46 protein-coding genes and 3 pseudogenes are annotated in these 52,344 nt (G+C 69.9%); 22 read left to right on the forward strand and 27 right to left on the reverse strand.

All coding sequences use genetic code 11. The annotated features are described in order from the left end of the window. Positions 1-163: 163 nt before the first annotated feature. From metX to NLI01S_RS25805, 4 genes are all read right to left on the reverse strand, one after another. Positions 164-1,306: a homoserine O-acetyltransferase MetX gene (gene metX, locus NLI01S_RS18125; protein WP_067606163.1), complete on the reverse strand. Its 1,143-nt coding sequence runs from the start codon at positions 1,304-1,306 to the stop codon at positions 164-166. Next, positions 1,303-2,619 carry a bifunctional o-acetylhomoserine/o-acetylserine sulfhydrylase gene (locus tag NLI01S_RS18130; RefSeq protein ID WP_067606165.1) on the reverse strand — a complete coding sequence of 439 codons (1,317 nt, stop codon included), beginning with the start codon at positions 2,617-2,619 and terminating at the stop codon, positions 1,303-1,305. The genes metX and NLI01S_RS18130 overlap by 4 nt, the downstream gene beginning before the upstream one ends. A gap of 124 nt (positions 2,620-2,743) precedes the next feature. After that, entirely contained in the window at positions 2,744-3,517 is a 774-nt protein-coding gene (locus tag NLI01S_RS18135; RefSeq protein WP_067606168.1) for a methyltransferase domain-containing protein, read from the reverse strand. Between the two features lie 32 nt (positions 3,518-3,549). Further along, complete coding sequence (locus NLI01S_RS25805) at positions 3,550-3,708, reverse strand: hypothetical protein (RefSeq protein ID WP_157091067.1); 159 nt, start codon at positions 3,706-3,708, stop codon at positions 3,550-3,552. 199 nt (positions 3,709-3,907) lie between these two features. Between NLI01S_RS25805 and NLI01S_RS18140 the strand changes: the two genes are divergently transcribed. Beyond that, positions 3,908-6,394, forward strand: a complete 2,487-nt coding sequence (locus NLI01S_RS18140; RefSeq protein WP_067606170.1) for an ATP-dependent Clp protease ATP-binding subunit — start codon at positions 3,908-3,910, stop codon at positions 6,392-6,394. A gap of 77 nt (positions 6,395-6,471) precedes the next feature. Here NLI01S_RS18140 and NLI01S_RS18145 read toward each other — a convergent pair whose 3' ends face one another. The 8 genes and pseudogenes from NLI01S_RS18145 to NLI01S_RS18180 all read right to left on the reverse strand — a co-directional run bounded on the left by NLI01S_RS18145 (position 6,472) and on the right by NLI01S_RS18180 (position 14,709). After that, a complete protein-coding gene (locus NLI01S_RS18145) occupies positions 6,472-7,578 on the reverse strand; it encodes a glycoside hydrolase family 5 protein (RefSeq protein ID WP_067606173.1) in 1,107 nt (368 codons plus the stop codon). A gap of 195 nt (positions 7,579-7,773) precedes the next feature. Beyond that, a complete protein-coding gene (locus NLI01S_RS18150; RefSeq protein WP_067606175.1) occupies positions 7,774-7,953 on the reverse strand; it encodes a hypothetical protein in 180 nt (59 codons plus the stop codon). Between the two features lie 72 nt (positions 7,954-8,025). After that, positions 8,026-9,285, reverse strand: a complete 1,260-nt coding sequence (locus NLI01S_RS18155; RefSeq protein WP_084392694.1) for an SDR family NAD(P)-dependent oxidoreductase — start codon at positions 9,283-9,285, stop codon at positions 8,026-8,028. A gap of 176 nt (positions 9,286-9,461) precedes the next feature. After that, positions 9,462-11,324, reverse strand: coding sequence for an outer membrane protein assembly factor BamB family protein (locus tag NLI01S_RS18160; protein WP_157091068.1), 1,863 nt, complete (start codon positions 11,322-11,324; stop codon positions 9,462-9,464). Between the two features lie 70 nt (positions 11,325-11,394). Continuing rightward, positions 11,395-11,943, reverse strand: coding sequence for a VOC family protein (locus tag NLI01S_RS18165; protein WP_067606179.1), 549 nt, complete (start codon positions 11,941-11,943; stop codon positions 11,395-11,397). 135 nt (positions 11,944-12,078) lie between these two features. Next, the gene (locus tag NLI01S_RS18170) at positions 12,079-12,540 is read right to left on the reverse strand and encodes a PPOX class F420-dependent oxidoreductase (protein WP_067606181.1); all 462 of its coding nucleotides are present in this window, start codon (positions 12,538-12,540) and stop codon (positions 12,079-12,081) included. An 82-nt stretch (positions 12,541-12,622) separates the two neighbouring features. Further along, positions 12,623-13,408, reverse strand: coding sequence for an endo alpha-1,4 polygalactosaminidase (locus NLI01S_RS18175; protein WP_067606236.1), 786 nt, complete (start codon positions 13,406-13,408; stop codon positions 12,623-12,625). Positions 13,409-14,185: 777 nt separating this feature from the next. After that, positions 14,186-14,709, reverse strand: a pseudogene (locus tag NLI01S_RS18180) (ATP-binding protein). A 331-nt stretch (positions 14,710-15,040) separates the two neighbouring features. Between NLI01S_RS18180 and NLI01S_RS18185 the strand changes: the two are divergent. After that, entirely contained in the window at positions 15,041-15,883 is an 843-nt protein-coding gene (locus NLI01S_RS18185) for a DUF5753 domain-containing protein (RefSeq protein ID WP_190318512.1), read from the forward strand. Position 15,884: 1 nt separating this feature from the next. Then, the gene (locus tag NLI01S_RS18190; RefSeq protein WP_067606185.1) at positions 15,885-16,058 is read left to right on the forward strand and encodes a DUF397 domain-containing protein; all 174 of its coding nucleotides are present in this window, start codon (positions 15,885-15,887) and stop codon (positions 16,056-16,058) included. Positions 16,059-16,142: 84 nt separating this feature from the next. Here NLI01S_RS18190 and NLI01S_RS18195 read toward each other — a convergent pair whose 3' ends face one another. The 3 genes from NLI01S_RS18195 to NLI01S_RS18205 all read right to left on the reverse strand — a co-directional run bounded on the left by NLI01S_RS18195 (position 16,143) and on the right by NLI01S_RS18205 (position 19,154). Then, the gene (locus NLI01S_RS18195) at positions 16,143-17,312 is read right to left on the reverse strand and encodes a UDP-N-acetylglucosamine--N-acetylmuramyl-(pentapeptide) pyrophosphoryl-undecaprenol N-acetylglucosamine transferase (protein ID WP_067606187.1); all 1,170 of its coding nucleotides are present in this window, start codon (positions 17,310-17,312) and stop codon (positions 16,143-16,145) included. A 321-nt stretch (positions 17,313-17,633) separates the two neighbouring features. Beyond that, on the reverse strand, positions 17,634-18,620 hold the full coding sequence (locus NLI01S_RS18200) for a sigma-70 family RNA polymerase sigma factor (RefSeq protein ID WP_067606189.1): 987 nt from the start codon (positions 18,618-18,620) through the stop codon (positions 17,634-17,636). A 135-nt stretch (positions 18,621-18,755) separates the two neighbouring features. Continuing rightward, positions 18,756-19,154 carry a VOC family protein gene (locus NLI01S_RS18205; protein WP_067606238.1) on the reverse strand — a complete coding sequence of 133 codons (399 nt, stop codon included), beginning with the start codon at positions 19,152-19,154 and terminating at the stop codon, positions 18,756-18,758. A gap of 237 nt (positions 19,155-19,391) precedes the next feature. Here NLI01S_RS18205 and NLI01S_RS18210 point away from each other — a divergent pair, with 237 nt between their 5' ends. Then, complete coding sequence (locus NLI01S_RS18210) at positions 19,392-20,441, forward strand: NAD(P)-dependent alcohol dehydrogenase (RefSeq protein ID WP_067606191.1); 1,050 nt, start codon at positions 19,392-19,394, stop codon at positions 20,439-20,441. A 76-nt stretch (positions 20,442-20,517) separates the two neighbouring features. Next, positions 20,518-21,303 carry an SDR family oxidoreductase gene (locus tag NLI01S_RS18215; RefSeq protein ID WP_067606193.1) on the forward strand — a complete coding sequence of 262 codons (786 nt, stop codon included), beginning with the start codon at positions 20,518-20,520 and terminating at the stop codon, positions 21,301-21,303. Between the two features lie 61 nt (positions 21,304-21,364). On the opposite strand, the gene NLI01S_RS18220 is transcribed toward NLI01S_RS18215, so the two are convergent. From NLI01S_RS18220 to NLI01S_RS18235, 4 genes and pseudogenes are all read right to left on the reverse strand, one after another. Beyond that, positions 21,365-22,174, reverse strand: a complete 810-nt coding sequence (locus NLI01S_RS18220; protein ID WP_067606195.1) for a DUF1295 domain-containing protein — start codon at positions 22,172-22,174, stop codon at positions 21,365-21,367. Then, positions 22,171-23,480, reverse strand: a pseudogene (locus NLI01S_RS18225) (class I SAM-dependent methyltransferase). The gene NLI01S_RS18220 and the pseudogene NLI01S_RS18225 overlap by 4 nt, the downstream one beginning before the upstream one ends. Further along, positions 23,477-24,988, reverse strand: a complete 1,512-nt coding sequence (locus NLI01S_RS18230) for a class I SAM-dependent methyltransferase (RefSeq protein WP_067606197.1) — start codon at positions 24,986-24,988, stop codon at positions 23,477-23,479. The pseudogene NLI01S_RS18225 and the gene NLI01S_RS18230 overlap by 4 nt, the downstream one beginning before the upstream one ends. Positions 24,989-25,344: 356 nt before the next feature. Beyond that, positions 25,345-25,662, reverse strand: a complete 318-nt coding sequence (locus NLI01S_RS18235) for a hypothetical protein (RefSeq protein ID WP_067606200.1) — start codon at positions 25,660-25,662, stop codon at positions 25,345-25,347. A gap of 194 nt (positions 25,663-25,856) precedes the next feature. On the opposite strand from NLI01S_RS18235, the gene NLI01S_RS18240 reads away from it, so the two are divergent. Continuing rightward, on the forward strand, positions 25,857-27,332 hold the full coding sequence (locus NLI01S_RS18240) for a bifunctional phosphatase PAP2/diacylglycerol kinase family protein (protein WP_067606202.1): 1,476 nt from the start codon (positions 25,857-25,859) through the stop codon (positions 27,330-27,332). Positions 27,333-27,338: 6 nt separating this feature from the next. Here NLI01S_RS18240 and NLI01S_RS18245 read toward each other — a convergent pair whose 3' ends face one another. Continuing rightward, a complete protein-coding gene (locus NLI01S_RS18245) occupies positions 27,339-28,313 on the reverse strand; it encodes a phosphotransferase (RefSeq protein WP_190318513.1) in 975 nt (324 codons plus the stop codon). 80 nt (positions 28,314-28,393) lie between these two features. On the opposite strand from NLI01S_RS18245, the gene NLI01S_RS18250 reads away from it, so the two are divergent. Beyond that, complete coding sequence (locus NLI01S_RS18250; protein WP_067606242.1) at positions 28,394-29,242, forward strand: alpha/beta fold hydrolase; 849 nt, start codon at positions 28,394-28,396, stop codon at positions 29,240-29,242. Between the two features lie 114 nt (positions 29,243-29,356). Beyond that, positions 29,357-30,298 (forward strand): MBL fold metallo-hydrolase, encoded by a 942-nt coding sequence (locus tag NLI01S_RS18255; protein WP_067606204.1) that lies wholly within the window; start codon positions 29,357-29,359, stop codon positions 30,296-30,298. 55 nt (positions 30,299-30,353) lie between these two features. Here the strand turns inward: NLI01S_RS18255 and NLI01S_RS26680 are convergent, their stop codons facing one another. The 4 genes and pseudogenes from NLI01S_RS26680 to NLI01S_RS18265 all read right to left on the reverse strand — a co-directional run bounded on the left by NLI01S_RS26680 (position 30,354) and on the right by NLI01S_RS18265 (position 33,159). After that, positions 30,354-31,295, reverse strand: coding sequence for a stealth conserved region 3 domain-containing protein (locus tag NLI01S_RS26680; RefSeq protein ID WP_307602122.1), 942 nt, complete (start codon positions 31,293-31,295; stop codon positions 30,354-30,356). Between the two features lie 3 nt (positions 31,296-31,298). Continuing rightward, positions 31,299-31,451: pseudogene (locus NLI01S_RS26755) on the reverse strand (sugar phosphotransferase); the annotation flags it as partial. Further along, positions 31,436-32,146: a hypothetical protein gene (locus NLI01S_RS26685; RefSeq protein WP_307602125.1), complete on the reverse strand. Its 711-nt coding sequence runs from the start codon at positions 32,144-32,146 to the stop codon at positions 31,436-31,438. The pseudogene NLI01S_RS26755 and the gene NLI01S_RS26685, both read right to left, overlap by 16 nt. A gap of 221 nt (positions 32,147-32,367) precedes the next feature. Continuing rightward, positions 32,368-33,159, reverse strand: coding sequence for a class I SAM-dependent methyltransferase (locus NLI01S_RS18265; RefSeq protein ID WP_067606206.1), 792 nt, complete (start codon positions 33,157-33,159; stop codon positions 32,368-32,370). A gap of 275 nt (positions 33,160-33,434) precedes the next feature. Between NLI01S_RS18265 and NLI01S_RS18270 the strand changes: the two genes are divergently transcribed. The 5 genes from NLI01S_RS18270 (at position 33,435) to NLI01S_RS25815 (ending at position 41,449) form a co-directional block, all read left to right on the forward strand. Then, positions 33,435-34,040, forward strand: a complete 606-nt coding sequence (locus NLI01S_RS18270) for a hypothetical protein (RefSeq protein WP_084392696.1) — start codon at positions 33,435-33,437, stop codon at positions 34,038-34,040. Then, complete coding sequence (locus NLI01S_RS18275) at positions 34,037-35,194, forward strand: PrsW family intramembrane metalloprotease (RefSeq protein WP_067606208.1); 1,158 nt, start codon at positions 34,037-34,039, stop codon at positions 35,192-35,194. The genes NLI01S_RS18270 and NLI01S_RS18275 overlap by 4 nt, the downstream gene beginning before the upstream one ends. Positions 35,195-35,472: 278 nt before the next feature. Then, the gene (fxsT, locus tag NLI01S_RS18280) at positions 35,473-39,354 is read left to right on the forward strand and encodes an FxSxx-COOH system tetratricopeptide repeat protein (protein ID WP_190318514.1); all 3,882 of its coding nucleotides are present in this window, start codon (positions 35,473-35,475) and stop codon (positions 39,352-39,354) included. Continuing rightward, entirely contained in the window at positions 39,351-40,370 is a 1,020-nt protein-coding gene (locus NLI01S_RS18285; RefSeq protein ID WP_223809290.1) for a toll/interleukin-1 receptor domain-containing protein, read from the forward strand. Before fxsT ends, NLI01S_RS18285 begins: the two co-directional genes overlap by 4 nt. Beyond that, positions 40,367-41,449: a hypothetical protein gene (locus NLI01S_RS25815; protein WP_067606214.1), complete on the forward strand. Its 1,083-nt coding sequence runs from the start codon at positions 40,367-40,369 to the stop codon at positions 41,447-41,449. Before NLI01S_RS18285 ends, NLI01S_RS25815 begins: the two co-directional genes overlap by 4 nt. A 26-nt stretch (positions 41,450-41,475) precedes the next feature. On the opposite strand, the gene NLI01S_RS18295 is transcribed toward NLI01S_RS25815, so the two are convergent. Continuing rightward, positions 41,476-41,994 carry a PaaI family thioesterase gene (locus NLI01S_RS18295; RefSeq protein ID WP_067606216.1) on the reverse strand — a complete coding sequence of 173 codons (519 nt, stop codon included), beginning with the start codon at positions 41,992-41,994 and terminating at the stop codon, positions 41,476-41,478. A 62-nt stretch (positions 41,995-42,056) separates the two neighbouring features. Between NLI01S_RS18295 and NLI01S_RS18300 the strand changes: the two genes are divergently transcribed. Genes NLI01S_RS18300 through NLI01S_RS18310 form a run of 3 tightly spaced genes read left to right on the forward strand, consistent with a single transcriptional unit; the run spans position 42,057 to position 44,124 of the window. After that, entirely contained in the window at positions 42,057-42,545 is a 489-nt protein-coding gene (locus tag NLI01S_RS18300; protein WP_067606219.1) for a winged helix-turn-helix transcriptional regulator, read from the forward strand. A gap of 38 nt (positions 42,546-42,583) precedes the next feature. Next, positions 42,584-43,138, forward strand: a complete 555-nt coding sequence (locus NLI01S_RS18305) for a TOPRIM nucleotidyl transferase/hydrolase domain-containing protein (protein ID WP_067606221.1) — start codon at positions 42,584-42,586, stop codon at positions 43,136-43,138. 38 nt (positions 43,139-43,176) lie between these two features. Beyond that, entirely contained in the window at positions 43,177-44,124 is a 948-nt protein-coding gene (locus tag NLI01S_RS18310; protein ID WP_067606223.1) for an FkbM family methyltransferase, read from the forward strand. 100 nt (positions 44,125-44,224) lie between these two features. Here the strand turns inward: NLI01S_RS18310 and NLI01S_RS18315 are convergent, their stop codons facing one another. Both NLI01S_RS18315 and NLI01S_RS18320 read right to left on the reverse strand, forming a co-directional pair. Continuing rightward, on the reverse strand, positions 44,225-45,244 hold the full coding sequence (locus tag NLI01S_RS18315; RefSeq protein ID WP_067606225.1) for an SMP-30/gluconolactonase/LRE family protein: 1,020 nt from the start codon (positions 45,242-45,244) through the stop codon (positions 44,225-44,227). Continuing rightward, positions 45,241-47,073 (reverse strand): flavin-containing monooxygenase, encoded by a 1,833-nt coding sequence (locus tag NLI01S_RS18320; RefSeq protein ID WP_067606227.1) that lies wholly within the window; start codon positions 47,071-47,073, stop codon positions 45,241-45,243. The genes NLI01S_RS18315 and NLI01S_RS18320 overlap by 4 nt, the downstream gene beginning before the upstream one ends. Before the next feature lie 117 nt (positions 47,074-47,190). On the opposite strand from NLI01S_RS18320, the gene NLI01S_RS18325 reads away from it, so the two are divergent. The 6 genes from NLI01S_RS18325 (at position 47,191) to NLI01S_RS18350 (ending at position 52,099) form a co-directional block, all read left to right on the forward strand. Further along, complete coding sequence (locus tag NLI01S_RS18325; RefSeq protein ID WP_067606229.1) at positions 47,191-47,667, forward strand: MarR family winged helix-turn-helix transcriptional regulator; 477 nt, start codon at positions 47,191-47,193, stop codon at positions 47,665-47,667. Positions 47,668-47,774: 107 nt separating this feature from the next. After that, the gene (locus tag NLI01S_RS18330) at positions 47,775-48,455 is read left to right on the forward strand and encodes a response regulator transcription factor (RefSeq protein ID WP_067606246.1); all 681 of its coding nucleotides are present in this window, start codon (positions 47,775-47,777) and stop codon (positions 48,453-48,455) included. A 149-nt stretch (positions 48,456-48,604) separates the two neighbouring features. Next, complete coding sequence (locus NLI01S_RS18335; protein ID WP_067606231.1) at positions 48,605-49,846, forward strand: cytochrome P450; 1,242 nt, start codon at positions 48,605-48,607, stop codon at positions 49,844-49,846. A gap of 36 nt (positions 49,847-49,882) precedes the next feature. Further along, complete coding sequence (locus NLI01S_RS18340) at positions 49,883-50,080, forward strand: ferredoxin (protein WP_067606232.1); 198 nt, start codon at positions 49,883-49,885, stop codon at positions 50,078-50,080. Next, positions 50,077-51,267 (forward strand): NAD(P)/FAD-dependent oxidoreductase, encoded by a 1,191-nt coding sequence (locus NLI01S_RS18345; RefSeq protein ID WP_067606233.1) that lies wholly within the window; start codon positions 50,077-50,079, stop codon positions 51,265-51,267. The genes NLI01S_RS18340 and NLI01S_RS18345 overlap by 4 nt, the downstream gene beginning before the upstream one ends. A gap of 1 nt (position 51,268) precedes the next feature. Beyond that, positions 51,269-52,099, forward strand: coding sequence for an SDR family oxidoreductase (locus NLI01S_RS18350; RefSeq protein WP_067606234.1), 831 nt, complete (start codon positions 51,269-51,271; stop codon positions 52,097-52,099). The last annotated feature ends 245 nt before the right edge of the window (positions 52,100-52,344 follow it).

The raw sequence follows: 52,344 nt of genomic DNA on the forward strand, positions 1-52,344 counted from the left end.
CCCAAGAATCAGAGACCCCAGGCGCCCCACCAGCAGACCGAAACCCCGCCAGACCACCAACAGGTTCCCTGGCCCCGGCGCCCCACCCACACACCCGATGACGACAAGCGGGGCCAGATAGCCCCGGCCCGCTGCCCCGCCTCCAGCTCCGACCCGCCCCGACTTATCCCTCCAAAAGCTCCTTGACCAGGCCCGATACCTGATCGGCCTCGATGAGGAACCCATCATGCCCGTAAGGCGAATCGATCACTCGCGCCCGACCGGGGATCGGGAGCATTCGGGCGATCTCGTCCTGTTGGGCGAGCGGGTACAGGTGGTCGCTGGTCACGCCCGCGACGATGGTCCGTTCGGGCATGCGGGCGAGCGCGGCAGGGACACCGCCGCGACCTCGACCGACGTCGTGACCGTTCATCGCCTGGGTGAGCAGCACGTAGCTCGCGGCGTCGAAGCGACCGACGAGCTTGCCCGCCTGGTGGTCCAGGTAGGACTCCACGGCGTACCGGCCGCCCTCGGCGGGCTTCTCGTCGCCTTGGGCGTCGCGGCCGAAACGTGTGTCGATCTCCTCCGCACCCCGGTAGGTGACGTGCGCGATACGGCGTGCCACACCGAGTCCGTCCACCGGACCCTGGTCGGTGTCGTGGTAGTCGCCTCCGACCCAATTCGGGTCGGCTTGGATCGCGCGCAGTTGTGGCGAGGCCCAAGCGATCTGCCAGGCGGTGGTGGCCGCAGGGCAGGCCAGGACCAGGGCCCCACGCACCCGGTCGGGGTAGGTGATCGCCCACTCCAGGGCACGCATGCCGCCCATGGACCCGCCGATGACCGCCGCCCAGGTGTCGATGCCCAGTTCGGCGGCCAGGTGCTCTTCGGCCCGGACGGTGTCGCGCAGGGTGATGCGTGGGAAACGGCTCCCCCAGGGTCGCCCGTCGGGGGCGGTCGAGGAGGGGCCGGTGCTTCCCTGACAACCGCCCAGGACGTTGGGGGCGACCACGTAGTAGCGGTCGGTGTCCAGGGCGAGCCCGGGGCCGACCACCCCCTCCCACCAGCCGGGGCTGAGCTGCCCCGGCCCGACGGAACCCGTCACGTGGGCGTCGCCGGTCAGGGCGTGCAGGACCAGGACGGCGTTGGTGCCCGAGGTGTTCGGGCGCCCCCAGGTCTGGTAGGCCAGCCGCACGCCCGGTAGCCGCTCGCCCGACTCCAGTTCCAGGGGTTCTTCGATGTGGACCCAGCGGCGTTCGCCCACCGGATCGTCCTCCCGCCACCCACCGTGGTGGGGACGGGAGGCGAAAGCACCGGATCGCTCGGTCACTGGTGGGCCTTGGCCGCCCGGAAACCGAGTTCGAGGTCGGCTCGCAGGTCGTCGATGTGCTCCAGCCCGACGGAGAGGCGGACCAGTCCGGGGGTGGCCCCGGCGGCGGCCTGCGCCTCAGGAGAGAGCTGACTGTGCGTGGTGCTGGCCGGGTGCACGATGAGGCTGCGCACGTCGCCGATGTTCACCAGCTGGCTGAACAGCTCGGTGCCGTCGACGAAGGCGCGCCCGGCCTCCACTCCCCCACGCAGCTCGAAGGAGAGCACGGCTCCGGCTCCCTTGGGCAGGTACTTCTGCGACTGCTCGTAGAAGGGGCTGGAAGGCAGGCCGGCGTAGTGGACGCGTTCGACCTCGTCGCGGGACTCCAACCATTCGGCGAGCGCCTTGGTGTTGGCGACGTGCCGTTCCATGCGCAGGGAAAGGGTCTCGATGCCCTGCAGGATGAGGAAGGAGTTGAGCGGAGCGATGGCCGCGCCGGTGTCGCGCAGCACCTGGACCCGCAGCTTGGCGGCGAAGGCGCCGGGGCCGAGGGCCTCCCAGTACTTGAGGCCGTGGTAGCTGGGGTCGGGCTCGACGAAACCGGGGAAGCGGTCGCCGTGGGCGCCGAAGTCGAAGGTGCCGGCGTCCACGACCACACCGGCGACGGTGGTGCCGTGGCCACCGAGGAACTTGGTGGCCGAGTGCACGACGATGTCGGCGCCGTGCTCGATGGGCCGCAGCAGGTAGGGCGTGGGAACGGTGTTGTCCACCATCAGTGGGACACCCACCTCGTGGGCGGTGTCGGCGACCGCGCGCACGTCCAGGACGTTACCGCCGGGGTTGGCCAGGCTCTCGGCGAAGTAGAGCTTGGTCTCGGGGCGGGTGACGGCCCGCCACGCCTCGGGGTCGTTCTGGTCCTCGACGAAGGACACCTGCACGCCGAGCTTGGGCAGCGTGTGCTGGAAGAGGTTGTGGGTCCCGCCGTAGAGCAGGGGGCTGGAGACGATGTGGTCGCCGGCGCTGACGAGGTTGAGGATCGCGGCGGTGATCCCCGCCGAGCCGGAGGCGAAGGCGACCGCTCCGACACCGCCCTCCAGTGCGGCCAGCCGCTGCTCCAGAACGTCCTGGGTGGGGTTCATGATCCGGGTGTAGATGTTGCCCGGCTCGGCCAGACTGAACAGGTCCGCACCGTGCTGGGTATCCCGGAAGACGTACGAGGTCGTCTGGTAGATGGGCGTGGCCCGCGCGTTGGTGGCGGGGTCGGGCTCGGCCCCGGAGTGGATCTGCCGGGTCTCGAAGGACCAGGACTGTTCGTTGGTGCTGTCGGTACTCAAGAACGGACTCCTACAAAAACAGACCGGATGGGTAGGGAATCATCGCGAGGCTAGCATCGACACCGGTCAGGTGGCCAGTAGTCACACAAAGTCCGCAGTGTTCTCCTCTTGTGACAGTGATCATTCAGATTCGGTCGGCGCTGACGATCAGATAGGGGATCGCCAGGAACAGGCGTCCCGAGGTGGCGCGCCCACGCTGTTCGGCGATCCACTCCTGCGCCCGTCGCGGGCTCAGCGCGCCGGCCTCCTGGGCACGTGAGGCCAGTCCGGTGAGCATCGGTACGGCCGTTTCGTCGGTGAACACCGCCACGGTGCCCTCCACCTCGATACCGGTGAACCCGGCCGCGCGCAGCAGTTCGGGCTGACGGCGGGGCGCGCTCGGGTCGGGCATGGCACGGGCGTTGGCGTGGACCAGTGTTCGCGTGAGTTCGGCATCATCGGCGGCGATCATGATCGCGTCCCAGTCCTGCCCGATCAGGACCAGGCGACCGCCGGGCGCCAGGACCCGGTGGGCCTCGGCCAGGGCGCGCTCGGGTTCGCGGATGGTGTGGAAGACACGTTCGGCCCGGTATCCGCGTACCGCCCCGTCGGGCAGCAGCAGGCTTTCGGCGTCGGCCATGGCGAACTCGGCTTCGGGGTGTCGCTCCCGTGCGGTCTGGAGCATGACCGGGTCGATGTCGAAGCCGACGGCTCGCGCCCCCTCCGCCCGCATCTCGGCCACGGCCGTCCCTCCACCGCAGCCCACGTCCAGGATGGTGTCGCCCGGTCGGTGGCGGAGGAGTTCACGTACCCGGGCCCTCAGCGCGAGCGCGTCCGGCCGCCGTTCGGCCGAGTCCAGACGCGCGAGGAGCTCGGCGCTGTCGTTTCGAGGTGAGACGTCGGGCGCTGGGGTGTTCATGGGTCCCCATCCTCTCAGGTGGGTCTTGGGGATCACCGACCGGCATCGCCGATCAACTCGCCGACCACCCGTGGCAGGGCACGCTCACGGCGTTCCCGCAGGGCCTTCTCGACGGAACCTTCGAGGCATCCCGTGGGCATGTACGCACCGGTGGTGCCCGCGTCCACGACGAGATGATCGACGTTCTCCATGGTGGCCCCCTTACCGAGGGGTTACCCGAACCACCCCGCCTCGCACGTGTGGGCCATGGGGGTCCTGGGGAGTGTGGAGACAGGGATGGCGGACGGCCTCACCCGGCCTCCGTCACCGCCCGACAAGCACTTGCTCGCATAGGGCGGGCACGCCACCGCCGCGGCCTGTCACCACATGCACGAGGGACGATACGAGCTGATGACGAACGACTTTCCCGACGGCCCGGGTGGAGAACCCGGGTCCTTCGACGAGTTCCTGGCCAGGTTCCTCGGCGCACGCGGACCCGTCCGCCGCGTCGACCTTTCCAAGCTGATGAGCCCCGAGGCCCGGCAGGTCGCCGACGCCGCCGCCCGGCGCGCGATGGAGAACGGCGGAGCCGACGTCGACTCGGTCCACCTGTTGTGGGCGCTGCTGCACTATCCGTCGACCCGCAAACTGGTGGAGCGCGCCGGGGCGGACGCCAAGCCACTGGAGGACGTCATCGAACAGGCGGTCGCCCAGGCCCCGCGCGCGGTGCGCGGGTCGGCCCGGCTGACCCCGTCGGCCAAGCGGGCCCTGCTCGACTCCCTCCAGATCTCCCGGGCCACCCGGAGCCCCGCCATCGTGCCCGAGCACATCCTGTTCGCGTTGGCGGTCAACCCCGACCACCCGGTCGGTCAGCTGCTGCGTGACCAGGGTGTGAACCCCGAGTCACTACAGAAGGCGGCCGGGCCGGCGCCTTCCGCCGAACAACCCGAAGCCGAGCCGTCAAGGACGCCGACGCTGGACGAGTTCGGCACCGACATGACCGCGCTCGCCCGTGAGGGGCGTCTGGACCCCGTGGTCGGCCGCGACGACGAGGTCGAACAGTGCATCGAGGTGCTGGCCCGGCGGCGCAAGAACAACCCGGTGCTCATCGGTGACCCCGGCGTGGGCAAGACCGCGATCGTGGAGGGCATCGCCCAGCGCATCTTCGACGACGACGTCCCCGACGTCCTGCGCGGTCGGCGCCTGGTCCAACTGGACCTGTCCGGGATCGTGGCGGGCACCCGCTACCGGGGCGACTTCGAGGAACGGCTCAACGGCATCGTCGAGGAGATCCGCGCCCACTCCGAGGAACTGCTCATCTTCATCGACGAGATCCACACGATCGTCGGGGCGGGCGCCTCGGAGGGTTCGACCAGTGCCGGGAACATGCTCAAACCCGCGCTGGCACGCGGCGAGCTGCACATCATCGGTGCCACGACGGTGGACGAGTACCGCAAGAACGTGGAGAAGGACGCGGCGCTGGAGCGTCGCTTCCAGCCCATCCTGGTGCCCGAACCGTCGGTGGAGGACACCGTCGACATCCTGCGCGGGTTGCGCGACCGCTACGAGGCGCACCACCAGGTGCGGTTCAGCGACGAGAGCCTGGTGGCGGCCGCCGAACTGTCCGACCGCTACGTCACCGACCGGTTCCTGCCCGACAAGGCGATCGACCTCGTCGACCAGGCCGGTGCGCGGGTCCGGCTGCGGTTGAAGACCTCCAGTACGGGGCTGCGCGAGCTGGAGAACCGGCTCAAGGAGTTGGAGGAGCAGAAGGAGGGCGCGGTCCAGGACGAGGATTACGAGAAGGCGTCCCGGCTGCGCGACGAGATCCACTCCGCCAGGAGCGACATGCACCAGGCGCGCGGAACCGGGTCGGCCGTCCCCGAGGTGGAGCCGGCCGACATCGCCGAGGTGGTCTCGCGCAGTACCGGCATCCCGGTGTCACAGCTGACCCAGGAGGAACGGGAGCGGCTGGTCAACCTGGAGGAGGTGCTGCACGGCCGGGTGATCGGTCAGGACGAGGCGGTCACCGCGGTCTCGGAGGCGATCCGCCGCAACCGGGCCGGGCTCGGCGATCCGGATCGTCCGGTGGGCAGCTTCCTGTTCCTGGGGCCGACCGGTGTGGGCAAGACGGAGCTGGCCCGGGCCTTGGCGGAGGCGCTGTTCGGCTCCGAGGAGGCCATGGTCCGGATCGACATGAGCGAGTTCCAGGAGCGGCACACCGCCAGCCGGCTCACCGGTGCCCCTCCCGGGTTCGTGGGGTACGAGGAGGCCGGTCAGCTCACCGAGGCGGTGCGTCGCCACCCCTACTCGGTCCTGCTGCTGGACGAGGTGGAAAAGGCCCACCCGGACGTGTTCAACCTGTTGCTACAGCTACTGGACGACGGCCGGCTCACCGACGGCCAGGGCCGGACCGTGGACTTCCGCAACACCGTGGTGATCATGACGAGCAACCTGGGATCGGAGGTCATCACCGGTGGCGGGCCGATGGGGTTCACCGACGGCGGGCAGATGGACGCCGACACCGAGCGTCGGGTGATGCGCCGGCTCAAGGAGGAGTTCCGGCCCGAGTTCGTCAACCGGATCGACGAGGTCATCGTCTTCCAGCAGCTGGGTGAGGAGGAGATCGCGCAGATCACCCGCCTGATGCTCAAGCGGACCGAGGAGCGGTTGGCGGCGCAGGAGATGACGATCCGCTTCACCGACGAGGCGGTGCGGTGGCTGGCGGAGAAGGGCTACCAGCCCGAGTTCGGGGCGCGGCCGCTGGCGCGGACCATCCAGCGCAACGTCGGCAACCGGTTGTCGCGGATGGTGCTGGACCAGCAGATCGGAGCGGGTGACCGGATCGTCGTGGACGTGGACCCCGCCGGCGAGTTGACCATCGCCACCGAGCAGTAGGACGTGACGGGCCCCGGGGGACCGATTTGAACTGGTCCCCGGGGCCCGTCGACTACCGGATCAGGCCGCTCGCCGGATCAGGCGGACAGGCCGCTGATGCGGATCCGGTCGCGGATCCACTCCCCCGCCGGCTTGAGCGCGTCGGTGCCGGCGAAGGGGCCGCCCGCGTCGCAGGTGCCGGGCTCGAAGACCGCGCCGGAGCGGGCATCGTCCGAGTAGTTCCAGTTCACCCAGCTGATCTGTTCCCGCTCCATGAGGTCGAGGTAGCGCTGGGCGGAGTCGAAGTCGTCGCCGCCGTCACCGGTGTGCTCCTGGGTGCCGAACTCGGTGACGAACAGTGGCAGCTCCTGGGTGGCCCGCTCGAAGGTGTCGTAGTGTCCGCCCCCGTGCGAGGCGGCGTAGAAGTGGTAGACGTACATGATGTTGTCGGCGTCCACCGGGTCGTTGAGGATCTCGGTGTGGTCCGACCCCTCGGACACGCCCAGCGACGACCACGCGCGGGTTCCGACGAGCACGAGCGCCTCGGGGTCGGCGTCCCGGATCACCGGGATGACCTGCTCGGAGTAGCCCTTGATCGCGTCCCAGGAGACACCGTTGGGCTCGTTGGCGATCTCGTAGAGCAGGTTGTCCTTGTCGGCGTGGGTCGAGGCGATCTCGGCGAAGAAGTCGCGCGCCAGGTCGGTGTTCACGTTCGGGTCGCCGGGGGTGAGCATGTGCCAGTCCACGATGACGTACAGGCCGCGCTCGGTGCCCTCTTCGATGAGTTCGTGCACCCGGTCGGTGAAGCCGCGCGGGTCGGTCTCGTAACCGTCCTCCTGGATGTACATGGACACGCGTAGGACGTCGGCGTTCCAGTCGTCGGAAAGGGCGTCCAGGGAGGCGTCGGTGAGGCAGTGGTCGAACCACTGTAGACCGTGCGAGCTCATCCCGGTGAGTTGGACGGTGTCGCCGTTCTCGTCGCAGAGCTTGATGCCGCAGACCTGGAGCCGTCCGTGCTCGGCGATGGCGTTGGTCTCGGGTGTGGTGGAGGTAGGGGCGGTGGAGGCCGGTGTGGTGGAGGAGACGGGTTCGGCCCCTTCCAGCGCACCATTGCCGAGGGGGGAGGCACCGAGCAGGAGCGCTCCCAGTGCGGCCAGGGACAGGGTGCGGTAGGGGTGCCTGGGGATGGGACGGTGACGCGCCAAGGTTGTCCTCCAGCGGGGAGCGGATCGGACGCGATGGGGGCGACGCGGATCCGGAAGGAAGGTTTCCCATTGAAGCTAGGTAGTGGTGGCGCGGCCGTCAAGGGGGGTGACCGAGGGTATTCGCATCGGCCCCGACGTCCCCGTGGGGCGCACCCGGTCGGGTACGCCCCACGATGAGAGCGGTGGAACCCCGACTCAGGCGGGTTCCGGTTCGGGTTCGGGCCCCGGTGGTTCCGGGACCGGTTGGGGCTCCGGTACCGGGTCCGGGCTCGGTTCCGGCGGGACCGGTTCGGGCGGCATCGGCGCCGGCGGGAACGGGTCCGGTGGCATCGGGTCGGGCTGTCGTAGGGCCCGTCCCGCCAGGTTCACGCTCATCCGACTTCCTCCTCTCCTCCGGCCGTATCGGTGGTTCGTGTCCGGTCCTGCCCGACCGAGGTGAGTTCCGTGTCAGGACCGGCCGTCGGGGCCGCGCCACCCGTCGGGAGCGGGGCCGCCCTCGTCCTCGGTGACCCGGGCTCCGGCCAGGTCGGGGTCCTGGGCGGCGTCCTTGGAGCCGGTGTCACGGCCGGTGTCGCGGGGCCTGCCCTTCTCTCCGCGCGAAGGCTGGTTCAACCGGCGTCCCGCACGATCGTTGAGGACGCCGACGGTATCGACCAGGCGACCGATCCGGGAGTCGGCGGCCTCCGAACCATGACGCTCCATCACTATCTGCGGTGCCCTGGGCAGCAGTCGACCGACCACGCGAAGGGCCCGCTGGGTGAGCCCGGGGGCCACCCCGTGCACCGCCAACCCGATCCGGGTCGCCGGTGTGATGATGAGGAACCCGCGCCCGCTCGCGGCGGCCCGCACGATGCCGCGGGCCGCACGTTCGGCGCTCACGCTGAGCAACGGCAGTCCGGCGGCCAACGCGAACCAGGCGTACTCGCGTTCGGGGTCACCGGAGAAGAGCACGCCCTTGTGCGAACCGGTGCGCATCAGACCCGGCACCACGGTCAGCACCCGCACACCGGTGCCGCCGGTCTCGGCGGCCAACCCCTCCGACAACGCCGCCCACGCGCGTTTGGCCACCGAGTACGACAGCATGTGCGGTACCGACAGGTAGGCGCCGATCGAGGTGACGTTGACGACGGTGCCGCCGGTGCCGCGCATACGTTCGACTGCGGCGCGGGACAGGTGGAACGGGCCCCAGAACATGATGTCCATGGCCTGCGCGAAGTCCTCGTCGGCGATCGTCTCCTGCGGACCCACCCGCATGATGCCGGCACTGTTGACCACCACGTCCAGCCGGCCGAAGCGTTCGACAGCCTCGTCCAACAGCGCGTCGACCGCCTTCGGGTCGCCGATGTCGCAGACCACGCCGTGGGCCGCCACGCCCCGCCCGGTGAGTTCGGCGACGGCACGGTCCAGGTCCTCACGGCCCCGGGCACAGATCACCACCGAAGCGCCGGAGTCACCGAACTCACGGGCCAGCTGCAAACCCAGACCGCGCGAGCCACCGGTGACGAGCGCGACCTTGCCGCGCATGCTTCGGGCGCGGCGACGTTCGGACAGGGCCGAGACCCCCACGCCCAGGGCGGCCCCCGTGGCGCCCCAGGCGAGGAGTTCGGCGTTCTGTCGGATCGGCGACGGCGGCGGTTCTTGGCGGCGGTACCGTTTCCACGCCCATCGGGCACCGGCCAGTGCCAAGGGCCCCTTCCAGCGGCTCATCGGCGCCCCCGTTCCACGTGGCGGTGGTGGCGGGTGTGCGACATGTGTTCCCCTGTTCGGTCGGGTTCGCGGGAGGAGGTTGTGGGTGCTGCGGTACCCGGCGGCATCGGTGGGAAAACCGTGGCCGACGAGAGTTGGACGAACCCGGGAACACGGGAACATCCCCCGACCGGGCCTCAGGGCACCAGGCCGTGGACGGGGGGAAAGTCGTCGCTCCGGTACCCGTGATCGACGTAGGAGACGACCGCCCCGGGAACTGCAAGGACGGCGTGCCGGACGTTCCCCGAACCGAGGTCGGGGTCGAAGAGACGCTCGCCGTCGAACCGGATCCAGCGCGGTGTCCCCGCCCGCTCGGTGTCGGTGTCCTCCAGCGGTATCGCCAACACGGCGCGTTCACCCTCTTCGATCCCCGCCTCTACGACCTCGCTCGACCTCGGCGGGTTGAGGGGCGAGACCAGCGCACCTTCCAACACGGCGGAGGGACCTTCGAAGTAGTGGCCGATGCCCCGCTCGGCCTCGACACTGGAGACGACCTCGCCGTCGGAGTCGGACCTCTTCAGCCGCCAAGGACCCAGCGTCTCCGTCTCCTCTTGGGCGACCACAGCGCCCTCGGTGTCGGCGGCCAGGGTGCCGCGCGCCATCTCGTACGGGTAGTACTCCTGCTCAGGGTGGTCGGGGACGACATCGACCGGCTCTCCGGTGTTCAGGCCGAACAGACTTTCCCCGGCCGCGACCACGGGGTCCCCGTCGCTCCACGACCTGGGCCGAACGATGCCGGCGTCGTCCCACGCCAAACGTCGGGACGGCTCCACTTCCGCACGCCAGAGCTCATCACCGGTCGTGGTGTCCAAGACGACCAAGGTCCGCTTCGCGTCCTCAGGCCGCCCCACTCGGTCGAGGGCCAGCATCAAACCGGTGTCTCCACTCTCCAGATCGCCCTCGTCGAGATGTTCCTCGTCCAGGCAGGTCCGGGAGACCAGTAGACGGTCGCCGTACAGTTGCGTCCGCACGCTTTCCCCAGGCAGGCAAACGCGACCGGTTTCCTGGGTCAGGGGGTACTCCCACTCGGGTTCCGCGGAGTCGAGGTCGTACCCCACCACGGAGCCGCCTCCGTCGTCTTCCTTGACCTCCATCATCCGATCGGCGTTCACGTGCCGCCGGGAGTCAGCGTCCTCGTGTTCGGGCAGCGTCGCCTCCCGGACGATCTCGCCGGTGGCGGTATCCAACACGAGGATGGTGCCTGGTGCCGCGCGGCCCTCCCGGTGCATGAAATAGACGTGCGACTCGTCCCCCCGGACGAACCCGAACCCGAGGATCTCGGAGTAGGAACGCCGGTAGGTCCACAACTCTTGTCCGGTGGCCCCGTCCAACCCGACGAAACCGTCCCCGTATTGAACGACCGGGCCTCGGAGGCCACGCCTCATCTCGTGGACCGACTCTTCGGGTTCCCACGTCCACCCCACCCGGGTGACATCGGTGGGGATCGGGGCGGGTTCGCTCGCTGCGGCGACCCGGTGTTCGACCCCCACCCGGGTGGCGAGGACCGGGGTCAGGGCGATGACCACGATCAGGGCCGACGCACCAGCGGCCAGACCGACGAACAGGGCTTTCCAGCCACCACTGGACGCCGTCACGGGAGCGAAGACCAGCAGCACGAGCCCCGACACGATCGCGGCGACACCGCCCCATACCTGGAACGCCTCAGTCAGGTACAGGCCGCCCCCGGACACGAATCGAGTCGGGAACGTCCACCAGGCCAACCCCATGAGCACCACGGCGGTCACGGAGCGGAGCACGAGACCGGAGGTGTCGGATCCCTTCTCTTCGTCATCTGCCGGGGCAAGGCGTTGGTCGCGTCGGATGTTGATCCGTGCCGCAGGCACTCCCAACGCCAGGGCCAGCAGCACGACCCCTGGGACGGCCAAGTCCTCTGGTACTTCGGAGCCGACCCCGGCCAGGTGAACCACCGCCAAGACCACGCCCCCGGCCATGATCGTCACCCCGGCCCATCCGAGCACACCTGCGAGCCGCCCGCTCACGTCCCCACTCCCTGTCCATTTGTGTCCCGCTTGTCACCGTTCGTGCGCGGGGAACAGCCTACGGTTCGACTCAGCGCAGGACGAACTCGCCCTTCGGGCTACGTAGGACCGCCTCAAGCAACGGATTGGAGCCTTCAGTGAGGTCCAGGTCCACCCCGAGCGCGGACAGGGCCGGGGCGAGCGCGGCCGGCTCGGGGTAGGTCTCTGGTTCCCGTTTGGCCAGGTGCCAGTGCAGGACATCGTCCTCGGGCGTGGCCCGGGACCAGGGCTCGACGTCGCCGGGGTCGTGCCCCACCGCGCGGGCCCGCTCCACGGCGCTGGGCAGGCCCTCGTCGACGCGTACCGCGAAGGTCGCCAGGTGGGGTTGTTCCAGGTCGGCCAGACCGAACACCCGCACCGGACCCGGGTCGGCCCGTTCGGGGTCCGGACCCACGATCTCCAGGTAGTGGGGCGCGCGCTCACCGTTCACCGTGAGGGCGACCAGGGCGTTGGCCGAACCGACCAGGTGCCGGCCGCCCTGGGACGGAGCGACGCCGGTGCGTTCGGCGAAGTCCGGCACCGCCGCCGCCAGGTCCGGGACGGCGTAGACCAGGTGGTCGAGGGTTCCGGGGAAGCTCATCGGGTGTTCCTTCCTGATCAGGTGGGCACGGGCCGACGGCGGGCGCCCAGGCCGAGATCGGACCCGTGTGCCATGCGTAGAACGGTGCGCCGGCACCGCGTTCGTACGTTCCGGCCTCCCCGCGAGGCAGGCCGTTCAGGCCTTGTCGGCGGGAAACCCTCCGGTGGCGACCGGGCCCCATCGTTCGACGGTGACGCGGACCAGGGCCTTGCCCTGCTGTCGCATGGCCTGCCGATACTCGTCCCAGTCCGGGTGTTCGCCCGCGATCACCCGGAAGTACTCGACGAGGGGTTCGACGGCAGCCTCGCCATCGAAAACCTCTGCGGTGCCGTCCACCTGCACCCAGGGGCCCTCGAAGTCGTCGGAGAGCACGACCAGGCTGACACGTGAATCCTTCCGAGCGTTGCGGGCTTTGGCGCGCTCGGGGTAGGTGGAGACCACGATGCGACCTTCGACGTCGACGCCACAGGTCACCGGCGAGGCCTGGGGTGAGCCATCGGCCTTCCTGGTGATGAGCAGCGCCTGGTGTCGGGGACGAACGAAGCCCAGGAGTTCTTCGCGGTCGACCTTGGTGTTGGTGGCGATCTTGCGGGCCATGTTCTCGCTTCCCCGGGTATGCATTCGGTAGCCCCGAAACTACCCGGGTCGCTTCGGCCGAACCCCGTGCCGTTCCGGGGGATCAGCAGGCCTCGAACACGTGGCCGGCTTCGGTCTCCGACACCAGGTCGAGGTCGCGCAGGATCGTCCGCGAGGGCGGAGCGGAGTCGCACACTTCGGAGAAGGAGGTTCCGGCTTCCTCCAGGTCCTCCTGGTATTCGATGGCGAGCACGTTCTCCTCGCCGTACACACGGGTGTAGCCATCACACTCCGACCACGCTCCGCAGGATTCGGTGATGGCGAAGTCGAAGCCGACCTCCTCCTTGCCCCGGTCGGTTTCCTCCACCGTGTTCTTCTGCGCCGCGCCCATGCCCCGCTCATGGGTCAGGGCCACGAGGTCCGTTGCGAGGGCGAGGTTGTCGTCGCTGGTCAGGGCTTCATCGGAACGCAGGTAGGAGTCCAGGTTGTCGAACTCGACGGCGTCGAAGCCCGCTTCGGCGCACCGATCGATGGTGTCAGTGAGCGCCTCCGCGATGCGTTCACGTCGGTCCGAGGTCGAGGTGTCCAGGAGGAACTCGTCCGGCCAACCCGGATCCGCCACCGGTTCCCCGTCCTCATCGCGAAGGAGGAGATCGGGGGTTTCCCGCCAGGCCTCCAGATCACCCGGCTGTGTCTGGAACCCGTTGACGTAGCAGACCGAGTACAGGTCGGACTCGGGGTCGGCGGAGGAGTCACGCACCACGATGTCGACCCCCGATGGAGGTGGGTAGGCCCCGCCCAGTTGGTAGTCGAAGCCACCTTCCCCGGGAAGGCCGCCCGGACTCCCGGAAGCACAGGCCACAAGGGACGCGGCCAGTCCCACGGACATCAACGCGGCGCGCCCGACACGAGCACCCAAGGTGGTCTTCCCTTCGACCCGGTGAGCAGAAGGAGAGGCCGACCCCGAGCGAGGAACCGCCTCCCCTCACCTAGTCAAGCACCCGAAGACACCCACCCACGCACAGGGGCGCGGCCCGCACACCGGAAGAACTCCTGGGGCGGGGCCGTGGTCCCCTCCATCCCCGCGTGCGCGGGGAGCAATCGCTGACCTGCGCCTTTACCCGGCGAACATGCTCGAATCTGCAACTTGTTGAAAGTTGGACACCAGGACCCTTTCTCCGCAAAGGGGACTGATCGAGTCTTCGGGGCTCCTCACGCTGTGGTCAACGGTATCGGAGGAGCCCCGGCTTTGAGGGAGAACCTTGGCGTTACAGCAATCCGGTGGTGAGGTGGTGGGCGAAGGCACCGGCTAAGGCGGCCAAGGTGTAGCCGAACAGGGGCCAGGCGATGCGGCGACGTCGGCGGGGCTTGCGGTGGCTGTGCGGACGCCGAGGACGACGCGGGAGCGGCGGGCGTTCCGGTCGTGGGCGAGGCACCCACGGGCCGACGTCAGGGTCCGGGCGGGGATGCGGGACCAGGGGTTTCGGCGGCCGGCCGGGTGCGGGCGTGGGTTCATGTGGGCGTTGGGGCGCCCAAGCACTCCATTCATCGATGAGGGCCACCCGGCGCTGTTCGCGACGTGGCGGCGCCGAGTGGGTGCGGGAGAATCGGCGACCTCGGGGCGCCTCCAGCACCGCGCGCATCTCGGAGGAAATCGGGTCGGCGCTCACCGATCGGCCTCCGTGGTGGTGAGGGTGAATTCGGCCCATACGAGGGTGCCCAGCCCGGCGCAGAACGGGAAGTCCACCACCGGCCGACTCCCCCAGCGGGTGGCCAGGTGTTCGATGAGCAACAACCCACGGCCGCGTTCGGCCTCCTCCCATTCGGTGGCGTGCGCTGGTGCGGGATGCGCGGGAGGGTGGGAGCTTCTTCGCGGGCACCGTCGTCGATGGTGGACACGCACAGGGTGTGGGCGGTGGGCATGGACAGGATGCGCAAGACCCGGCCGTCGTGTTGGCCGGAGCGGGAGTGGTCGCAGGCGTTTGCGAACATCTCACTGGCGCAGAGAACGATGGCCTCGGACTGGTCCGGGCACAGTCCTTCGAGGCGGTGGAGGTCGGCACGCAGGTCTTCTCGAACCCAAGCGGCTTGAGCCAAGTCACCGGAGTAGACGCGACCAGCCCACCGTCGCCCGGCGAAGGGCGGGGTGGGGGTGTGGAAGGGGGCGCGCGAACGCGGCACAATGGGCATGACGCACAACTCCTTATGGAGAGAGTCCTGTGTTGTCGTTGGGCTCTGGAGGCGCCGCAATCGCCCCCAGAGCCCACTTTCGTGTCAGCCACCCGTAGGAAAGCTGTTCCGGTCATGAGCTGGCGCTCTCCCGGTGGCAAGGTCAGGCTCTGACGCTTCCGGTTCGCCCCATATCCACAGCATTCGGGTTCGTGTTCGGACCTGAGTAGCCCCGAGAGCTGCGTCATCCTCTTCCCCGCTGACACCAGGATGGACCTATCAATTGATAAGATCAAGTAGATCTCCTATATTGATGAGTATGTCTGCTTCGTCGACCGCTAGCATCTCCCCCATGAGCAAGAGGCCTTCACCGACCGTGCGTCGCCGCCGCCTGGCTCGCGAGCTTCGTAGACTCCGAGAAGCTGCGGAGCTGTCGACCACACAGGTCACGCGAGAGCTTGGCTGGGCCGCTGGGCGGATCAACCATCTTGAGAACGGCAGGCACAGGACCGACCCCAGCGCACTCAGAGACCTCATGCGCCTGTACCGAATCGAGGACACCAAAAAGGTCGATGCCGTCCTCGCCTTAGGCCGCCAAGCCCGGGAGAAAGGTTGGTGGCACAGCTACAGCAGTGTCCTCGACGCCGACTATCTGGGATTCGAAGCGGAGGCCTCCACCGTTAGCGTCTACCAGCCGGCCGTCATCCCTGGCCTATTTCAGACCGCCGGGTACGCTGCACTTTCCGCACGAGCGAGTGGTGCGGTCACCGAAGGCGACATAGATCAGGTAATCACAGCACGCCTAGAACGCAAGAAACTTCTTCGAGACGACCTCAATCTCTTGGCCATCGTGGATGAAAGTGCACTCCTGCGGCTGTCTCACTCCCCCGAGGTAGCCAAAGAGCAGATCTCGCACCTCATCGATCTGAGCGAAGGCGTCAACAGAGTCACCCTGCAAGTGCTACCGCTCAGCGCTGGGCTACACGCTTCCATGGGATCCGGCTTTGTCATCCTGGACTACGCCGACGAGTCCGACCCCTCGCTCGTGTACCTGGAAGGGCGCACTGGGGGCACGTTCCTGGAGAAAAAAGAGGAAGTCGATGACTATCGTCAGGTACTCACCTCTTTGATGCGGTCGGCCCTGAGCGAGAACGAATCCCTAAAGGCACTAAAAAACCTTATGAAAGAAGTCTGACGTGGAGTTTCACAAGTCTTCCTACAGCGCCACCGAGAGCCATTGCGTCGAGGTCGCCGACCTGGGCCAGGAAAGAGCCATGCGCGACACCAAGCACCGTGAACTCGGTGCGCTCTTCTTCGGTGCCAGCGAGTGGCGGACCTTCCTCGATACCGCCAAGGCAGACCTTCGTTAAGACACCATTTCCCACATACAGCGCTCAGGCCCCACCCTCTCGTCAGCGGGTGGGGCCTGATGCTTATCGATCCAGCAGAGTCCGCTACTCAGCGGCGTTCAGCAGCACGTCCACCAGACGCTCCGCCGCGTCCGGACGCCCGTGGGCGCGGGCGTTGGTGGCGATCTCCTCGCGCCGGGCGGGGTCCGTCAGCAACGGCTCCACCGCGCCCTGAAGGCTCTCGGGGGTGACCTCACCCAGCAGCGCCACCGCCGCGTTGGTCTCCTGCAAGTGACGGGCGTTGTGGGCCTGCTCGTTACCGGCCGAGGAAGCCAAGGGGATGAACACCGCGGCCTTGCCCAACGCGGTGAGTTCGGCGATGGTCCCGGCACCACTGCGGGAGATCACCACGTCGGCCAGCGCCAGCACGTCGGGCAGCTCGGGGCCGACGAAGTCGGTCAGGTGGTAGCGCTCCGCCAAACCCGGCGGAAGCTGCTGGGCGCTCTCGCGCAGGGTGGCGACGTTGGCCGCTCCGCACTGGTGGACGACGTTCGCCCGGGCGAGCAGCCAGGGCAGGATCGCCCGGACATTGTCGTTGATCTGGGCCGACCCCTGCGCGCCACCGGTGACGTAGACGGTGGGCAATTGGGCGTCGTAGCCCTCGAAGCCCAGGCCCTTGGCACCGAGTTCGGCCCGGCCGGTGAGGACCTCGGGGCGGACGGGGTTGCCGGTGACGACGGCGTCGCCCTGGGAGGAGTCGGGCAGCAACTCCACGGAGGACTCGGCGGACACCGCGATCTGGGCACCGGCGCGGGCCAGGACCTTATTGGCCAGCCCCAGGCGCACGGTCTGCTCGTGCACGACGAGGGGCTTGCGGCACATGCGGGCGGCCAGGCCGACGGGCACGGCGACGTATCCACCGGTGGCCAGCACGACGTCGGGTTCGAAGTCGGACACGAGCTTGCAGGCCTGGGCCACGCCCCGGGGCACGTTGGTCATGTCCTTGATGTTGGCGGGGGAAGCCAGTTTGAGGGGGTTCTTGGACCGGCGGATCTTGCCGGTGGCCACCGCTTCGAACGCGATCCCGTTGGCGGTCGCCACCCTCTTCTCCAGGCTGCCCGCGGCGCCCACCCACAGCACTTCGAGAGAGTTGCCGGTCGTCTCCAGGCGTTTGCGCAGGGCGTTGATCGCGGTCAGCGCGGGGTAGGTGTGTCCGCCCGTGCCGCCGCCGGTGACGATCAGGCGCAGGTCTCGGTGGTCAGGGGTGCTGTTCACGCGGTTCCCATCCGGGTGGGTGATGAGGTGGTAGGGCCATGGTCGGTCGGCCCCTGAGCACGTTAGCCGGATCAGAGGGCCACCGAGGCCTGGTATCGGGGCGAATCCGGCTTGAATCACCCGGGTGCCCGAACTATTGGGACGGGCGTCCGCCGGGTTCGGTTCACGGGTTCGTTGAGGGGAACGGGCGGGCGCTCTGGGCGGTGTGGGGCTCGCTCCCGGGTGAGGGCCGGTTCGAAGTCGACGCGGTCATCGTACAGCCACGGGTGCCCGCCGGACCTGGCGCTCAGTGCGCATACCACCCCAAGGGCCGCGTCCAGGTCAGCGGTGCAGTACCGGGTCCAGGCCGAAGAGCGGGAACAGGGTGGTGTCGAAGAAGAGCGAGCAACGCCCGATCCCCTCCCCCGTCATGGCGAGCACGTGGATGCCGAAGGCCCGGTATACGCCGTCCTCGCCACGCAGGTACATGGCGAAGGCGGGCTGCCCGTTGGCGGCGGTGGGCACCAGGGCGAGGTCGCCGGGCGCCTGGGCCGGGCACTGGGCGTGGATGAGCCGCACGATGTTCTCGGGTCCGCGCACCCAGGTGGCGGACGGTGGCATCTCGAAGGCCGCCTCGGCGGTGAACAGCTCGGTGAGCGCGCCGATGTCGTAGCTCTCGAAGGCGGTGACGTAGCGCTCCAACAACTCGCGCTGGTCGGCCCTGGGCGCGGGAACCCGGTCCTCCTGCGGGAGTTCCTTGGCCAGCTGGGCACGGGCCCGCTGCAACAGGCTGTTGACCGCCGGGACGGAGGTGTCCAGGATCTGGGCGACCTCGGCGGCGCTGAACCGCAGCACCTCGCGCAGGATCAGCACGGCGCGCTGTTTGGCGGGAAGGTATTGCAGGGCGGCGACCAGGGCGAGGCGGACGCTCTCACGATCGGCCACCACGGTTCCCGGGTCGTCGACGCCCACCCCGAGGCGGTCCGGCATCGGTTCCAGCCAGGGGACCTCCGAGCCGTCGGCCAGCTCGGACTCGGGGTTGTCGGTCGGCCCACCCAGGCCGGTGGGCAGGGGTCTGCGCCCACGTTTGTCCAGGGCCGTCAGACACACCGTGGTGGCGATGCGGTGCAGCCAGGTGCGCAGGCTGGAGCGCCCCTCGAAGCGGTCGATCCCCTTCCAGGCGCGTAGACAGGTTTCCTGGACCAGGTCTTCGGCGTCGTGCGCCGAACCGAGCATGCGGTAGCAGTGCGCGTACAGCTCTCGGCGATAGGGGCCGATGAGCCGGGCGAAGTCCTGGTCGATCGTCGTCTGCTCAACCACGATCACCACGCTAGGCCGCCCCTACGACAGAACGGCTCGGGCGTGGTCGTTCCTTTGCCGGAATTTCTTCCGCTGGGCCCATGGATCGGTGGTCGGCGCCCTCCGCCGGGCGCCGACCACCGGTGGTGTGGGGCTCCCCCGCCCTCAGGCCTCCTGTGGCGTGGCCTCCATCGCGGCCAGGTGCTCGGGGCTGAGCTGGACGATCTGTACGTAGTTGCCGTCGGGGTCCTGGGCGGTGGCGAACAGGCTCCCGTCACGATCCTCCAGCGGGGCGACCCACGTGGTGCCCCGCTCCTCCATGCGGGCGGCGACGTCTCGTGCATCGGCGACGTCGAAGTTGAGGATCATTCGGGGCGCGTCGACGGCCTTGGGGCCGATGTCGTCGCGTCGGTCGATCATCATGTGGAAGTCGCCGAACTTGAGCACCCGGTAGTCGTCCATGGTGTCGTTGCGGACCGGGTCGAGCACGGCGGCGTACCAGTCGCGCAGGCGGTCGGGGTCGGTGCTGGCCAGGAGCATGCTGTCGAGGACGGTTTTCTTCACGGGGGTCCTCCCGGTGTCGTTGGTTCGGTCGTTCACCCATACCGACTCGGCGGATGCATTGGACTCATCGCCTCGGCGGGCGCGATCGGGTCAAACGATGCGGACGATTCCGTACGCGCTTCTTGGGTGACGCACCGTGACCGCCGGTGTTACCTTCGCGAGGGCGAGAGGGCAGGTCAGGCCCGGTTCGCCGGTGTCCGGTCGAGGGCACCGAACCTCACGCGAGGGAGATCGCACATGCGCGCAGTGGTGTTCGAGGACTACAAGCAGTTCCCCTCACTCACCGAGGTGCCCAAACCGGAGCCGGGCCCGGGAGAGGTGCTCCTGCGGGTGGCCGGCGCCGGGGCGTGTCACTCCGACATCAGCGTCTACCGGGTGTTCGAGGAAGGGCAGCCGGGCGCCCAGAAGCCGCCGTTCGTCCTGGGGCACGAGAACGCCGGGTGGGTCGAGGCGCTCGGCCCGGGCGTGAGCGAACGGGTCGAGGTGGGCGCCGCGTACCTGGTCTACGGTCCGATCGGCTGTTGGCACTGTCGCCAGTGCGCCCAGGGGGTGGAGACCTACTGTGAGAACGCCGCCTCCCTGCCGTACCTGGCGGTGGGGCTGGGCCGGGACGGCGGCATGGCCGAGTACATGACGGTGCCCGCCCGGCACCTGGTCCCGCTGGGCGACGCCGATCCGGTGGCCGCGGCCCCGTTGGCCGACGCGGGCCTGACCCCCTACCACGCGATCAAGGAGGCGCTGCCGTACCTGGCCGGCGGTGGTCGGTACGCTCTGGCCATCGGGCTGGGCGGCCTCGGCCTGATCGGAGTGCAGATCCTGCGGGCGTTGACCGGCGCCACGGTCATCGCCACCGACGTCAAGGAGGACGCGCGCGCCCGCGCCGAGGCGGAGGGCGCGATCACCGTCGGCGCCGGGGAGGACCAGGTGGAGAAGATCCGCGCGCTCACCGGCGGGCACGGTGTGGACGCGGCCTTCGACTTCGTGGGGGCGGCCCCGACGGTGTCCGCGGCGGCGGCCTCCATGGCACAGGGCGGTCGTTGCACCATCGTGGGCATCGCGGGCGGCACCCACGAGTTCTCGTTCTTCACCAACCCCTACGAGACCCACATGACCAACACCTACTGGGGTTCGGTCGCGGAGCTGTGGGAGGTGGTGGAGATGTACAAGGCCGGGCAGATCCGCCCGGACGTGGAGCGGTTCGCCATGGACGACGCCTTGGAGGCGTATCGGAAGCTGGAGGCGGGCGAGGTCAACGGTCGGGCGGTCGTGACCCCGAACCCGAGCTGACACCCGAGCCCACACTGGGGTTGCGGGGTCTGCCAGGATGCGCAGAACATCACCGGACCGCAGCGGAGGAAACGAGATGGATCTGGGAATCGCCGGCAGGGTCGCGCTGGTGACCGCGGCCAGTTCGGGGCTGGGTCGGGCCATGGCCCTCGCCCTGGCGGCGGAGGGGGTGAACGTGGCGGTGACCGGCCGTGACACCGAACGTCTCGGGGCCACCGTCGACGCCTGCCGGGCGAGCGGGGCGCGGGCCGTCGGCGTCGAGTGGGACCTGACCGAGCACGGACGCGCCCGAGAGGTCGCCGACCGTGTCGCCACCGACCTGGGTCCGGTGGACATCCTGGTCAACAACACCGGCGGACCGCCGCCCACACCGGCCCTGGGTCAGGAGCCCGCCCTGTGGCGGGACATGTACGCGGCGATGGTGCTGCCGGTGATCGAGCTGACCGACGCGGTCGTGGGCGGGATGCGTGAACGCGGCTGGGGGCGGATCATCACCAGCACCTCGTCGGGGCCGATCACCCCCATCCCGAACCTGGGCGTGTCCAACACGCTGCGGGCCTCACTGCACTCCTGGTCCAAGACGGTGGCCACCGAGGTCGCCGCGGACGGGGTGACCGCCAACGTCGTCGTGCCGGGTCGGATCGCCACCCCTCGGGTGGACTCGTTGGACCGCGTCCGGGCCGAACGTGAGGGGCTTTCGCTGGAGGAGGCCCGGGCGAAGGGTCGCGCCTCGATCCCCGCCGGCCGTTACGGCGACCCTGCCGAGTACGGCGCGGTGGCGGCCTTCCTGGCGAGCAGGCAGGCCGCGTACGTGACCGGTTCGGTCATCCGGGTCGACGGTGGTCAGGTCCCGTCGGTCTGAACCGGAGACCTGAACCGGTCGGGGCGTGGCCGGGCCATGGGCACGCCCCGACCACGCCCCCTCAGGCGTGGGGGCCGCGCCGGGGCGGTAGGGGGAAGAAGGCGCTGGTGCGTTCGGTGTACTCGGCCCAGCCGGGGCGACCGGCCATGTGCTCCTCCATCAGCCGTTGGCCGGAGCCCCGGGTGAGCAGGTAGGTCATCACCAGTGGGGCGGGCAGGGTGAGCAGGACCCACCACGAACCCGCGGCGACCAGGAACAGGCCCCACCACACGCACGCGTCGCCGAAGTAGTTGGGGTGGCGGGTCCACGCCCACAGGCCACGGTCCATGATCCGGCCCTTGTTGGCGGGTTCGGCCTTGAACCGGGCGAGCTGGGCGTCGCCCACGGACTCGAACAGGAACCCGGTCAGCCACAGCAGCGCGCCGAGCGCGGCCACCCATCCGAAGGTTCCGGAGGTGAACGCGCCCACCTGGATCGGCGTGGAGATCAGCCATACCAAGGCTCCCTGGAGCAGGTAGACCACGCGCAGCGCGTAGAGGTTCGGGTCGCCGGGCGCGTTGGCCAGGAACCTCTCGTAGCGCGGGTCCTCGCCCTTGCCCCGGCCGCGCAGACCGATGTGCACCGCCAGGCGCAGCCCCCACACGGTGGTCAGCGCGACCAGTGGCCAGACGCGGGTCGGGGCGCCGTGTCCGGTGGCGGTGACCACCACGCCGGTGGTCAGCGCGGTGGCCGCGAAGGCCGCGCCCCAGGCGGAGTCGACGACGCTGTGCCGGCTCAGCCGCACCCCGATCGCGAAGGTGGTGAGCATGACGGCGGCCAGGACCAGCGCGGTCACCCCCAGGTCGAGGGCCAGGGCGGCGCCGACGCTCACGTGGTCTCCTCGGGGCGGTGGGCCAGGATCTGGTCGACGCCCATGCGCCCCTCCTCGAAGGCGAGCGCCCCTCCGGCCAGGTACAGCCGCCACACGCGCGCGGTCTGCGGGCCGGCGATCCGCACCATTTCGTCGAATCGACGCTCCAGCTCCTCGGACCAGGCGCGGGCGGTGCGCACGTAGTTCTCGCGCAGCCCCGTACGCCTCGCACCTCCAGCCCGGCGTCCTCGATGAGCGCGACGGTCTCACCGAGCGGGCGCATGTGCATGTCGGGGGCGATGTAGCGCTCGATGAAGGGGCCGCCGCCGGGGTGGGCTCCGCGCCGGGACATCTGCTGGACCAGGAGGGAGCCACCCGGGCGCAGCAGGTCGTGGAGTCGTCGGGTGAAGGGCCCGTAGGCGTCCCGGCCCACGTGTTCGCCCATCTCCACGGTGGCCACGGCGTCGAACCCGCGCCCGACGGGTTCGTCGAAGGTGTCGTCGGCGATGTCGCGGTAGTGCAGCAGGCGCACGTCCACCAGGTGTTCCAGTCCTTCGGCGGCGGCACGTTCGACCACGTGGTCGTGTTGGCGCGCGGACAGGGTCACCGCGTGCACCCACGCCCCGTACTCGCGAGCGGCGTGCAGGGTGAGCGAACCCCACCCGCAGCCCACGTCCAGGAGTCGGTCGCCGGGGCGCAGTCCGAGGTCGGCGCAGACCAGGTCGAGTTTGGCGCGTTGGGCCTGGGCCAGGGTCTGCTCGGGCCGTGCGGGATCCCAGTAGGCGCAGGAGTAGGCCATGGTCTCGTCGAGCAGTAGTTCGTAGAGGTCGTTGCCGGCGTCGTAGTGGTGGGAGACGGCGGCGGCGTCGCGTTCGCGGCTGTGCGGGCGCCCGCCCATGCGCGCCTCGGTGATCGGTGCGGGCGGCGGTGGCCCCACCAGGCCCAGGACCAGCGCGGCGTGGGCCAGGCGCACCCAGTCGGCCGGGACCGGCACAGAGGTGCCGTGTTCGCGTACCGAGGCCCATACGCGGCGCAGGGCGTCGGTGAGGTCGCCCTCGACCTCCAGGCCTGCGGTGACGTAGGCGCGGGCCAGGCCCGGTTCTCCGGGGCGGGCCAGTACGTGACGCAGGGCGTCGCGGTCGCGTACCGTCGCCCGCGGCGCGTTCGCCGGTCCGTGTTCGCTGCCGTCCAAAAAGCACAGCCGTACCGGTGAGACCCCGTTGAAGAAGGCGTCGACCAGGGGGCCGAGCAGGCGGGCCACCCCTCGTGCGCCCCGGCCGTCACCGGGTCGGTCCCGGGTGGCGGTGGTGGAAGGGGTGATGGTCATGTCGGGCGCTCCAGGGTGATCTGTTCGACGTCGATGATCGCGGACCGGAATCCGGCCTCGCAGTAGGCCAGGTAGAAGGTCCACATGCGGTGGAAGACGGGGTCGAAGCCCGGTTCGCGGACCTGGTCGAGTGCGTCGACGAAGGTGCGGCGCCACACCCCGAGGGTGTCGGCGTAGTCCCGGCCGAAGGCGTGTCGGTCGGTGACGCGCAGCCGGGTGTGGGCGGACAACTCCCGGCGCAGGGCCGTGACCGAGGGGATGAGTCCGCCGGGGAAGACGTACTTGTGCATCCAGGTGTAGGAGCCGCGCGAGGCGCGCATCATGGCGTGCTCCATGGTGATGCACTGCAACGCCACCCTGCCGCCGGGCCTGGTGAGGCGGTCCAGGGCGGTGACGTAGGCGGTCCAGTACCTCTCGCCCACCGCCTCGATCATCTCGCAGCTGACCACGGCGTCGTAGGAACCGGTCGCGTCGCGGTAGTCGCACAGTCGCACCTCGACCCGGTCGGCCACACCGGCTTCGGCGACGCGGGCGCGGGCCAGGTCGCGTTGTTCGGTGGACAGGGTGATGGAGGTGACGCGCGCACCGCGCCGGGCGGCCCGCACGGCCAGTTCGCCCCAGCCGGTGCCGATCTCCAGGAGTTCGGTGTCCTCCCCCACCCGGGCGGAGTCCAGGAGCCGGTCGATCTTGCGTTCCTGGGCTCGGGCCAGCCCGTCGGCGTCACGCGGGTCGTCGGTGCGCACCCGGACGCCGCGGTCACCCCTGGCCACCCCGCGTACGGGGGTGCCGGTGCGCACCGAGTGCAGGTTCTCGGCCACCCGTTCGACGTAGGTGTGCGAGCCGCCCACGACCGTGCGCCAGCGCGGTGATCCCCAGATCCCGAGCATGCCGTGGTGTTCCAGGAAGGTGAACAGGTGGTGGGCCGGGTACTCCAGGGCGGTGCCCGCCGAGCAGGACCAGACCGCCGAGACCAACGGAAGCAGGAAGTGGGCGGTGAAGTAGGGGGAGAAGCGGTGGTGTTCGACGAAGGCCCCGAGGGTGGGGCCGACCGTGTCCCGCTTTCCTCCCAGGCGGCGGGCGGTCCTGAGCAGGCGGTTCGCGGCCCGATGGAAGCGTGGGAGGTCGCCGAGCATGCGCAGGTAGTCGACGCCCGCTCGGGAGCGGTTCGGCCACAGGGCCCGGAGCCCCCTGGCCCCCGCGTACTCCAGTCCGCAACCGGCGCAGCTCACCGACAGGCTCATCTCGGTGGGGCGGGTGGCGACGTCGAGTTCGTCGAACAGACGCAGCAGGTGGGGGTAGGTGCGGCGGTTGTGGACGATGAAGCCGCTGTCCACACCCAGTGGTCCACCGTCGGGGCCGGGGAGGTGGTGGGTGTGGGCGTGCCCACCGAGCCGGTCATCGGCCTCGAACAGCGTGACGTCGTCGTGGTGGTGCAGGACGTGGGCGGCGGTGAGTCCGGAGACCCCGCCGCCGATCACCGCGATCCGCCTTCGGTGGTGTGTGCTCATGCGCTCTCTCGTGTGCCGTGGTGCGGCCGTCACGAGGTATTCGGTGCCCAGGGCCGGTCGGATGGGTGGTGTCCGACGAAGGGTGTCCGACGAAGAAGGCTCACGCGGTTCGAACGGTGTCCGGTCGGTCTTCCGACGGGGCCACCGGAATCAGGGGACGGGGCGTGGGCGTGGGCCGGAGGCGACCGGATCCAGCAGTGTTCGCGTGCGCTCCGTGGGTGGTGGGCCGGGGCACCCGGGTGTCCCCGCGCGGGTCTCGTGGATCAGCCCGACCCGGACCCGACGTCGGGCACGGCCGACCCCGGTGGGCGGCCCCGACCCGGTTCCGCCCACGACAGGGGTGAGGGGCTTGGGCCTCAGACCTTCTCGGAGGGGCGAGGGCCCAGCCCGAGGGCGGAGCGCAGTTCGTCGCAGGCCTCGGCGCAGCTCTCGTCGAAGGTCACCACCTCGACCGGGCCGCCCCTCGCCCAGCGGGCGAGCTGGTCGTGCCACTCGCCACGCGGCATGGAGACGGTGTCGGGCGGGGTGAGGTCGTCCCCGACGACGACCGGCGGGCCGTCGGTGAGGACGGTGACCCGGTGCTCGGGATAGGTCCGAGCGAGGTCCGTGTCCAGGGGGTGGGAGGAGTGCAGGACCACGACGTGGGTCTGTTCGGGGCTCTCGTTGGTGGTCATGGGCGCCTTTCCTTGGGGGGAACGCCCGAACCCTACTCGCCCAGGGCGCCCTCCAAACGTGATCCACCGGGCCGGTTCCGGTCACCGGCCCGGTGGGGGCCGGGCGAAGCCCGTCGGTGACCGTCGAGGGCGCCGGCCCCGAGTCCCTCGTGCGGCTTATGGACAACTCATCCGGTTCCCACCAGGCTGGGCGCATGCGAATCCTGCGTCACCTACAACGCATCGACAAGAGCGTCTACGACAAAGTGACCCGGGTGGGCACCCCGCGGCTGGACGGCTACACGCCGCGGTTCGTTCAGGCCACCGACCACATGGCCCCCTGGATGATGGTCTCGGCCACCCTCGCGGTCACCGGCGGGCCCAGGTTGCGGCGTACCTCGCTGCGGGCCATCGTCGCGGCCGGCCTGGCCAACGCCACCGCCTCCGGGATCAAGTACCTGGCGCGGCGGCCCCGACCGGACAGTTCGGCGATCCCCGCCGCGAGGTTCCCCTACCGGACCTACCTGAGTTCCTCCTTCCCCTCCGGGCACACCGCCGCCGCGTTCGGGTTCGCCGGTGGGGTGGCCGCCGACGCTCCCAGGCCCTTGTCGGCGCTGGTGACCGCGCTGGCCGGCACTGTGGGGTTCTCACGGGTGCACAGCGGCGTGCACTACCCGGGCGACGTGCTCGGCGGAATGGCGATCGGGTTCGCCTCCGCCCTGGCAGCCAGGGCCCTCATCCCACCCAGGCCCGAACTCGTGCACGGCGCGAGCACCGTCCCCGCCGGTGAGGCCGACGTGGACCCGGAGGGCGCCGGGGTGACGGTGGTGCTCAATCCGCGCTCGGCCGAAGGCGCCCTGCCCAGTCTCTCCATGGCCGACACCACCACCCGGGTGGCCCGGCAGCTGCCCCGAGCACGGATCATGCCGATGTCGGCCGACGACGACATCGTGGAGGTGATGGACGAGGCCGCGCGCGACTGCGAGGTGCTGGCGGTCGCCGGTGGCGACGGCACGGTGAACGCCGGTGCGACCGCCGCCCTGGCGCACGACCGTCCCCTGTTGGTACTACCGGACGGCACCCTGAACAACTTCGCCCGTACCCTGGGTCTGACCTCGGTGGACATCGCGTTGCGCGCCTTCACCGACCGTCGTCTGGCGCGGGTGGACGTGGGCGAGGTCGACGGGCACGTCTTCCTCAACACCTCCTCGTTCGGGTCCTACCCGCACATGGTGGAGCATCGTGACCGGTGGGCGCAGCGGATCGGCAAGTGGCCGGCGTTCGCGTGGGCGCTGTGGCGGGACCTGCGGGAGGTGCGGCCCACCCCGGCCCTGGTGGACGGACATCAGGCCAAGGTGTGGTGGGCGTTCGTGGGCAACTGCCGGTACCGGACGCACGCGCGGGTGCCGGGGCTGCGCGAGCATCTGGACGATGGACGTTTGGACGTACGGGTGTTGTGCGCCCGCTACCCCTTCCCCCGGTTGCGGGCCGTGATGGACGTCCTGTTGGGGCGGCCGTTGTCGGGCCGAGGCTACAGCGAACGCCTGGTCGAGTCGTTGACCCTGGCCATCCCCTCCCGGCCGAGGTTGATCGCGGTGGACGGCGAGGTCATGGAGGGCTCGCCGACGATGTCGTTCCGCAAACGTCCGGCGGCGCTGCGGGTGTTCGTGCCCGCGGGGTCGGATCGCTGACGGTTCTCAGGTGACCAGGCGGGCGAGCACGCCCGCCAGTTCCGCGAGCGCCCGTTCGGTGTCGGGGCTGCTCCGATGCGGGGCGCCGAACAGGTCCACGAACTCCACCACGTCCCGCAGGTCCCAGCGCAACCGGTACAGGTCGAGCAGGTCGGGGTCGGGAACGTGCCCGGAGGCGTCGGCGTAGCGGGCCAGGGCCTCGGGGTCGTCGGTGACCGGCCATAGGTCGCGCTCGGGCACGGCGACGCCGACGGTGTCCCAGTCGACCAGCAGTGGCCGGTCCTCGCGCCACAGCAGGTTGCCCGGATGTGGTTCGCCGTGGGTGATGACGGCCCGGGCCGGGTCGACCGAGGCGGCCCGGTGCCCGAACCAGGTCAGGTGGGCGCGCAGGGCGGAGCCGTACTCGTCGAGGAGGTCGACGACGGCGCCCGACAGGGGCCCGTGATCGCCGAGCCCGCGGGGGTCCTCGGCCAGGGCGGCCAGGTGTTCGGTGCCCTCCAGGGCGACCGGGAGCGTGTGCGCGGTGCCCGGGGGCGGGCACCGGTGCAGCGCCGCGAGCGTGTCCAGGACCCGGTCGCGGCGGGCCGGTTCCAGGACCTGACCGAACTCCCCGGAGACGCCTTCCACGTGTGGAAAGACACTCAGGGCGTAGCGCGCGCCCACTGTGTGGACGGTGGCGCCGGACAGCGAACGCAGTGGCGCCACCACGAACCCGAGCCCGGCGTCGTCGTGCAGTCGGGCCGCGGTGTCCATGGCCCCTTCCAACCGGTCGAGCACCGTGCGCGGGTCCTCGCCGAGGAAGGTCTTGTGCTCCAGGTCGGCCAGGGTGAGGAACCAGCGTCGCCCCATGGTGTCGGTGGCGCTCCAGTGGTGGTCTCCGAAGCCCAGGGGCACGTGCGTCAGCGCCACGGCGCGCACGCCCCAGTCGGCCAGGGCGGACAGGAGGCGATCTTCGTCGACGTCGGCGGGCTCGTCTCGCATACGGCGGACCGTAGCAGCCCCTGGTCCGGGTGGCACGAACCCCTTGCCCATGGGGGGTCCGTGCCGCGAGGATGACGGTCATGCCCACCTTCGAAGCTCCCGACGGCGCCCGCCTGTCCTACCGATCCGACGGACACGGCGAACCGCTGCTGTGCCTGCCCGGCGGCCCCATGCGCGCCTCCGCCTACCTCGGTGACCTGGGTGGGTTGTCCGCCCATCGCCGACTCGTCCTGCTCGACCTGCGCGGAACCGGTGACTCACAGGCCCCCGAGGACGATTCCGGGTACCGCTGTGATCGGCAGGTCGCCGACGTGGAGGCGCTCCGTGTCCATCTGGGCCTGGAACGGATGGACGTGCTCGCCCACTCCGCGGCCGGGGATCTGGGGCTGCTGTACGCGCTCGCCCACCCCGACCGGGTGCGTTCCCTGGTGCTGGTGACCGCGCGGATGCGACCCTTGGGGGTCGAGTTCACCGACGGGCACCTCCAGGAGGCCGCCGCCCTTCGTTCCGGTGAACCCTGGTTCGAGGCGGCGTTGCGGGGCTACACGAACCTGGCGAACGGTTCCGCCTCCGGCGAGGACTGGGACGCGGTCATGCCGTTCTTCTACGGGCGCTGGGACGAACGGGCCCGGGCGCACGCGGCCACCGGGGTCGAGCAGTCGAACGAACACGCGGCCGGGTTGTTCTCACCCCCGGACGCCTTCGATCCGGAGGCGGGTCGCGCGGTGGTGGCGTCCTGGGGCGTGCCGGTCCTGCTCCTGGCCGGGGAGTTGGATGGTACGCCGCGGCCGCACGTCGCCGTGGACGCGGCGCGGTTGTTCGACGACGCCCGCACGGTGACGCAACCCGGTGGTGGGCACTTCCCCTGGTTGGACGATCCGGTCTTCTTCGGCGACGCCGTCGCGAGTTTCCTCGACCGGCGTCCCTGAGGCTCACTCGGTCTCGGCGGTGTGTTCGAGGTTCTTGAAGCGATCCTCGCCTATGGAACGTGACCGTGCGTTACGCTGCCGGGTCGATGAACGGCCATCAACGAAGGGACGCACGTGGGCGAGGCGACGGGGACCGGACCGGAGAGCGGGGCGCTGCACGAGGTCGTCGACGGGGTGTACGCCTGGGTACAGCCCGACGGCACCTGGTGGGTGAACAACGCCGGCGCCGTCACCGGAACCGAGGGCACGTTGGTGATCGACACCTGCGCCACCGCCACGCGCACCCGCCGCTTCCTGGACGCCCTCGCGGCCGTCACCGACGACGCTCCCGTGCGCTGGGCGCTCAACACCCACCAGCACGGCGACCACACCTACGGCAACAGCGTGCTGCCCGACTCGACCGTGCTGATCGGGCAGACCAAAATGCGCCAGGCCCTGGAGAACGACCCGTTGTTCGAGAACGTCCCTCCCGTGTGGGAGCCCGTCCCCGACTGGGGCGAGGTCACCCGCAGGGTCCCCTCGGTGACCCTGGGCCGGGAACTCACCCTGCACCCGGGCGGTCGCCGGGTCGACCTGCACCACCCCGGATACACCGCGCACACCCCCGGCGACGTGGTGGTCTGGCTGCCGCAGGAGCGGGTGCTGTTCACCGGGGACCTCGTCTTCCACGGGCTGACCCCGCTGGTGTTCATGGGCTCGCTCGACGGGGCGCTGCGCTCGCTGGAGTGGGTGCGCTCCTTCTCCCCCGAACACGTCGTACCCGGGCACGGCCCGGTGTTCCAGGCCCACGACCTGGACGGGGTGCTGGCCGCGCACGAGCGCTACTACCGGTTCGTGCTGGCCACCGCCCAGGACGCGGTGCGTGAGGGCCGCACCCCGCTGGAGGCCGCTCGCTGCGCCGACCTGGGCGAGTTCGCCGACTGGGCCGACGCCGAGCGCATCGTCATGAACCTGCACCGCGCCCAGGCCGACCTGACCGGCGAGGCGATGGACCTGGAACGGGCACTGACGGACGCGGTCGAGTGGAACGGCGGCCCGATGTCCACGACCCTGTGACGAGCGGAACGAACCCGTCCCGGGGCGCGGCCCTGGTCCGCGCCCCAGGGGGCGATCAGGCCGCGACCTCGGCGTGCGACGGGTCGTCCTCACCAACGAGGACGTCGGCGCGCTCGAACGGGGACGGGAACGGGAAGCGGCGCTCCAGGTAGTCGCGGAGCATCTCGGCCACCTCCTCCTGACGTTCGGGCGGGGTGTCGAAGTCGTTCAGGCACAGGAAGTCGAACGGTGCGTCCAGGCTCAACTCCGCCAGGTCCTCCCGTGCCCGTTCGGTTCCGATGTCGATGTAACGGGTGCGGTACTTGCCGCGCACCCCCTGCCCGCTGAAGAGGGCGTAGTACTGGTGCAGGGTGGTGGCCGGGGCGATGTCGTCCGGGTGTCGAAAGCGCGAGCGCGCCGTGCGCTCGATGTCCTCCCGGTAACGCCCCTCCAGTTCCCGGTGGACCCGGCGCAGCTGCGGCAAGGGGGCGTGGCGCACCTTCTGGGCGATGGTCGCGCCGAATTCCTCCATGAGCAGCGCGCGGGCGTTCTTGCCCGCCCAGTTGGGGGCGACCTCCTCGGCGATCGGGGCTCCGACGCCGATCTGGTGGCTGGAGAAGGGGAGCCGGACGATTCCGTTGGAGTGGAAGAAGTACTCGGCCCCGACCTGCTTGGCGAAGAAGACGTCGTCGTTGAGGTAGAGGTAGTGCTCCGACAGGCCCTCGATGTGGTGCAGCTGGGTCTCGATGGCCCGTGAGCTGAACACCGGCAGCGCGTCGGGAACGGTGAAGATGTCCCGGTGGTCGACCACGGTGAGACCCGGGACTTCGGTGTCGAGCCAGGAGGGCACCTGCGCGTCGGTGACCAGGTAGACGTGGCGAACGAACGGTGCGTACATGCGCAGTGAGCGCAGCGAGTAGCGCAGTTCCTCGTGGTCGGTGTAGCGCGAGGAGTTGGCGGCGTGGGTGGCCAGGTCGACGACCTCGCCGCGGTGGTGGGCGCGCTTGGCGGCGTGCACGGGGTCGGCGCCGTCGACCCAGGTGTAGACGACGTCGACCGGGAACCCGACGTCCTCGGGGTGGCGGTGCGAGAAGGGCTCGAAGGTGGGTAGTTCGCGCCCTCGGACGGTGAGCGTGGCGGGCGTTCGCGCGTCGGTGGTCAGTACGTCGGCGATCCGGTTGGGGCGCGGGCCAGCAGCGCCCCTTCCATCGCGTCCACGGGGATCTTCACGCGGAGCCGGTCGAGGGCGTGTTCGGCCCGTTCCCCGGCCAGGACCTTGGTGGCGTCGCGCCAGAACTCGACGTCACAGCCGTGGTCGAACCCGCCGAACTCGTCTCCGTGTTCGGACAGAAGGAGTTCGGCGAAGCGGATCACCAGGCCGCTCTTGACCTCGGCGTCCAGGGCGCCGTCGACGTAGGCGGAGATTCTGGCGGCCTTGCCGTCGGGGCCGGGCGCGAGGGCGTACAGGGGGCTGTCGTCGTGGAGTTCGCGCATGGCCTCCAGCAGGTCCTTGCGCCGGGAGCGGTGTACGCCCAGGACGTGGCGTTGGGGGGAACGCCCGGGCACGAGGAAGTGGTCGATCCCGGCGTGTTCCAGGGCGCGCAGGACCAGGTCCAGGTTGCGGTCGGCGGCTCCGGTCGCGGTGTGCTCCCGCACGACGCGACCGATGCGCTCGGTGCCCTCGGCGGTGTAGGAGCGCAGGTCGGCGTCGGAGTCCAAGAGGGCGGCGCGGCGTCTGGCGACGCGTTCCAGACGGCGTTCCTCCTTGACCCGTACCCGTTCTCTGAGGCGTTCCTCCTCTCGACGGGCCCTGACGGAGTGGGGGATCAGGAGTTCGGCAGCGCGCTTGAGGCGGGCTGTCACGAGCATGGACGGCCTTTCGCGAGTGGCTCGTCACGGAGAGTGCCGAACCGGGGGATATGGGGGATTCATCCCTTTGACTCGCGAAACCCGGGTTCGGATGACGACCAGGACACCTCAAGGTCGTTTGTAGACCGGTTCGGGACCGAACCGCGACAATGGGCACTCGACCATCACCCCTGGTGATCATGCTGGAACCGGGTGCCACCGAAGGCCGTGACCGTCCCCGCTCACTCCTGGAGGTCGGGGCGGGTCACCCGGATCTTGGACTGGCCGTGCGGGAGCTTCTCCCAATCGTCCATGAAACGCGCACGGAGCCCGTGCTTCTCGGCCATCGCGACGAGGGTCTCGGTGCGGTAGTAGAAGTCCTCGCGCAGCACGTGGTGCTCGGTGCCCTCGGTACGGTCGAAGGTGAAGTCGAAGAAGCCGCCCGGCGCGAGGATCCGCTCCACGTGGGCCAGGGCCTCGTCGATGACCTCCGGCGGCGAGTGCGAGAAGACGCTGTGCGCGTGGACGACGTCGAAGTGCTTGTCGGGCAGGAAATCGAAGGTCAGGTCCTGGGTGATGGTCAGGTGCGGGAGCTTGTGCTGTAGGCCGCGTTCGGCCAGGACCTTCTTCGCGGACATGAGGATGTCCGGGGAGATGTCGATGCCGTAGTAGCCGCCCGGGTCCAGGTGACCGATGAACCGCCAGCCGGCGCGCAGGTTCCCGCAACCGATGTCGAGCATGCGGTGGCCGGGTTCCAACCCGTGTCCGAGCAGGTACTCGAACTGCATCCGCCCCAGCGCCAGCCACCGTTCCTCGTTGCGGCTGCCGACCGCGGCCCTGGGGTCGCGGGCGGCGTCGGAGGCCATGACGGCGCGGTAGTAGGAGACGTGGTCGCGGTGGGTCAGGCGCAGGCGCAGGTCGCGCATGGAACGGCGCACGTACGGTCCCACCTTCGCGGGGTTGCGCAGTGCGTAACGGATTCGGTGACCAAGGGAGGAACGGTTCCTGGTGAGGGCGTCGGTCTTCTTCGACATCGGCTCGCGTTGGCCTTCGGTTTCGGGGGTGCTTTCGGGCGTTGGCATCCCATCATGTTCGCGTCGACATGCCAAGAGGACGTGCGGCGCGTTCCCGGGGTCGCCGCCACGAGTTCTCATTCGGCCCGTTCCTCTCGGATTCCACGTGCGGGTCTTCCCCGACCCGAGGTTCGGTGAAATCGTCGCAAACGTACGCCAAGTACCGTTTTCTTCCACTATGGGGGCCCGGCTCGATGCTTCGCTGGTGAATACACACCGCACAGCGAGGGGGCACGATGGTGGAGGAGAGCGAGACGCTTCGGCACGCGAGGCCGCGCGGACCGCGCAGCGGATGGTTCCCCTTGGGGATCGCCGTCGCCGCGATCGCGATCCTGGTCGGTGGGTGGGCCGCGGTGAACACCGTCCTGCCCGACACCACGCCCGTCGAGTCCGGGCACAGCATGGTGATCGCCACCGGTTCCGGGCATCAGGCGAAACTGTCCTTCGATGACGGCTGGGAGCTCCACCCGGGCTCCAGCAGCGCCGGGCAGCAGTACCAGTTCAGCAATGGGCCGGTGCGCCTACGGGTCACCGTGGTCACCCCGCCCGAGAGGTCGTCGGAGACCGCGCTGTGGGAGGGCATGCGCGAGGTCGTTCGGGTGGGCGACTCCTCCGCGAGCCTCACCGATCCCCGTCCGGTGACCGCCGAGTCGGGTGCCCAGGGCCTGACCGGGACCCTGCACAGCAACGAGGGCATCGGCACCGCGGCCCTCTTCCCCTCCCCGAACGGAGGCTTCGCCGTGGAGTCCCTGGCCGTCGGCGAGGACAGCGGGGGCGATCTGGCCGACGCGGACAAGCTCCTCCAGTCCATCAGGTTCGACCGAACGGAAGGAGGGGCATGAGCCACGCACGCCCCGGACCCGAGATCCCGTCAAGGAAGGACGCGCACGTGCCTCCTCCCCGCGATTCCGGGCAAGGTCGAGAGGGCGTCGAAAGACTGCCCGCCCCACATGAGGATCCGTCTCGACACCGGCGTCTCCCACGCCTGGTCACCTCGGTCGTGTTCGGACTGTTGTGCCTGGCCGGGTTCGCGATCATGGTCAACGGCCTCCTCGGGGCCGTACTGGTGTTCTTCGGTGAGTCGGTGCTGTCGGCGCTGGTCCTCGCCGTGGTCGGCGTCATCGGTTTCTGGTTGCTGCGCCGCATCCGCCCGGTACGACCACCGTCGACGACCTTCTCCCTCCTGGCCCTGCTCTGGGGCATGACCGCCGCCGTGGGACTCGCGCTGATCGCCAACGGCAACCTGATGACGATCTGGAACACCCTCGGCGGACTGCCGTTCGGTGAGGCCTGGGGCGCGGCGTTGAGCGCTCCCGTCAACGAGGAACTGATCAAGGTCGCCGGGGTCGTCCTGATCGCCGTCATGGCGCCGCGCGTGTTGCGCGGGCCCATGGACGGTTTCGTGATCGGCGCCTTGGTGGGTCTGGGCTTCCAGCTGGTGGAGGACTTCACCTACACGATGAACGTGATCCCCATGGTGGGTGGCCTCGACGGACCCGCCACGGTGTTCCAGACCCTCCTGCTGCGGGTGGGGCTCACCGGTCTGGGTTCGCACTGGGCCATGTCGGCGGTGGCGGGCACCGCGGTCGGTCTGATGGTCGCGGCGTCGTGGCGACCCGGTCGACGGCACGGGACGCGGGCGGCCCTGCTGCTGTTGGCCGCGATGGGCGTGCACTGGTTCTTCGACTCCCCGATCCTGGGGGGAGTCACCGGGACCGTGCTCAAGTCCCTGTTGGTGTTCCTGGTGGCGGTGATCGTCTACTTCGTCGTGCGTCACACCTACCGTTCCCGGGTCCGTCGTGCCTTGGCCGAGGAGGGCGAGGAACTGGGGATGCGCCGTTCCGCCGCGATGGCCCTGGCCGACCGACGCGGGCGCGGCAGGGAACTGCGCCACGTGGCGAATCCGGAGCGGCCGGCGGTGGCGCGCCGGCAGGAGCGACTGGTGGATTTCGCCGAGGATCGGGCCTCGGAGTATCGCGTCCCGTTCCGAGAGTGAGTCGACACGGGTGGGGCCCTCGGCACGACGCCGGGGGTCCACTTTTTTTTCTTCCCCTTTTCTTCTTAGGACAAATAGGGACAACAAACACCACATACGAAACATGATCCCCATCCTTTCCTTCCTCCCCTTCTTCGAGATCTCGTTCCGGTACACACCGGGTTCTCCGGGCACGAAACCGGGAACACCCCTACCCCGTCCGAAATACCCCGGAGAAAGCGACCGAACGCCCCTGGCCCGCCCGAAGAAGAACGGATATGGGAAATCCCGGAGCCACGTTGACCAGTAAAGAAAGCGGGGAGACGAACTCCAGTGGTCGGATCCTCGTGTTCCACTCCCCCCTGTCCGGAAGCAGCTGCACCACGTCCCTGGCCAACATCGCCTGGAACATCGCCGGCACCGGACGCAGCGTCCTGCTCGTGGACTTCCACCTGCGCGATCCGGAGCTGCGGGAGTACTTCGCGCCGCTGTTCACCCTGCGCGGCGAGCCCCAACACGGGATCGTCGACATGGTCACCGAGATCATGGCCCAGACCCAGGTCCCGGGGGCCGACCCGGCCCAGGTGTGTCGACAGGGCACCGAGCTGCATCATCGCATCGACCGTCTGAGCCGATGGACGGTGATCCCCGGGGTCCCCGAGGGAGAGATCGGCTATCTGGGGCCCGGCGGCCGCGACCCCGAACAACGGGTCCTGCTGCAGAACATCCACAACGCGCGCTTCGCGACCAGCCCGTCGGCCCGGCACTTCCTGCGCGCACTGCGCACCCGCCTGCTGCACAGCGGTTTCGACTACGTACTGGTGGACACCGCCCCCGGCAACGGCCTGTTCGGACGCCAGTGCGCCACGCTCCTGGCCGACCAGGTCGTGCTGTGCCTTCCCCTGAACCACAACGCCGTGACCAAGGCCGTGGGGATCACCGCCGACCTACGGGCCGAGACACCCGACGTTCCCGTCCACCCGGTGCTGACCAGGGTCGACCAGGACCTGCCCGAGCTGACCGCCCACCTGGACTCCGTCTACGCCCGGTTCGCCCCCTACGTCGAAGTGCCCGAAGACGACCCGTGGCGGTACTGGGGGCGGGCCGAGATCCCCTACAAGGCGGCCATCGCCGAACGTCGCACCCTGGCGGCCTTCCTGGAACGGACCAGGACGCCCAACTCCCTGTTCCACTCCTACGAGCGCCTGACCTCCCTGCTCACCGAAGGCGACGTTCCCCGAGGACGCCACCTGACCCAGGAACAGACCGAACAGGTCCAGCTGGTCTTCGAGCAGATCCGGCACGGGACGGTCACGTCGGTGGTCCTGGTGGCCGATCCCCGCGACCGGGTGTGGGTCGACTGGGTCGGCGCCCAACTGGAGTGGGTCGGTATCCGGGTGATCCGGACCAGGAACGGCCCGGACGTGCCACCGCACGCACCGGCCAACAGCGTCGTCACGGTGCTGGTCTCCGCCCACCTGCGTGGATCCCCCGCCATGGACGTCCTGGCACGGCTCCTGGAACGAGAGCCGGACCACGGTGGCAACGGCGCGCACCGGGTGCTCGGCGTGACCATCGGGGAGGGCGCCCCACCCGACGACTTCCCCGAGGCGGAGTGGCTCAACCTACGCATACGTGAGGAACGGGACGCCCGCCGCGCACTCCTGGCCCGGTTCGATCCGGCCTTCGACAGCCGCCGTTCGTCGGGGCCCGAGCACGGACCTCGCTACCCCGGCGAGCCCAACCCCGAGCGGATCAACAACGCGCCCAGTGGCAACCCGAACTTCAGCGGCCGCGAAGGGCACCTGGAGCGGATCCGCGACCTGCTCGGCCAAGGGATGGAGGACAAACCACCGGTGGTGCTGGTGGGCATGCAGGGCAGCGGCAAGTCGGAGATCGTGCGCGAGTTCGTCCGACGCTTCCGCAGCGACTACGACCTCATCCGGTGGATCTCCGCCGACCGCTCGGAGAAGGTCGAGGCCTCCCTGACCGACCTGGCACCCGAACTGAACCGGCACACCCCCGACGACCCGGGCGATCCCGACCGGCGGATCGAGGGCCCCGAGCACGTGCTGGACGCGCTGTGCCGGGGCCGACCGGTGCACCGGTGGCTGCTGGTCTACGACAACGCCGGGCCGCCCGGCGACCTGGACGCGCTCATCCCCCACGACCACGGGCACGTCATCGTCACCTCCTACCACCGGGACTGGGAGACCTACGGGCACCGGCGCTGTCTGCAAGTGGGTCCCTTCACCGAGAAGGAGGTCGTGGAGCTCTTCGACGACCGGTGCCCGGAGGTGGACGCCACCACCGCGCTCGGCCTCTCCCGACGCCTGGGCCACCTGCCCGCACTACTGCACCGCGCCCTGGAGTGGCTGAACTCCGCCCAACGTCGCGACGACGGGGGCCGGGCGGTGGCCGAGTACGTCCGGTTGCTCGACGAGCGCGAACCTTCCGTCACCCGGGGCGAGGGTTCGTTCGAGGAACGGTTGAGCGGGTCACTGGCCCTGGACGAGATCGAGGGCTACCACCCGGCGAGTCTGTGCCTGATCCGACTGGTCTCGCACCTGTCCCCGCACGGCATCCCCGAGGACCTGCTGCGTTCGCCGCGCGCCGCCGCCGAGTACGGCGAGGCCGATCCCCGGTACCGCAGCGGGCTGATCAACTTCAACCACATCCACTACCAGCTCACCCGGGTGCTGTTGCTCCACCACGACCGGCACCTGAAGACGTTCTCGGTGCACCCGGCCGTACAGGAGGTGGTCCGCGACCGTGTCCCCGAGGGCGAACGCGACCGGTTCCGGGAGGCGGCCCGTCTACTGTTGGCGGCCTACGCGCCGCACGACGAGGAGGCCGACGACACCCGGCACGAACACCGGTACGAACACCTGCGCTGGCACATCGTCCCCTCCGGCGCCGACCGCAGCGCCCACGACGACGTGCGCCGATGGTTGGTCAACCAGGTGCGCTACCACCACAGGCGCAGCGAGTTCGGGGCCGCGTTGCGTCTGGGCGCGCCGCTGTTGGAGACCTGGACCGAATCCTTCGGCGAAAGCGACCAGCTCCGGCTCCGTCTGGCCACCCAGCTGGCCAACGTCCACCGGTCGCGTGGCGATCACCGCGCGGCGGATCGGCTCAACAGCAGGACCCTCGACCTCCAGCTGGAGGTCCTGGGCGAGGCGCATCCGTTCACCCTGTTGACCCGGCGCGGAATGGGTTCGGACCTGCGCGCCCTCGGCCGGTTCCAAGAGGCGCTGCTCCACGACCGCAAGACCTACGACGCCTACCTCGACGACCGCGGGCCCGACCACCAGCACACCCTGCTGGCCGAACACAACCTGGCGCTGTCTCTGGCGGCGGCCGGTGAGTACGGCCCCGCCCTGGAGAACGCCGCCCACGCGTTCCGGGGCGCGCGGGAACTGCTGCCCCAGGAACATCCGCACACGTGGATCCTGTCCTCGGCCGCCGCGACCTACCGGCGCCGGATGGGCGAGTACGTGATCGCCCAGCGCCAGATCCATCAGGCCGCCTACCTGCTGCGTCGTACCGTCGGGGAGCTGTCCTCGCACACCCTGCACGCCCGCAAGGAGCTGGCGGTCACCGAACGCCTGGTCGGCGAATCCGATCAGGCGCTGCGCCGGATCCTTCGGACCAGGGAACTGCACATGAACGAGTACGGCGAGGACCACCCGCGGAGTCTGGCGATGGGCCTGGAGCTGGCCGCCTGCCTGGCCGCCGACGACCGTTTCGAACCGGCCTGGCTGCGGGCGCAGGCCTGCGTGGACGGGTACGAACGGACCTTCGGCGAACGGCACCCGTTCACGCTCGTGGCCCGATCCAACCTGGCCGCCTACGCCTGCCGGGCCGGCGAGGTCGAGCACGCCGCCGCGCAGGCGCGACTGGCCCACGAGGGGCTGGCGGAGGACGACCAGGTGGGACCACGGCATCCCCTCACCCTGGGCGCGGCCGTCAACCGGGCCAACACCCTGGTGGCCGCCGGTGAGATCACCGAGGCGGTCGCACTGGACGTGCGCACCCAGGAGGCCCTGCGTGAGCGCTTCGGTCCGCAGCACCCGCACGCCGAGATCGCCTTCGCCAACTACCTCAACAGCTCCGCCCGGCACACCGGAGACCCGTTCAGCGAACGTGCCCACATCGATTTGGAGGTACCGGAGATCTGAGTACTCACGAGGCCACGGGCAAGGGCGCCCCCGAACGTTCCGGCACCTTCTTCACCAGCTATGGCGGCCGTAAGGCGGACCGGGCGGAGGTGCTGCGTTTCCACGCCGACCTGGAGCGGTCGGTGCGGCTGCACACCGACGACCACGCCACCGGGCTCAGCGGCCCCTACCTGGAACAGGGCGGGAGATGGCGCGAGGAACTACTGGAGCACTGCGCGACCGCCGCCACGATGGTGGTGCTGTTGAGCGAGACCCAACTCGACAGTGAGTGGTGCGCGCGGGAGTGGGCCGTGTTCGAGGAACGTATGCGCCGTTTCCGATCGAACGGCTCGGTGAACGGGGAGGCGGCCCAGCCGCTGCTTCCCTTGGTGTGGACCCCGCTGAGCGGCCCGTTGCCGATCGCGGTCCGGGAACGACAACGGTTGGACTGGGTGGAGCCGGTCGGGCACGCCGACCGGGGTGTGCTGGACCTGATGTACACCGCCCCGGACGACTACCGGGCACTGTGCTTTCGGATCGGGGGGCTGGTGGCCCGGGCCGCGGCCACTCCCCTACCGCCCCTCCCGCTGGACGAGGCCGGGGCGGTTCGGCCGGCGTGGGACGCGGGGGCGCGGGCGAACGGGAAGCACTCCGATCCCCGCGCGAAGGAGTGCGTCCTGGAGGGAATCGAGCCGCGGGATCCGTTGAGGCGCCGGGTGGCGCACGTGTTGTCCCGTGTACCCGGCCTGGACGAGGAACACCTGTGGCGGGCCTTCCTGAGCAGGCTCGGAGAGCTGCGGGGCGGCCGGGCCCAGAACCCCCTCCATTGGCCGGTCACCGAACCGACGTTCGATCGGGTGAGCCGGCTCGTGGAGCACCTCTCGCACCAACACCGCTCCGAGGACACCATCGCCTGGCTCTCCCAGGCCGTGCGCGAGACCACCGGGATCGACTACGCGGCCGACGCCCTGGCGAGCCTGGACCCCGACCCCGGTCCCGGTCCGGATCCCGAAACGGAAAGGAGCCTCGAACCTTGAGCACGCCCTCCCCCGGTTCCACCGCCTCCTCGGACCGGCGTCCCCGGATCGCCGTGGTCGGCAGCCTGGACTCCCGGCGCGAGTACGATCCGCCGCTGCGCGACCTGGACCGAGCACGCGCGGCCTGCCACGAACTGGGGCGCGCGTTGGCCCTGGACTCCTTCGACCTGGTGGTGTTCTCCGACCGCGACCACTACGCGGAGACCCTCGTGGTAGGCGGATACGCGGCGGCGGACACCCCGCGGGGCCGGGTACTGGCTCACCAGGCACGGCACCAGGAGTACGCGCCGGAGCTGCCCGAGGGGGCGTCGGTGCGGATCACGACGGTGCGCGACATCGGTGAGGAGTGGGAGGTCCCCTTCTACCGGACCCTGTTGGAGACGGACGGGGTGATCCTGGTCGGCGGCGGACGCACCACCCGGGTGGCGGGGATTCTGGCGTTGGCACGGGACATCCCGGTCGTCGCCTTGGCCGCCTTCGGTGGCGGGGCCCGACAGGTGTGGGCCGACCTCCCCCGTTCGGGGGAGCACGTCCTCGAGGCGGACGTGAACGTGCTCGGCGAGCCTTGGTCCACCGGGTCGGCGGAGCGCGTCGTCGGAGTGCTGCGCGCGCAGGTGGGGCGGCGGGCCGCGAGCCGGCGACGGGAGCGGCGTTCACGACGGTTGGACCGGTGGTCGGAGTCGGGCGGGCTCCTCGCGTCGATCCTGCTGCTGGTGGCCGCGCTCGCCTCGATCGTGTTCGTGCCCGGACCCGGACCGGCCGGGACCGCCACCCTGGCGTTGCTGCTCGGCGCACCGATGTGCGCGGCGGTCTCCGGCGGGCTGATCCGCGACTCGTTCGGGGCCTCTCCCACGGTGCTGCGGGCCTGCGCGCGCGGATTGGGCGCGGGGGCGGTGACCGTCCTGACCTACGTGGCGGCGCAGCTGCTGACCGCGCCGGAGCTGTTGGCGGACCTGGACGCGCGGCGGCTGCTGTTCTTCGTGGTGCCGATGGGGTTCGCCGCGGGCTTCACCTTCGATCTGGTCTTCGAGCGGATGCGCCGTACCGACCCGAAGGGAGCCGGTTCCCCATCGCCTTGACCCGTGCGCGGCCGGGGCGGCTCCGGTCAGATCTCGAAGACCAGGCAGGTGGAGGAGGCGGTGGCGACCACCTTGTCGGCGGCGTCGCGGATCTCGCCCTCGGCGAAGGCGACCCGGCGGCCGGGCTTGGTGACCCACCCGCGGGTGTACAGCGGGGCTCCGGCGAACACCGGGCGCAGGTAGCTGACCTTGATCTCCACGGAGGTGTAGCCCACGCCTGCGGGCAGGGTGCTCTGGACGGCACAGCCCACGGCCGAGTCCAGCAGGGTGCACATCATGCCGCCGTGCACCGCGCCCATGGGGTTGCAGGCGGACTCGTCGGGGGTGCCCTCGAAGCGGACCTCGCCCTGGGAGACCGCGCTCAACCGGAAGCCCATGAGGTGGCCGATCGGGGCGAAGGGGATCTCCCCGCGCAGCCCCGCCTCCAGGTGTTCCAGGCCGCTGAGCCCCTCACGTCCCTGGACGGTGAGCTTGGGATCGAACCAGGTGACGGTCTTGCCGCGAGGTTCGCCCCACGCTTGGGGGGCGTTGTCGTGAGTCTGCATGGAGGACACGTTACATGGTGGGTTTGGTTTTCAAACCATTGACCCCGTGCGATCCTGAGGGCATGCCGCAACGACCGTCCTCCGTCACCGTCCCGGGCCGCCCCTGCCCGGCTGCCGCGACCTTGCAGATCGTCGGTGAACGCTGGTCCCTGCTCGTGGTCCGCGAACTCCTGTTCGGGGTGCACCGCTTCGACGCGATCGCCCGCAACACCGGGGCGCCCCGCGACCGGCTCACCGCCAGGCTGCGCTCCCTGGAGGAGACCGGCGTCGTCGAGCGCCGCGCCTACCAGCAGCGCCCGCCACGGCACGAGTACCACCTGACCGAGGCCGGCCGTGACCTGGCCCCGGTGGTGTTCGCCCTGTTCACATGGGGATCCCGGTGGCTGCTCGACGAACCACCGGTCGAGCTGCGCCACCGCGCCGCCGACGGCCACGAGCACGTCCTGTCCCTGGACTCCCCGCGACACTGCCCGGCCTGTGACGAACCCCTGCGCCCCGAGGACGTCGTCCCCCGCCGTGGCCTTCCCGAGGAGGCCACCGAACAGGCCTGAGCGGGTACACCGGCCGCACCCTTCGTAGAGTGACGGGTATGGGACCACTCCACCGAGCGCGGACCGCGGTCCTGGTCGAGGGCGACAGCGACCGAGCGGCCCTGGTGGCCCTCGCCGGGCGACGCGGTCTGGACCTGGCCTCGCGCGGCACCACCATCCTGTCCATGGGCGGGGCCACCGGCATCGGCCGGTTCACTCAGCGGTTGGGGCCACCCGGGCTGGGTCTGCGCCTGGCCGGGCTCTACGACGTCGGCGAGGAGGGCCACTTCCGAAGCGCTTTGGAGAAGGCCGGTCTGGGCGCCGACCCGGCGGCGCGCGGCTTCCACGCGTGCGTGGCCGACCTGGAGGACGAACTGATCCGCGCGCACGGGGTCGCCGGTGTGGAACGGGTCGTTGCGGCCCAGGGCGACCTACGCTCCTTGCGCACCTTCCGAAACCAGCCCGCCCAACGCGACCGCGCGCCCGAGCGGCAACTGCACCGCTTCCTGGGCACCACGGCCGGCCGCAAGGTCCACTACGCCAGGGCCCTCGTGGAGACGCTTCCGGCCACCGATATCCCCGAACCGCTCGACAGAACCCTCGACCACGCGTAATGTCCACACCACCACCCACAGTGACCACTGGGGAGACCATGCCCACGCTTCGCCGCCGCCTACTCGACCTGTTGGGCCGCCGGGTCAACGTGCACGACCTCGGCCCGGGGGCGGCCGTGCTCGAACGCCGAGGCGACTACCGGGTCACCCCGGCCGGGCCACGCTCCTGGCTGGTGACCCGGGGGGAGAGCGACCACCGCCCGATCGTTCCACCCCGGGGTTGGACCCGGACGCCCCTGGGACCGGGCGCGGAACTGCTCGCCCGGGAGTCCATGAGCGACGCCGACGAGCTCGCGCTGCACAAGAGGGCGCAGAACCACCTGGGCGCCCGACATGTGGCCTCCACCCTGCGGCACTACCGGGTCGACTGCGTCTTCGACGTGGGCGCCAACATCGGTCAGTACGGCCGTAGCCTGCGCGAACACGGCTATCGGGGGCGGATCGTCTCGTTCGAACCGGTCCCCGACATGGTGGCGAAGCTGCGCGCCGTGGCCGCCCAGGACAGCGACTGGCAGGTGCACGAGATGGCCTTGGGCCGTGAGGACGGCACCGCCGAGATCAACGTCGTGCCGGGGTCGATGAGTTCGCTGTTGGGTGCCAGCGAGTTCGGCAACACCCGGTACAGGCGCTTTCGGAAGACGCACACCCAAAAGATCGAACTGCGCCGCCTGGACGGCCTCATGGACGAGGCACTCGCCGGGATCGAGAACCCGCGCCCCTACCTGAAGATGGACACCCAGGGTTTCGACCTGGAGGCCTACGCGGGCGCGGGCAAGCGGATCGGGGAGTTCGTGGGCCTACAGTCCGAGGTGGCCCTGATGCGGATCTACGAGGGCATGCCGCGCATGGGCGAGGCCATCGCCGTGTACGAGGCGGACGGTTTCGAGGTGACCGGCATGTACCCGGTCACCCGTGAGGAGAGCACCGGCCGCGTGCTGGAGTTCGACTGCGTCATGGTCCGCGCCGACTCCCTCTCCCAGGGCTGACACCTGGCCCGAGCCCGGCCCGGATCCCCCTCGACCACGACCCGGTAACGCAGGAACAGCGCAAGGGCGTTACCGGATCGAGGGGCGTCCGGTCGCGGAGTCAGCCGCCGTTGGACTGACGGATACCTTCGCCGAGCGCGTCGAAGGTATAGACGAACCCGCCGTCCGCACCGCTCACCGTCATGTAGGCGTCGGTCGTCCCGGGTGCGATGGCCACGTTGGTGGCCGTGTCCAGCCCGGAGGCCGCCCCCTCGGGAACGCTCACCGTCGTCAGGTGTTCGCCGGTCGAGGAGTACACGAAGATCCGGGGTTGGCCGTGGACGGCCTGGTAGAGGTTCCCCTCGGCGTCGACCGCGATGGAGTCGATCCGACTGGTACCACCGTCGAAGTGGATGGCCGCGTGCGAGGTCAGCACCTCCGTGCCGTCCTCGTTCAGCTCATAGTGGTCGACCCGGTTGGCCCCGTACAGCCCCACCCACAGGCCCGAGTGGTCCGGGGTGAAGGCGATGCCGTTGGGCGCGGGCAGGTCTTCGGCCGGCACGGTGGCCTCGGCGGTCTCCCCGTCGATCCGGACCACCCTGCCCCGTGCCTCCCAGGCGGGGGCGTCGAAGCCGGCGGAGTCACTGACGTACATGTTCCCGGCCTCGTCGAAGGTGAGGTCGTCCGGGTTCATCGGTTCGCCGTCGACGTCACCGGAGAAGAAGACCTCGGGGTCCTTCCCCTCCGCGGTCATGGAGACGATCCCGCCCCCGGCGAAGTCGGTCAGGTACAGGCGGTCGTCGAGCGGGCCGAACTGGGCGGAGGTGTAGGCACCGGTGTCGTCGGTGAAGACCGTGGAGACCTCCTCGGTGTCGGTGTCCACCCGCAGCACCTTGGGTTCCCCCGCGGGTGTGGGGACGTCGACGACGAGCAGCCCCCCGTCGGGGGCGAAGACGGGCCCTTCCAGGAGTGTCATGCCGGTCTCCTCGTGCACCGAGGTCACCTGCGTCAGGAGTTCGGCGGTGAGTTCGCCCTTCCCCGCGGCCCCCTGTTCGGTCGCCTCCGGTTCCGGGTCCGAACATCCCGCCGCCGTTCCCACCAGGAGGAGCGCGGCGAACGCGCGGGTCGTGGCCGCCCTCATCGGTCGCTCACCTCCGACGGCTGGACCAAGACCTCGTCCATGCGGGTGTCCCGCCACTCGCGCAGGAGCCGGTGGAAGGCCACCGGCCCCGGGCCGAAGGAGTTGCTCCTGCCCGTACCGGCACCCTCGCGGTTGTAGTAACCGGGCGTGCACTGGGCCTGGAAGTCGGAGTTGTCGTGGGCGCTCTCGCGCACCGCCCGGATCCACTCCTCGGTCGCCTCCTCGGAGGGTTCGACCACCTCGGCCCCGACCTTGCCCGCCTGCTCGATGACGGCGGCGATGTGCTCGGCCTGTTCGAGGAGGATGTGCGCGAAGTTGACCGAGTTGGCGTTCTGTAGCGACCCCAGGTGGAAGAGGTTCGGGAACCCGGGGCTGTAGAAGCCGTGCAGGGTCTTGGGTCCACGGCTCCACGAGGCGAGGAGGTCCTGGCCGTTCCGTCCGCGCACCGGCAGGGCTCCGGACAGCACCCCGGAGATGCCCACCTCGAACCCGGTGGCGAAGACGACGCAGTCGACCTCGTACTCGGTGTCGCCGACCACGATCGCGTCCTCGGTCATGCGGGTGATCCCGCCGTGGTCGGCGGTGTCCACCAGGGTGACGTCGGGCCGGTTGAACGTCTGGAGGTAGTGGTCGCTGAAGCAGGGACGCTTGCACATGTACCGGTACCAGGGCTTGAGCCTCTCGGCCGTGACCGGGTCCTGGACGACCTCGTCCACACGGGCGCGGATCCGGTTCATGGTGCGCGCGTCGGCGATCTCATCCAGGCGCTCGCGCTCCTGCGGCGAGATGGACGTGTCCAGCGTGCCGGTGATCATCTTGCGCTGGAGTCGGGCCGTCGCGGTCCAGCCGTCCTTGGTCAGGTCGGCCTCGACCGGTTCACCGGAAACGATCGCCAGGAAGTTCTCCATGCGCTCGCGCTGCCAGCCCGGTCGCAGGGACTCCGCCCACTCCTGGTCGGTGGGTCGGTTGTCGCGCACGTCCACCGAGGAAGGGGTGCGCTGGAAGACGTACAGGTGCTCCGCGTCGCGGCCCAGGTGCGGAATGACCTGCACACCGGTGGCCCCGGTGCCCACCACCGCGACCTTCTTGTCGGCGAGGCCGGCGAGGCCGCCGCCTGCGTCTCCCCCGGTGTAGCCGTAGTCCCAGCGGCTGGTGTGGAAGGTGTGACCCCGGAAGTCCTCGATACCCGGGATCCCGGGGAGTTTGGGGCGGCTGAGGGTGCCGGAGGAGGTGATGACGTAGCGGGCGCGCATGTGGTCGCCCCGGTCAGTGGCCACCTCCCACACGCCCTCGTCCTCGTTCCAGTCCATCGAGGTCGCTCGGGTGTGGAACAGCGCGTCTCGGTACAGGCCGAAGGTCTCGGCGATGGCGACGGCGTGCCGACGGATCTCCTCACCGGGGGCGTAGCGCCACTTCGGCACGTAGCCGACCTCCTCCAACAGGGGCATGTAGGAGTAGGACTCGATGTCGCAGTGGATGCCGGGGTAGCGGTTCCAGTACCAGGTGCCGCCGAAGTCGCCGGCCTCGTCCATCATCCGGATCGACTCGACTCCGACCTGCCGTAGCCGGGCCCCGGTGGTGAGCCCGCCGAAGCCACCGCCGATCACGAGCACCTCCACCGTGTCGTTGAAGGGTTCGCGTTCGACGCGGGGGGTGTAGGGGTCGGTGGCGTAGTAGCCGAAGTCGCCCGTGGTGGGACGGTACTGGGCCGTTCCCTCGGGGCGGATCCGGCGGTCCCGCTCCAGGGCGTACCGTTCGCGGAGGGATTGCAGATCGACGTCCGAGGCAGGGGTTTCCTGGCTCCTCGTCGCTTCGGAGGGTGCGCTCATGGCCGTCCTCACTCACTGTCACTACATGTGGAGAATCTGTGCGCGACGAAGGTTAGCATGATGCTAAGTATTATCCGCGTCGAACGTCGCGAGCACCGGGCGCCCTATCATTGCGACATGCCGCATGAGGGTGTTGAACAGGACGAACACGAGCGGGAGCACCTCCTGCACGAGATCGAGCGTCTGAACGGGCGGATGGAGGAGGCCGTGCTGGCCAACCTCCTGCGGTACCTGACCAAGATGAGCCTGACCATCCCTCAGCTTCGGGTGCTGATGCTCCTGGTCACCTCGGAGAAGGGCGCGACCGGCAGGGACCTGGCCGCCTCCTTCGGTGTATCGATGGCGTCGATGTCGACCATGCTCGACCGGCTCGTCTCCCAGGGTGTGGCCACGCGTAGCCTGGATCCCGACGACCACCGGGTCCGCCGCGTGCACGCCACCCCCCGGGGCGCCTCGGTCGTGCGCCGCCTGCTGGTGACCCGCCCCTTCCGCTCCGACATCCTCGTCCGGCTCCGAGTCGAGGACCTGCGCGCCCTGGAACAGGGGTTCCGTGCGGTCAGCGAACAGATCGCGCTGATGGACGATACGGAATGACCACCCGGCAGGACATCCGCGACCGTGAGTGACCGCACGAGGACGCGGCGCTCGCTATGGTCTTGCGTGGTCATTTCTTCCCGAATCTCCTCACGCGGGGGCGGTACATGCGCCGTGGCAACGGTGAGCTCATCCTTGTGGTCGCACGCGACCCAGAGGTCGTGGACCTCCTGTGTCCGACACTCGAACTGGCCGGCTACGGGGTGGACGTCACCGACACCGGCGACGCGGCCATCGATCGCATGGGGCGCGGCGGCCTGGATCTCGTCCTCGTGGACACCACGCTTCCAGACCTGTCGGAGATCCCCCGGCGACGCCGTGGCGTCGGGGGACCACCGGTGTTGTTCATGGTGAGCGGGGACTTCCTCGACACGGTGCTGCCCGAGGTCGGGCTGAGCGGAGAGGACTACATCGCCGAACCCGTCCGGGTCCCCGAACTCCTCGCGCGGGTATGGCTACTGATCCGTGGACGGAGCGCGGGCCGCTCCGAGCCCCTGCTCCGCTACGGCGACCTGGTCCTGGACGACACCTCGTGTCGAGCCCACCGAGGAGAGCGCGAATTGGACCTCACCCCCGCCGAGTACCGGCTACTGCGCTACCTGTTGGTCAACTCCGGCAGGGTGCTGTCCAAGGAACACATCGCCGACCACCTGTGGGGCGAACTCCGCGCGGACAACGCGATCGAACGGCTCGTCTCACGGCTGCGCCGGAAGGTGGAGAGGGACGGTCCGAACCTGATCCGCACGCACCGGGGCTTCGGCTACGCGCTCGAAGGCCGGGACCGCTGAGCCCCACCCCGCACGCTCGCATCCGAGAGTGATCCACCTCACGTCAGCTTACCGTCAGGTTCGTGTCCGCCCGCTGTCAGTCCGCCTTGGTTGCCTCGTTGAGGGTCGTTCCCGCACGACCCGCGTCGAACAGCGATCAGAGGAGACGCATGACCGACACCGCCACCCCTCGGGGCGCTGCATCCACACCATCGGTGACCGAGTACCCGGCGGCCAGGCAGGAGGGGTGTCCGTTCGGCCCCGCCCCGCAGCTGCGCAGGCTGACCGAGCAGGAACCGGTGGCCAAGGCTCGGATCTGGGACGGGAGCACCCCGTGGCTGGTGACCCGGCACGCCGACCAGCGCGCCCTGCTCACCGACCCCCGGCTGAGCATCGACGAGAAACTCCCGAACTACCCCCACATGACCCGGGGCCGGGCCGAGATCGCGCCCCACCTGCCGGAGCTGATCACCAACACCGACGCCCCGGAGCACACCCGGCTGCGCCGCCTGGTCAACCTGCCCTTCACGGTCAAGCGCGTCGAGGCGCTGCGCCCGACCATCCAGCGGCTGCTCGACGAACTGATCGACGACCTGTTGGCCGGCCCCAAGCCCGCCGACCTGGTCACCACGATCGGTCTTCCGGTCCCGACCCTGGTCATCACCGCGCTCCTCGGAGTGCCCTACGCCGACCACGAGTTCTTCCACCGCCACAGCACCGTCGGGGTCAGCCACACCTCCACCCCCGAGGAGGTTCGGGCCTCCAACACGGCCCTGTCCGGCTACCTGGGCGAGCTGTTGGACAAGAAGAGGACGGACCCGTCGGACGACGTGCTCTCGGAGATGGCCGGGCACGTCAACGAGGGCCGGATGACCCGTGAGGAGGCCGTGATCATGGGATCGGCCATCCTCATCGCCGGACACGAGACCAGCGCCAACATGATCTCGCTGGGCACGCTCCTGCTGCTGCGGAACCCGGAACAGCTGGAGGTGGTGCGCACCACCGAGGACCCCAAGGTCGTGGCCGGCGCGGTCGAGGAGCTGCTGCGGTACCTGACCATCGTGCACACGGGGATCCGTCGGGTCGCGCTGGAGGACATCGAGGTCGGTGGGCAGGTCATTCCGGCCGGGGACGGCGTCATCTTCGACCTGGCCACCGCCGACTGGGACGCCGAGGCGTTCCCGGAGCCCGACACCCTCGACCTCTCCCGGCCGGCCCGCAAACACCACGCCTTCGGTTACGGGGCCCACCAGTGTCTGGGCCAGACACTGGCCCGGGTCGAACTCCAAGCCGTGTTCGGCACCCTGTTCCGACGTATCCCCACCCTGAGCCTGGCGGTGCCGTTCGAGGAGGTCGACTTCGCCTTCGAGGGCGTGGCCTACGGCCTGCGCTCCCTGCCCGTCACCTGGTGACACGACCACAGCGAACAACGAGAAAGCGAGACCTCCATGCGAGTGGAACTGGACGAACCCAAGTGCGTGGCGTCGGGGCAGTGCGTCGTGGAAGCACCCGACGTCTTCGACCAACGCGATGAGGACGGGGTGGCGGTCGTGCTCGACCCCCACCCGCCAGAGGAACTCTACGACCAGGTGAACGAGGCCGTGGCGATCTGCCCGGCGGCGGCACTGCGACTGGTACGGGAATGAACCGCGTCGTCGTGGTCGGAGCATCGGCGGCGGGGCTGGCCGCCGTCGAGACCCTGCGTCGGGAGGGGTTCGAAGGAGACCTCACCCTCATCGGGGACGAACCCTACGCGCCCTACGACCGGCCACCGCTGTCGAAGCAGATCCTGTCGCGCACGTGGCGGGAGGACCGACTCCCGCTCCGTTCCGACGAGGACCTGTCGGCCCTGAACGTGGAACTGCGGATCGGCACCGAGGCGATCGGGGTGGACACCCGCGCCCGCACCGTGAAGATCGCTTCCGGGGAGGCCCTCCCCTACGACGGGCTGATCGTCGCCACCGGGGTCCGGCCGCGCGCGCTGCCCACCGCGCGCGGGCACCTCCTACGCACCCTCGACGACGCCCTGAACCTGCGATCCCGGCTGGAACCGGGACGCCATCTCCTGGTGGTCGGCGCGGGATTCCTCGGCGCCGAGGCCGCCGCCACGGCGCGGGGTATCGGCTGCCGGGTCACCCTGGTCGAACCGGCACCCGTCCCCCTGGCCCACGCCGTGGGTGAGGACGTGGGGCGGATGCTCTCGACACTGCACTCGGAGCGGGGCGTGGACCTGCGCACCGGAACCGGCGTGGCGGAGGTGATCGACGACGGGGTACGACTGGTCGGCGGCGAGGTGATCGAGGCCGACGAGGTGCTGGTCAGCGTCGGTTCGGTACCCAACACGGACTGGTTGGAGGGCAGCGGGCTGCGCTTGGACGACGGCCTGGTGTGCGACGAGTACTGTTCGGCCGGCCCGGGAGTGTACGCGGCGGGCGACGTCGCCCGCTGGCACAACCCGCTCTTCGGTACCTCCATGCGCGTGGAACACCGCACACACGCGGCCGAACAGGGCATGGCCGCCGCCCGGAACCTGCTCCGCGGTCCCCAGGGGCGACCGTTCGCACCGGTGCCCTACTTCTGGTCCGACCAGTACGACATGAAGCTCCAGGCGTACGGATACCTACGTGGTCACGACGAGGTCGCCCTGGTCGAGGGTGACCTCGATGAACGTCGGTTCATCGTCGCCTACCGCACCGGCGACCGGCTGACCGGAGTGATCGCTGCGGGGATCGCGCCCAGGACCCTGCGGTCCTGGAGACAGGCCATCGCACGAAGCGCGGCCTGGGACGAGGATCCCCCGACCCCGTCCGAACCAACGAGAAGGGCGGCCTGAAATGACGCTGTCCGACGAACCCGAGGTGGTCGTCGTCACCGGGGCCGGTGGTATGGGCGAGGCGGTCGCGCGTCGCCTGGGTAACGGCCGCCGGTTGGTGCTCGCCGATTATTCGCAGGACCGGTTGGACCGGGTCGTGGCCTCCCTCCAGGAGACGGGTTACGACGTCTTGGACGTCCTCACGGACGTCTCCGACCGGTCCTCGGTGGAAGAGCTCGCCCGCGCGGCGCGGCGGGAGGGCGGGATCGTCTCGGTCGTGCACACCGCCGGTGTCTCCGCGGCCACCGCGTCGGTGGAGGCGATCCTGCGTGTGGACCTGGTCGGTACCGCGCACGTCATCGACGCGTTCGAGTCCGTGGCCTCGCGTGGAACCTCACTGGTCTGCGTGGCCAGCATGGCGGGTCACCACGCCTCGCTGAGCACCGAGGACGAGCACGCGCTGGCCACCGTCCCCACGGAGGATCTCCTGTCCCTGGACCCGGTGAAGTCCATCGACGACGGCGTCAGCGCCTACATCGTCGCCAAACGGGCCAACCAGGTTCGTGTCCAAGCGGCGGCCCTTGCGTGGAACCGGCGGGGCGCGAGGCTGAACACCATCAGCCCGGGAGTGATCGCCACTCCCATGGCCACGGCCGAGGCCGAGTCCGCCACGGGGGACCACATGATGGAGATGCTGCGGGCCTGCGGCATCGGACGCAGCGGTACCCCCGGTGAGATCGCCGAGGCCGCCGCGTTCCTCGCCGGGCCCGACGCCCGGTACATCACCGGGACGGACCTGCTGGTGGACGGCGGCCAAGCGGCCTGGATCCGGCACCACCGCCCCACCGGATAGGCCCGATAGCCCCGCCCGGTACCGCCCCGGTACGCCTCGACGCGTGCCGGGGCGTTCGCGCGTCCACCCGCCCTATCGTTTTCTCCTTGAGAAACATCCCATGGCCGCCACGCCATCCGGACAGGCTTCAGGAACCCCAGCGTCCCTTTGGTTGAGTGATTCCAGGGGGTGGGGTGTGGGTGGAGGTGGGGTGTGTGTGGGGGTATGGGTGTGGGTGGAGGTGGGGTGTGGGCGTGGCTGGTGGG

The sequence above is a fragment of the Nocardiopsis listeri NBRC 13360 genome, from assembly GCF_001570765.1.
GTDB classification, from domain to species: Bacteria; Actinomycetota; Actinomycetes; order Streptosporangiales; family Streptosporangiaceae; genus Nocardiopsis; species Nocardiopsis listeri.

Bases quoted from the DNA above. Each gene is read 5' to 3' on its own strand.
- NLI01S_RS18305 (WP_067606221.1), top strand. From the start codon at position 42,584: ATGGGACCACTCCACCGAGCGCGGACCGCGGTCCTGGTCGAGGGCGAC.
- NLI01S_RS18165 (WP_067606179.1), bottom strand. From the start codon at position 11,943: ATGAGCTTCCCCGGAACCCTCGACCACCTGGTCTACGCCGTCCCGGAC.
- NLI01S_RS18325 (WP_067606229.1), top strand. From the start codon at position 47,191: ATGCCGCATGAGGGTGTTGAACAGGACGAACACGAGCGGGAGCACCTC.
- NLI01S_RS18135 (WP_067606168.1), bottom strand. From the start codon at position 3,517: ATGAACACCCCAGCGCCCGACGTCTCACCTCGAAACGACAGCGCCGAG.
- NLI01S_RS18335 (WP_067606231.1), top strand. From the start codon at position 48,605: ATGACCGACACCGCCACCCCTCGGGGCGCTGCATCCACACCATCGGTG.
- NLI01S_RS18170 (WP_067606181.1), bottom strand. From the start codon at position 12,540: ATGGCCCGCAAGATCGCCACCAACACCAAGGTCGACCGCGAAGAACTC.
- NLI01S_RS18350 (WP_067606234.1), top strand. From the start codon at position 51,269: ATGACGCTGTCCGACGAACCCGAGGTGGTCGTCGTCACCGGGGCCGGT.
- NLI01S_RS18150 (WP_067606175.1), bottom strand. From the start codon at position 7,953: ATGAGCGTGAACCTGGCGGGACGGGCCCTACGACAGCCCGACCCGATG.
- NLI01S_RS18300 (WP_067606219.1), top strand. From the start codon at position 42,057: ATGCCGCAACGACCGTCCTCCGTCACCGTCCCGGGCCGCCCCTGCCCG.
- NLI01S_RS18140 (WP_067606170.1), top strand. From the start codon at position 3,908: ATGACGAACGACTTTCCCGACGGCCCGGGTGGAGAACCCGGGTCCTTC.
- NLI01S_RS18240 (WP_067606202.1), top strand. From the start codon at position 25,857: ATGCGAATCCTGCGTCACCTACAACGCATCGACAAGAGCGTCTACGAC.
- NLI01S_RS18340 (WP_067606232.1), top strand. From the start codon at position 49,883: ATGCGAGTGGAACTGGACGAACCCAAGTGCGTGGCGTCGGGGCAGTGC.
- NLI01S_RS18155 (WP_084392694.1), bottom strand. From the start codon at position 9,285: ATGAGCCGCTGGAAGGGGCCCTTGGCACTGGCCGGTGCCCGATGGGCG.
- NLI01S_RS18235 (WP_067606200.1), bottom strand. From the start codon at position 25,662: ATGACCACCAACGAGAGCCCCGAACAGACCCACGTCGTGGTCCTGCAC.
- NLI01S_RS26685 (WP_307602125.1), bottom strand. From the start codon at position 32,146: ATGCTCGTGACAGCCCGCCTCAAGCGCGCTGCCGAACTCCTGATCCCC.
- NLI01S_RS18275 (WP_067606208.1), top strand. From the start codon at position 34,037: ATGAGCCACGCACGCCCCGGACCCGAGATCCCGTCAAGGAAGGACGCG.
- NLI01S_RS18295 (WP_067606216.1), bottom strand. From the start codon at position 41,994: ATGCAGACTCACGACAACGCCCCCCAAGCGTGGGGCGAACCTCGCGGC.
- NLI01S_RS18245 (WP_190318513.1), bottom strand. From the start codon at position 28,313: ATGCGAGACGAGCCCGCCGACGTCGACGAAGATCGCCTCCTGTCCGCC.
- NLI01S_RS18345 (WP_067606233.1), top strand. From the start codon at position 50,077: ATGAACCGCGTCGTCGTGGTCGGAGCATCGGCGGCGGGGCTGGCCGCC.
- NLI01S_RS25805 (WP_157091067.1), bottom strand. From the start codon at position 3,708: ATGGAGAACGTCGATCATCTCGTCGTGGACGCGGGCACCACCGGTGCG.
- NLI01S_RS18265 (WP_067606206.1), bottom strand. From the start codon at position 33,159: ATGTCGAAGAAGACCGACGCCCTCACCAGGAACCGTTCCTCCCTTGGT.
- NLI01S_RS18210 (WP_067606191.1), top strand. From the start codon at position 19,392: ATGCGCGCAGTGGTGTTCGAGGACTACAAGCAGTTCCCCTCACTCACC.
- NLI01S_RS18310 (WP_067606223.1), top strand. From the start codon at position 43,177: ATGCCCACGCTTCGCCGCCGCCTACTCGACCTGTTGGGCCGCCGGGTC.
- NLI01S_RS18175 (WP_067606236.1), bottom strand. From the start codon at position 13,408: ATGTCCGTGGGACTGGCCGCGTCCCTTGTGGCCTGTGCTTCCGGGAGT.
- NLI01S_RS18320 (WP_067606227.1), bottom strand. From the start codon at position 47,073: ATGAGCGCACCCTCCGAAGCGACGAGGAGCCAGGAAACCCCTGCCTCG.
- NLI01S_RS18185 (WP_190318512.1), top strand. From the start codon at position 15,041: ATGAGCAAGAGGCCTTCACCGACCGTGCGTCGCCGCCGCCTGGCTCGC.
- NLI01S_RS18330 (WP_067606246.1), top strand. From the start codon at position 47,775: ATGCGCCGTGGCAACGGTGAGCTCATCCTTGTGGTCGCACGCGACCCA.
- NLI01S_RS18215 (WP_067606193.1), top strand. From the start codon at position 20,518: ATGGATCTGGGAATCGCCGGCAGGGTCGCGCTGGTGACCGCGGCCAGT.
- NLI01S_RS18315 (WP_067606225.1), bottom strand. From the start codon at position 45,244: ATGAGGGCGGCCACGACCCGCGCGTTCGCCGCGCTCCTCCTGGTGGGA.
- NLI01S_RS18250 (WP_067606242.1), top strand. From the start codon at position 28,394: ATGCCCACCTTCGAAGCTCCCGACGGCGCCCGCCTGTCCTACCGATCC.
- NLI01S_RS18270 (WP_084392696.1), top strand. From the start codon at position 33,435: ATGGTGGAGGAGAGCGAGACGCTTCGGCACGCGAGGCCGCGCGGACCG.
- NLI01S_RS18230 (WP_067606197.1), bottom strand. From the start codon at position 24,988: ATGAGCACACACCACCGAAGGCGGATCGCGGTGATCGGCGGCGGGGTC.